Here is a 53,689-nt window from a genome sequence, read left to right on the forward strand (position 1 = left end):
CACGCGCGGCCCCCCCGCCGTCCCCGGCGCGGCGGACCGCACGAAGCGGCACGGCGCCGCCGGCCCGTGCCGCGCGCCCGCGGCGCGGAACGCCACCGTGCCGGCAAACGTCACCATGTCGAGAAACGCGCCGCATTCGCCGATCGGGTCCGAATGCCCCAGCAGCAGCCAACCCGGCGGCGACAGCCGCTCCGCCATCGCCCGCACCAGGTCGAGCGCCCGCGCGGTTTCGAAATACAGCAGCACGTTGCGGCACAGAATCAGGTCGAACGGCCCGCCCGGGCCGCCGCCGGCCGGCAGGTCCATGATGTTGCCATAGGCGAAGCGCACCATGCGGCGATAGACGTCGCGCAGGATCCAGTGCCGTCCGCAGGGGGCGGGTCGAAACCATCGCCGCCGCTCCGACGCGCCGACATCGCGCAGCGACCACGCGCCATATTCCGCGCGCCGGGCGCGCTCCAGCGCCTGCTCGCTGATGTCGGTGCCCAGGATCTCCACATCCCAGTCGGCCTCGCCGCGCGCCCGCAGCATGCGGTGCAGCAGGATGGCCAGCGAATAGGGCTCGGCGCCGTTGGCGCAGCCGACGCTCCAGATCCGGATGGCGCGCCGGGGCCGCAGCCGGGTCAGCAGGTCGGGCAGGATCGTGCGCTCCAGCGCGTGGAACTGCTCGGCATAGCGGAAGAAGAACGTCTCGCCGATGGTCACGGCGGATTCCAGCGCCCGCCACTCGGCCACTCCGGCCGCATCGTCCGACAGCAGCGCCAGATACTCCGTCGGGCCGGCGCAGCCGCGCGCATCCATGCGCCGCCGCAGCACCATCTCCAGCAGGTCCGTCTTGTCGGCGTAGTAATGCAGCCCCGTCCGCGCGACCACCCGCGCCGCCAGCCGCTCGAAGGCGCCCCGGGGGTCAGACATCCGCCCCCTCCCACACGGCGTCGCGCAGGGCGGCATCCCGGGCCAGGGCCTCGATGCGCCGCCGCTCGCGCTCCATCAGCAGCCGGTCCGGGTCCATCAGCAGCGCGGTCATGCCTCCGACCAGTTCGACCTCCCCCGCCAGCCAGTCCCCGGCGGGCCGCGCGTCGTCGGGCAACGCCGTCACGGCCCCGGCCATCGGCCGCACGTCCAGCACGCCGTCGACCATGAAGGCCGTCCTCACGCCCGCGCCCGCGCCGCACAGCAGCAGCGGCCGATACAGCATCGCGGCCGCGTCGGGCGCAAGCCAGTCCCGCAGCCCCAGCAGAACCGCGAGATCGATCGCGGCCACCCGCTCGCCGCCGAGGCGAAAGAACCCCAGGACCGGCGCGGGCGTTCCCGCCGGCCGGACGAGTTCCGGCATCGCCACGCATTCCCGCACCGCGGGCGCGGGCAGGCCATAGCATGTATCCACCAGACGGAAGATGACGACGGCCACTGACACCGGGGCTTTGCTGCCTTCCACCCGCGCCGGTTTGGCGATATCGTCGCGGCGCGATTCCTGCCTGCTTTTCTTCCCGAAGATTGCATTTAATACAAGTGACGGCTACCTCCGGCAGGGATGCGTACCCGGCAGGTCGGGCGCGCCGCACCGCCGCCGGAGATCCGACCGTCATGGACAGTTTCAATTCGGGCCGCGCCGCCGACCGGTTCCTTTCCCCGCGTGAGGGCCAGTCGCGGGGCTTTCCCGTCGCCCGCATCGTCCGCGTGGCGATATGCGCCGTGCTGTATGGTCTGTTCTATTTCGTCCAGCAGGTCACCGAACTGCTGGCGCCTCTGGTGCTGATCCTCGGCGTGGGCTGGAGCGCCCTGCCCCATATCGTCGGCGCCATCGGCGCCAGTGCCGCGTCGGCCGATCCGCAGACGCGCGACATCGTCACCCACGTCGCCGGCACCATCCCGCGCCAGATCGTCATCGGCGCCCATGTCGTGACCGCCGATTCGCTGGTGGCCGACGGGCTGCTGATGATGGCGGCGGCGGCGCTGTGCGCCACGCTGGCCGCCGTCGCGGCGCGCGAAATGTGACGCGGCTGCCGCCCGCCCTCCGGTGATCCGGCTTCGCGACGTCAGTTTTCGCTATGAGACCGCCGGCGCCTCCGGTGCCCAGGCGCCGGTGGCGCTGCGCCAGGTCTCGTTCGCGGTGCCGCAGGGCGGCTTCCGCTGGCTGCTCGGCCCCTCGGGCGCCGGCAAGTCCAGCCTGCTGCGCCTGCTGGCGCTGGGCGCCCGGCCGACGACGGGCACGCTGGAACTCCTGGGCACCAGCATCGCCCCCGCCCGCCGCGCGGCACTGGCCCGGCTGCGGCGGCGCATCGGCGTGGTGCATCAGGATTTCCGCCTGCTGCCCGACCTGCCGGTCTTCGACAACGTCGCCCTGCCCCTGCGCCTGCAACGCCGGCCGGAGGACGAGGTGCGGGACGAAGTCCACGCCATCCTCGACTGGGTCGGGCTGGGCTCCCGCGCCGCCGCCCGGCCGCCGCAGCTTTCGGGCGGCGAGCAGCAGCGCGTGGCCATCGCCCGCGCCGTGATCCACCGCCCGGCGCTGGTGCTGGCCGACGAGCCCACGAACGCGCTGGACGAACACCAGGCCACCCGGCTGATGGACCTGTTCCGCGACCTGTCGGGCCTGGGCACCACGATCGTGGTCGCCACCCACAACGACGCGCTGATCCGCCGCCGGCCGGCCCACGCGCTGGAACTGGCGCACGGCAGGCTGGTGCGCGATGGCTGAGCGCGCCGCGCCGGGCCTCCTCGCCCGCTGGCACCGCGCCCGGCGCGCCGACGGGCTGGCCCTGCGCCGCGCCCTGCCCGACCGGCTGCTGCCGTTGCTGGTCGCGGCCATGGCGGTGCTGGCGGCGCTCGCGCTGGCCGGCGCCACGGGCGCCGCGATCCTCTCCGCGCGCTGGTCGGCCGGCGCCGCGTCGCTGCTGACCATCCAGGTCCCCGACCCCGACGCCCCGGCGGCATCGCCCCCCTCCACGCGCGCCGACGCCGTGCTGGCCGCCCTGGCGGACACGCCCGGCGCCTCGCGCGTGCATCGGCTGGACAAGGCGGAACTGGCCGCCCTGCTGGCCCCCTGGCTGGGCCAGGCCACCGAATTCGCCCTCACCCTGCCCGCGATCATCGAACTGCACATGGCGGCGGAGACCGGCGCGGAGACCGGCGCCGATCCCGATGCGGCGTCCCTGGCCCGCCGGCTCGCCACCGTGGCACCCGGCACGCTGGTCGAGCGCAATGCCGAATGGGGCGCGCGGCTGGGCCGCCTGGCCGACAGCCTGCATGGCTGCGCGCTGCTGGCGGTGGCGATCGTGGCCGGCATCGCGGTGGTGCTGATCGCGGCCACCACCCGGGCCGGGCTGGCGGCCCGCCGCATGCCGATCGAGCTGATCCACGCCATGGGCGCGTCCGACGGCTATATCGCGGGCCGCTTCGCCCGCCGGACCGCCCTGCTGGCCTTTGTCGGCGGCCTGGCCGGCAGCGTGGCGGCGCTGCCGCTCCTGGTGCTGCTGTCGCGCGTCGCCGCCCCCTTCGCGCAGGCGGCGCCATCGCCGGCGCCCGCATCGCCGGCGGACTGGGCCACGCTGCTTGCCCTGCTGCGCGACACGCTGCCCACGCCGCTCATCGTCACCCTGCTGGCCCTGGCTCCGGCGGCCGCGACGATCGGCTGGCTGACCACCCAGGCCACGGTGCGCGCATGGCTGCGCACGCTGCCCTGATGGCGCGGCACGGCGGCGCCGCGCGGCGCTTCCTCCTCGGCACGCTGGCCGGCCTGCTGGGCTGCATGGTCCTGTGGGGCGCGGGCTTCGCCTGGTTCGTCCACGACGCGCTGAAACCACCCGTCCCGCCACCGGTCACCGACGGGATCGTGGCCCTGACGGGCGGACAGGGCCGGGTCGAGGCCTCGCTGCGGCTGCTGGCCGATGGAAGGGCGCGGCAATTGCTGATCTCCGGCGTCGCCCCGCGCGCCACGCCGGCCAGCCTCGCCGCCGCCCTGCCGCCCGACCTGGCCGCCAGCCTGACGGCCGGGGCCTGGCGGCAGGTCACGCTGGGCCGGCGCGCCACCTCGACCATCGGCAACGCGGACGAAACCGCGCAATGGGCCCGCGCGAACCGGCTGCGGTCGCTGATCGTGGTCACCGCCGGCTATCATATCCGCCGCGCGATGATGGAAATCCACCGCACCCTGCCCGACGTCGCGCTCCATCCCTACCCGGTCCGCCCGCCCGCGCTGCGGTCGCCGCTGCGCGCCTCCTCCCTCCGGCTGCTGGCCACGGAATACGACAAATGGCTGATGGCCGGCCTGGACCTGGCCCGCACCATGCCGGCCCGGGCTGGGGACTGATCTTGTCTTCGGACGGTTTTTCTGATGTACGCCGCCACACCGCCGACACGCCCAGTCCGGAATGATGCCGCTCCCATGATTTTCGTCCGCACCTGCCTCTTCAATCTCTATTTCGTGCTGCTGACGCTCGCGATGGGCATCGCGGCGCTGCCCATCCGCCTGTTCGCCCCCCGGCTCGCGCTGCCCTACGCCAAGCTGTGGACCCGGCTGTCGGTGGCGGGCCTCTGCCGGATCTGCGGCATCACGGTCATCGTGACGGGCCGCGAGCACCTGCCGGCGGGGCCATGCCTGCTGGCGTCGCAGCATCAGTCGGCCTTCGACACGCTGGTCTGGATGAACCTGGTCGATCGCCCCGCCTATGTGATGAAGGAGGAACTGACGCGCATCCCCCTGCTCGGCCCGATGCTGCTGCTGGCGGGCATGATCCCCGTCCGCCGCACCGACCGCGCCAAGGCGCTCCGCGCCCTCCTGGTCTCCACCGGGCAAGCCGCCGCCGACGGCCGCCAGATCGTGATCTTCCCCGAGGGCACCCGCACCCGGGCCGGCGAAACCAGTCGGCTGCACCCCGGCATCGTCGCCATGGCCGGCCATACCGGCCTGCCGATCATCCCCGTGGCGACCGATTCCGGCCTGCGCTGGTCGCGCAACGCCTTCGTCAAGCGCCCCGGCCCCATCCATATCGCCATCGGCCCCGCCCTGCCGCCCGACCTGGGCAAGGCGCGCATCCTGGATGGAATCGCCACGCGGTGGCAGGACTTGTCGACCGGCTTCGACAGCAGCCCCGACGCGCGAAACCCTGTGGATAACTCTGTGGGCAGTCGCACTGGTCATGCGACGGGCCTGTGACGGTCCGTTTGTCCACCCCCTGGCCGTCTCCCTCCGCCGCCACGCCCCAAATCACCCGGCGGAGCGGAACAACGCCATAACATATTATTTTTAAATCAGTTTCCGGCATATTTTCCCAGGATATCCGCCCCTGGACCGCCCGAGGCCCCGTTCCAGCCCATCTCCATGCCTCCAGCCACCCGGCATTGTGGATAAATTCACGCCCCGCGCATGCCCTCCGCCGGGGCGCGCTGTGAAAGATTTGTGAATCAATCTGTTCCCGGCCGTACGGGATGTGCCCTATCAAGACCGACATGCCGCCACCCGCCACCCGACCCGCGCGCCGAGTCCGTCCATGGCCACACCGGGCCATGCTGGCCATGCTGGCGCTCGCGCTCCTCGACGGCGCGGCGTGGCAGGCGGCACAGCGGACGCTGGACCAGATGGCCGCCCGATGGAGCGCGCAGTTGCGCCGCGAGGGCTGGACCGTGCGCCCCGGCACGCCCGCGCGCGGCGGGTCGCCCCTCACGGCACGGCTCACCCTGCAAGACCCGCGCCTGGAGGGCCCGGCGGCCGGGCGAACCGTGGCCTGGGGCGCGCGGACGGTCGCCCTGTCCCTGTCCCTCCTGCACCCGCTGACACTCCGGATCGGGCTGGAAGGCCCGCAGGCCGCGCGCCTCGCCGGTCCCGGCCCGCTTCTGGCGCTCCGCGCCCAGGGCGACGGCCTCCGGTTCGGCCTGCCACTCGGCCTGTCGCACGGCCTGTCGCCCGATGCCATGGCCGGCCACGCCACCTGGGCCGCCCGCTCGCTCGCCCTCCAGGTACTGGCGGCGGATGGCCGCACGACCGACCTGAGGCTGCATGACCTCGCGGGCCGCCTGCTCTGGAATGGCCGGGCCGGCCCCGATGCCAGCCGGCTGGCCCTGACCGCCCGCGCCGCGATGCTGGACCTGCCCCCGACCTGGCCGCTGCCCCCCACCCCGGCGGAGGCCCACCGCCTGTCCGATACCGGCCTGACCCTGTCCCTCCCCGGCGGCGGCGGATCGACCCTGCTGGTGCAGGACCTGCACGCGCGCTGGATGCACCTGTCGCTCGCGGTCGCGGGCCGGGCGCGCCTGCCCGCCACCGGCGGCGCGAACGGCACCTTCACCCTGACGGTGGCCGGGATCGGCCGAACCGTCCGCACCCTCGACCAGGCTGGCGCCCTGTCGCCGGACTGGGCCCGGGCCGTCACCGCCATCGACCGGCTGGCCCGGGGCTCTCCGGGCGACGCCGCGCCGGACGCCCCACCCCCGACCGACCGCCGCCTCAGCCTGCCGCTCCGCCTGCAAGGCGGCACCCTGTTCCTCGGCGCGATGGCACTGGGGCACATGGCGGACCTCCTGCCCTGAGCCTCCACCCGGCAGCGCCAGCCCGCAGCACCAGCCCGCAGTGCCGATCCGCAGTGTCAGTCCGCAGCGTCGCGCGAGCCGTCCAGCGCGGCCTGCAAGGCCGCGACCTCGCGGCGCAGACGCCACACTTCCTCTTCCACGCTCCCGGCCGCTTCCACGTTCCCGGGCGCCACGACCCCGCCCGCCGGTCGCCGCCCCTCGGCCGACTGGCGGAGCGAGGCGAACATCGCCATCGCCCGGTCCAGATAGTCCGGCACCAACCCCTGCATGCGGTCGCCATAGAAGCGGATGATCTGCCGCAGGAAGCTGGCGGGCAGCATGGCGCGCCCCCTGGTCTCCTCCTCCATGATGATCTGGATCAGCACGGAGCGGGTGATATCGTCGCCCGTGCGGGCGTCGAACACCACGAAGTCCCGACCGGAACGGACCATGTCGGCCAGCGCATCGAGCGTGACATAGATCGACCGCTCGGTGTCGTAGAGACGTCGGTTGGCGTATTTCTTGATGACGACCGGGGCGCCCGGGCGGCTGGCATCCGGCAATATACCCTCCATCGACGGGCTGGCAGGACGATCGGCCGGGGCATTCCTACCGAATACGCGCGCCGGGGTCCGAAATCCTAGCACGGCCGCGCCGGATGGTCACGACGGCACGGCGGTTCACGCGTGGTTTGCGATATGGAATGTTATCGATTTGCATCTATATCAATTCTCGATAAAATAGTTTCGAATTTACGTATATCAGATTTTATGTTTCGGAATATTTTTTGAAGTAATTGCGTATTTTCATGAAGAAGGCGCAGGGTTGTCCGTTCGCCTTTTGGCGTAAGGGCGACGAGAACCTGGCGTCGATCCTGCGGATCTTCTGCGACTTCCACGTAAGCTTGAGCCAAAAGAGCCTCGACCAGACCAGAAACGGTCGCACGGCTTACTTTGAGCGCCTGGACGATCACGCGATGCGGGATCGGGCCATCCGCGGCCCATAGAACGACAAGGACTTGCCACCGCCCCGGCGTCAGCTCGTCCTTTTCCAACCATCGCGTGAAGACATTATCCAACCCCTGCACGGCAGAACGGAGAGCAAACATAAGCTCGATCGCCGCCATGGCATCGGCGTCGAGGACCGTCGCCATTTTTTGCCGGATTTCAGCCGACGCTATGTCTCTTTCGCCAGGTGTCCGCATTTTGTCCCTTGACTCTGTTAGGTGCCTTACAAATAATCCGTGGGCTCTGTAGACCTAACGGGTAATCCGCCGATGGAAAAGCGTCTTGATGTCTGTCGACCGGTCAAGGGGATAACGGCCTCCCTTGGCAAGCTTGCATCATGAACGCGACGCCCGAGGTCGACAAGGAACCATGGCGCCCCGCAGCCAATCCGTGGCTGATCGCGGTGACCGTCACATTGGCCGCATTCATGGAAATTCTGGACGGCACCATCATCAATGTGGCGCTACCGCACATTTCCGGTGCGCTGGGCAGTTCCTATGACGATGCGACCTGGGCTCTGACTTCCTATCTGGTCGCGAACGGCATTGTACTGACGATTTCAGCATGGTTCGGAAAACTATTTGGCCGAAAACGATACTTCATGATTTGTATCGTCATGTTCACGGTCTGCTCCTTCCTGTGCGGCCTGTCGACCTCACTGCCGATGTTGATCGTCTTCCGCCTGATGCAGGGCTTCTTCGGTGGCGGCCTGCAACCAAACCAGCAATCCATCATTCTCGACACCTTCCCGCCGGACAAGCGTGGTGCCGCCTTCGGGTTGACCGCGATCGCGACGATCATCGGCCCGATCATGGGACCGTTGCTCGGCGGCTATCTCGTCGATAATTTCTCGTGGCGCTGGATTTTCTATGTCAACGTACCCTTCGGTATTCTGGCCACGATCGGCGTCGCGCTGCTGGTGGAAGATCCGCCATGGGAGCGCTCGGCGCGCCAACCCGTCGATATCATCGGGATCGCTCTGATCTCGCTCGGCCTCGGTGGGCTGGAAATCATGTGCGATCGTGGCGAGGATGAAGACTGGTTCGCCTCGCCCTTCGTCACTGCAATGGCCGTCTGCGGGGTTGCCGGGATGATCGGAGCCATCATCTGGCTTCGACGGGCTCGGCATCCGCTGGTCAATCTCGACATCTTCAAGGATCGGAATTTCGCGGCCGGCACGTTCCTCATGGGTATGATGGGTGCCGTTCTCTATGCTTCGGCGGTCATTGTCCCGCAATTCGCGCAACAGGTACTTGGCTATACGGCGACATGGTCGGGTCTTCTCCTGGCGCCCGGCGGCGCCGTCGTGATCCTCATGATCCCGATCATCGGCCGCATGATGGGCGTCGTGCAGGTCCGCACCATCATAGCCGCCGGTTTCTTCATTATGGGAGCGAGCATGTTCATATCAGCGCGCCTGACCCCAAGCATAGATTTTTCGCACCTCGTCCTGTTCCGGATCATCCAGACGGCTTCACTGGGTTTTCTTTTCGTGCCGATCTCGACGGCTGCCTATTCGACCTTGCCGCGCGAATTGAACGCCGATGGATCGGCAATCTTCAGCATGGCCCGCAACTATGTCGGCTCATTGTCCATCTCCCTGGCTACGGCGACGATCATCCAGACGCAGCAACGGCAACAAGCGGCGCTCGTGGGCAGGATGTCTCCCTTCAGGCCGGAATATCAGCACTATTTGGCCATCGCGCAGCAGGTCGCACGCGATGCAGGCATGCCACCCGCGAGAGCAACCCAATATGCCCTCTATCGGCTTTATCGGACATTCATGACCCAGGTATCGATTCTTGCCTATAATGAGGTCTTTATGTTGATCGGGCTCCTCGCCTTTTGCATCGTTCCACTTTGCTTCCTCCTGTCACCAAATCGAGACCGGCCGGATAGTAGCGCTTCGGCCATTCACTAACTCGTCTTATTCGGTGCCCCCCGACGGCTCATAACACCAGTGGAGGGAGGTGGAGGGTTCATGAAGCAGGCCGGTTTGAGCGGGCTTGGTGATCGACTCGAGGCATTGTCCCGGACTGTGGATTTTGAGGTGTTCCATGGTGATCTGGAGCAGGCTCCGGCCTATTCAACTGTCAGTAAAGGCGGTCGTCCACCGACGGCCTACCGCTCAAAAGCCAATGAGGACTTCATGGAAAAGCATGGCTTTGTCACGAAGGTCCACAGGCAAAGGCCGCATCTCAAATCTCCTGCCAGATCCGCTGATCGATCACCGGCTTCCACGGTACCAACACGAATTCCCGCGCGTTCTCGACCAGCGCGTAGGTGCCGCTCGCCAGCCGCGCCTTTTCGCGGAATGTGCCCCCGCATGCCCGAAGACAACGATTCTCTCCAAAACCGACATCGCTCGCTCAAGAGCGCAACACGCCTGACTGTCAGGGCGTATCCGCCTGGCGCGCGGCCATGTAGCGGCCTGGCGAGACACCGAGTGTCTTCCGAAACATCGTTACGAAACTGGGCACGCTTTCGTAGCCAAGACCGCAGGCCACCTGCTGGATCGAAGCACCACCGGCCAGTCGCTCCACCGCGAGCATGATGGCGAACTGCTGGCGCCAGCGGCCGAAGCTCATGCCTGTCTCCTGCCTCGTGAGACGCTCCAGGCTTCGTCCGCTCATTCCTGCCTGCCTCGCCCAGACGTCCAGCGTTCTGCGATCTCCTGGCGACGCCATCATGTGAACGACGATCCGGCGCAGCCGGGAATCTTCAGGCATCGGAAGATGGAGGTCATCGCTTTCCGCCGAGATGAATTCGTCGAGAAGAACCCTCAGCAGGCGCGATTCCACCCCGCCTTCCTCATAGAAGGCCGGGAAGTGGGCCGCGCGAACAAGCAATTCCCGGAGCAGAGGCGTCACCGAAACCGCGCATCCCTGCTCCGGCAGCCGAAGGTCGGCGTCCGGATCGACGAAGGCGCAGTAACCTTCCATGGCGCCCGACGCCTTGATGGCGTGCGGCGTGGCGCCGGGAATCCATACGGCGCTGCGCGGCGGCACGATCCACAAGCCGCCTTCCATCTCGCAACTCAGCGCGCCGCGTTGCACCAGCAGGATCTGCCCCTTGCGATGATGGTGAAGGTCAAGTTCGAAGCGGGTGAGTTCGGTCGACAGGCCGAAGGTCACGACAGGACGATCGATCTCGTCCGGCTCGATCCATTCGTTCTCTTTATGGGGAAAGCTCAGGATCGGCATTGTCAGGATCCGATAATAATCTGTCAGAACGTCGTAATGACGTCAGTTCCTGTCTTCCCTTATCCTTGTTCCATGGCCCCGTCGAGTGCTCGCGCGACCGGCCGGGGGAACGGAAAAGGACGCTCCATGAACACGTTGACAACCAGGTGTGTTGCCCAAACCCTGAATGCGCTGCATGCGGAGGCCGAAATCGCCGACCGCGAGCATATAGCGGGGCGTATCGCGCAGATCGAGACGGCCGGCGAGACCTTCGCGCAGGCGGTTCCGCGCTGGCTCACCGAGGAGCGGGCAGGATATCAGCAGATTTATCGTGGCTATGCGGGCAATTTTCTTGCCGTCTCGCCCGCCTACGGCCGCTTCCTCTACATGATCGCACGGACGTGCTGGGCGAAACGCATTGTAGAGTTTGGCACATCGATGGGGATTTCGACCCTCTATCTCGCGGCGGCGTTGCGCGACAACGGTGGCGGACGGATCATCGGCAGCGAGATTGAGCCGAGCAAGGCAGCCCGGGCACGCGCCAACCTCGAAGAGGCCGGGCTGGCCGATCTGGTGGATATCCGCGAGGGCGATGCGCTCGACACGCTCCGGGCCGTAGGCGGCGAAGTCGATCTGCTGCTGCTCGACGGCGCTTTCTCCCTCTATCTGCCCGTGCTCAGGCAGGTCGAGCCATTCCTGACGCGGGGCGCGGTCATCCTGGGTGAGAACGCCTTCGATCCCACCTATCTCGATTACGTCCGCAATCCGGAAAATGGCTACCTGTCACAGTCTCTCGCCATCGACGACGGGCGTGGGAACGAATTCACCGTCAGGACCGCGTGAGGAGATGTCGATGAATGCGTCCTCTTCTCCAGCCTCGTCGAGGTCAGGGCCGGTCGGTCGAGCCCTGCTGAGACTCCTCATGAAGCGCGCGACCGTCTCGACGAGCGAGGAAGTCGCCGAAAATTTTCGGCTGATCACGCTCGAAGGGCCCGCGCTCAGGGGGGCCGCCTGGACGCCGGGACATAAGATCCAGATCGCGATGGGGTCGGCCTTCGTCGCACGGACCTATACGCCGATCGAATGGGACGCCGCCGGGCGTACCCTCCTGCTGGGGTACTCCCACGGGCAGGGGCCGGGCAGCGCGTGGCTCGGCGGAGCCCGACCCGGCGATAGCTGCGACATATTCGGTCCGCGCCGCTCGCTGGATCTCGGCGCCTTGCCCGGCGCGCTCGCCGTCCTCGGCGACGAAACGTCGATCGGGCTCGCATGCGCCCTTCGGCGCGCGGGCCGCGTGCATCCGAAGGCCTGCCTTTTCGAGTTCGGCAACGTCGAAGCAGGCCGCCGCGTTCTGGCCCGTCTCGGGCTTGACGGAGCCACGCTGTTCGACAGGAGCGACGACGGCGCGCATTGCGCGAGGATGGAAGCAGCCCTTTCCGCGTTTGTCGCCAAGGACTTCACGTTCGTGCTGACCGGAAAGGCTACGACCATCCAACTTCTCAGGCAGAGGCTTCGGTGCTTGGGCGTCCCGCCCATGCGCCTCGCGGCCAAGGCCTATTGGGCGCCGGGCAAAACCGGTTTTGACTGAAGTTTTGACCGAAGTTTTGCTGAACATGTGGCCTGAAAGCGTCTTGTCCGATGGCCCAGGGTCACATGCCGTTCTCAGGCTCACGATCCACCGGCAGCGCATGTCCGCCCGTTCGACCTCGCGCGGCAACGACGCCGCCCGCTGGGTCTCGCGCCGCCCGGACGATGGCATGAGGTATCCGATCTCATCGTCGATCGGCAGCCCGGCACGGCTATAGAAAGGGCCTCAGCGAAACCCGTCCTTTTCCTGCCGCAGCCGCGCGAACGCCGCGACATCGGGCGCGCGCAGGAACGGATTGGTGCGTTTCTCCTCGCCCAGCCGGACCGGCACGGTCGGCGCGCCCTCGGCCCGCAGGCGCTCGATCTCGGCCACACGCTCCCGCAGCGCACCATTCTCGGGGTCGACCGCCAGCGCGAAGCGGGCATTGGACTGGGTATATTCATGCCCGCAGCACACCAGCGTGGCATCCGGCAGGGCGGCGATCCGCCGCAGCGCGTCGAACATCTCCGCCGCCGTGCCCTCGAACAGCCGCCCGCACCCCAGGCTGAACAGCGTGTCGCCGCAGAACAGCGCCGGGGTCAGCGGAAAATAATAGGCGACATGCCCGCGCGTATGCCCCGGCGTCTCCATCACCGTGCCGATGGCCCCGCCCAGCGCCACGCCGTCGCCGTCATCCACCGCCTGGTCCAGCATCGGCAGCCGATAGCTGTCGGCCGCCGCCCCGGTCACAATCGCGCCGAAGCGCTTGCGCAGCGCATCGGTCGCCGCCACATGATCGGCATGATGATGCGTCAGGAAAATCTGGTCCAGCCGCCCCCCGGCCTCTTCCACCGCCGCGACCAGGGGCGCCTCCTCGGCCGGGTCGACCAGCGCGGTGGCGCCGCTTTCCTCGTCGCGCAGCAGCCAGGCGTAATTATCGGCCAGGATCGGGACCGGGCGAATGGCGAGTACCATGATCTGTCTCCGTCTCGTACGCATCGCCGGGTCCGCCCGGCACTCTCCAACAGTTTGTACTGATCGGGCATGATGCAAGACGGTATCTGCACCGCGGCCGCATTCTACGCCAGCCGCGCGGGCGACAACACGACCCGGCTGCTGCGCCAGCGCCTCCATGCCTTCTGGCCCCACACGGGCGGCGACCGGATATTGGGGCTGGGCTACACCCTGCCCTTCCTGCCGCTCTGGGCCCGCGCGGACGGCGCGCCGTGCCTGTCGGCCCGCATCAACACCGCCGTCACCCGCGACGCGCCGGCCCGCATGGCCGAGGGCGTGCGCGACTGCCTGGTGGCCGAGGACCGGCTGCCGTTCCCCGACCTCTCCTTCGACCGGGTGCTGCTGGTCCACGCGCTGGAACTCACCGATCGGCCCGACGCGCTGATCCGCTCGGTGTGGAAGGTCATGAAGGATCACGGCCGCCTGCTGCTGGTGGTGCCCAACCGCACCGGCTGGTGGGCGCATTCCGACGGCACCCCCTTCGGCCAGGGCGCGCCCTTTTCCGCCCGCCAGATCGCGCGGCGCCTGTCGCAGGCCTTCCTGTGCGCCGAACGCCATGACGGCGCGCTGTTCATGCCGCCGCCGGGCGCGGCGCACCGGCGCGCCGCCGCCCTGGCGGAACGGGCCGGCCACATGCTGCTGCCGCAACTGGGCGGCGTGTTCGTCATCGAGGCGGTCAAGGATGTCTGGTCCGGCGTGCCGGTCCTGACGGCGCCCGCCCTGATCCGCGCGCCGCGCCGGATCTACGAACCCGGCTGACCGCCCCCCCCCGATCCATGCCACAGTGCGCCACGCTTGACCCGATCCCCCGTAAACCGCATGAAGCTCGGCCCATGTCCCTGATCCAGTCCATCAAGCTCGTCCTCGCGCGGCCGCATCCCGCCGCCCGCCCCTTCCTCCTGGCATCGGGCGCCACCGCGCTGGCGGCCCGGCTGCTGCCCTGGCGCCCGGCGCGCTGGCTCGGCCGCGCGGCGGGGCTGTTCTTCGGCTTCTGCCTCTATTTCTTCCGCGACCCCCAGCGCGTGCCGCCGGCCGACCCGCACCTGGCGGTCGCCCCGGCCGACGGCCGCGTGGTGTCGGTGGAAAAGATCGCGCCGCCCGCGTCGCTCGACATGGGCGAGGCACCGGTCTGGCGCATCGCCACCTTCCTGTCGGTGCTGGATGTCCACGTCAACCGCATGCCCGCCGCCGGCACCGTCACCCGCGTGGCCTACCATCCCGGCCAGTTCCTCAACGCCAGCCTCGACAAGGCGTCGGAACTGAACGAACGCAACGCCCTGCGCCTGACCCTGGCGGACGGGCGGAACCTCGCGGTGGTGCAGATCGCGGGCCTGATCGCCCGCCGCATCCTGTGCGACGCCGAGGAAGGCATGACCTACGAGGCCGGCGAACGGTTCGGCCTGATCCGCTTCGGCTCGCGCACCGACCTGTACCTGCCGCCGGGCGTGGAACCGCTGGTCACGGCCGGCCAGACCATGATCGGCGGCGAAACGGTCATGGCGCGACTCTGACCCCGATGGCGCCGACCGATCCCCAGCCGGCCACGCCCCGGCGGCGCCGCCGGCTGATCCGCCGGCGGCGGCCGCGCGTCCGCGGCCCGTCCTTCAACCGGCTGATCCCCAACATCATGACGATGCTGGGCCTGTGCGCGGGGCTGACGGGCATGCGCTTCGCGCTCGACGACCGGTTCGGCGACGCGGCGGTGGCCCTGCTGATCGCGGCCTGCATCGACGGGCTGGACGGGCGGATCGCCCGCCTGCTGCGCGGCACCAGCCGCTTCGGCGCGGAATTCGACAGCCTGTCCGATTTCCTGTGTTTCGGCGTGGCGCCGGGCTTCGTGCTGTATCTGTGGGCGCTGCGCGATGCCGGGCGCTACGGCTACCTGCCCTGCATCATGTTCACGGTATGCATGGCGCTGCGCCTGGCCCGCTTCAACGCCAGCCTGGACGATACCGACAAGCCCAAATACGCCAGCAATTTCTTCACCGGCGTCCCCGCCCCCGCCGGGGCGGGGCTGGCGCTGTTCCCGCTGTTCCTGGGGCTGGAGGCCCGCAAGCTGGGCTGGAACCAGGTCTACGACATGACCCGCCTGCCGCTTCTGCCGGCGCTGACGCTCAGCCTCACGGCCTTCCTGCTGGTCTGCACGCTGCCGGTCTGGTCGTTCAAGAATTTCAAGGTGCCGTCGGCTTATGTGCTGCCGCTGATGCTGGGCACCGGCGCCTACGCCGCCGTGCTGGTCGCCGACCCCTGGGGCGCGCTGGCCGCCGCCGGCGTGATCTATGTCGCCCTGCTCCCCCTCAGCCGCCGCAGCTTCCACCGCCTGAAGCAGGAAGCCCTCGCCCTTCAGGCGGAGGAAGACAATCCCGAAGCCACGGCGCCCGAAACCCCGAGCAACCCCGCCAGCCCGGCCACGATGGCCGCCGGCGAGGGCGGGCAGCCGGGAATCGACGCATCCAGCGGCGCCCGGCCCTCCAGCCCGCCCAGAACGGCGTAATTCTCCCCGAACGGGCCGCCATCGATCGCGCAGGCCCCCACGGCCACCAGCGCGCGCGGATCGGGCATGGCATGCCAGGCCGCCTCCAGCACCGGGGCCATGCCGCGGGTCAGCGGCCCGGTCACCAGCAGCACGTCGGCCAGGCGCGGCGTGGTCACGAAGCGCACCCCCGTCGCCGAGAGCGCATAGGCCGCGCCATCCAGCGCCGCGACCTCCATCGCGCACCCCTCGCACCCGCCGGTCTCCACGTGGAACACCCCCATCGGCCCCACCGCCGGCAGGCGGATGGCGGGCCGGAATCCCCGCGCCAGGAACGCACGCAGCAACGCCAAGCCACCCCTCCCTAAAGGTCCGCGCCGGCGGCCGACAGACCGAACGACCGCACGATCATCGCCACATCCTCGTCCCGCGCCCCCGCCAGCACATGCTCCAACGCCGCGGCCTGCGCCAGCGCCGGATCGCAGACATGGGCCGCCGCGATCCGCCCCCCGACCAGACGGACCCAATACCACACCCCGCCGCGCGGCCCCTCCGCGCACCCCACGCCCTCGCCCGACGCCGGCCGAGCCGCCGGCGGCACATCCGGCGGGCCGTCCAGCGCCAGCCGCAGCAGGCGCGCGACGCCGCCCAACTCCGCCAGCCGCACATCGATGCGCGCCGCCACGTCGCCGCCGCGCCGCACGCCGCTCTCCAGCCAGGCGCGGCGATAGCCCGGCACCAGCCGGCGCAGGTCCGCCTCGCGCGCCGACGCCCGCCCGGCCACGCCCCCCACGCCCAGACTCCGCGCCGCCCGCGCGTCCAGCACGCCGACCCCGGCGATCCGCGCCTCCAGCCCCGGCCAGGCCCGGCCGCGCGCCAGCCCGTCCCGCCCCGCCTCCAGCAGATCCGCCACCCGCGCGCCGATGGCCGCCGCCACCTCGTCCCCGCCGCCGACCCACACCCGGTCCATCAGCAGGCGGTGCCCGCCGATCCGTCCGCACTGCTCCAGGATCGCCTCGCGCAGCCGGTCGCACTCCGCCGCCAGCGCCGTCGCCCCGGCAGCCCCCGCGACGCGCGAAAGATCGAGCAGATGGGTCGCCGCCCGCTCGATTTCCGCCAGCAGCACGCGCGACCGCACGGCGGCGGCACCGGCGCCCTGCCCGGTCGCGTCCTCGATCGCCCGGCACAAAGCCGATTGATGGGCGACCGACGCCCCGGCAACGGCACGCCCGGCCAGCCGGACCGCGCCATCGGCATCGAGCCCCGTCAACCGCGCCACCACCCCGCGATGCGCATAGCCCAGTCGCCATTCCGCCTGCCCGACCGCCCCCCCGCCATCCAGCGCCAGACGCAGATGCGCGGGCGCGCGATGCCCGCCATCGGCCGGCCCGATGCCCCAGACGGCATGATCGCGCGGCACCGGCCGGAAATCCGGCGGCTCGGGCGGCCAGGCGACAGGCCCCGGCCGGGCCCCGAGCGGCCAGGTGGCGGTCCACAGCCCCTGGTCCAGCCATGGGCGCGAATCCCGCGCGTCCATTGCCGAAAACCCCCACAAATCCTGCACGCAACGCTCGCACGGCGCAGCCGCCGGGCGCGCCGCCGACAGGCCCAGATAGCGGCCGCCATACGGTTCGACGCTCGCCACCAGCGGGCGCTCCCCGGCATCGAGGAACAGCGCATGCACGTCCCGCCCGTCGGCCCACAGGGTCACGAACGACAGCGGATCCCGCCGCAGCGCCGCGCCCAATGCGTGCCAGTCCTCCTCCTCCAGGCGGAACCGCCATCCCCCGGCCTCGTCCTCCCCCCGCCGGATCAGCGCGGCGGCGGCAGGCGGCGCGGGTTCGGCATTGTCCGTCATCGCCACCCCCGCACCACCAGCACCACCAGGCCAGCCAGCAGCAGGCCGGCCACCCCGCGCCCCAGCCAGCCGGTCCGCGACCCGCCGCCGGCCGGCGGCGGACTGCCGACCACTACCCCGACCGCCACCGGCAGCAACAGCAACGGCGCCGCCCCGCACAGCGCCACCAGCGTCAGCACCAGCCCGCCGAACGGCAGCAGCGGCGAATACAGCAACGGCGCCACCCCGCCAGACCCGAATGGCTCCCCATGCCGCGCCAGCGGCCCCAAAAGCGCGACCGACAGCAGCAGCGCCGCCAGGCCGGCCTGGCCGGCCGCACCGCCCGCTCCGGCCGCCACCGCCGCCAGGCCGACGGCCAGCCCCAGCGACAGGCGCCCGCGCCGCCCCACGGGCGCCACGCGGATGGACAGCGCCATCAGCCACAGCGTCACCACCCCCAGCGCCAGCACATCCGCCCGGTCGACACCCTCCGCCAGATGGCGCAGCACCGGAATCGACGTCATGACCGGCGCCAGGGCCACGGGCGCGACCGCGTCCTCGGCCGCCAGCACCACCGGCGCGGCCGGACCCAGCCCCGCGACGGTCCCCAGCCCGACGGTCAGCAGCACGCCGCCCAGCCCCTCCAGCCGCCCCGCCGCGTCGGACGCCGCCAGCAGGGCGGCACCGGGCACGGCCAGCAGGATCCCGGACAGGCTGAGGCGGAACAGGTCCCACCCCGCGCGCGCGGCCCCTCGCGTCACGGCGGTCGCCAGCGCCACCAGCATCGCCACCCCGCCGACCGCCACCGCGCCCGACAACGGGTCGGCGCAGGCCGTGGCGACCACCGCGCCACCGGCCAGTCCATGCGTCAGCACGCGCGCCCCACGCCGCGCCGGCGCCGCATCGGCCGACAGGCTGGCCACGAACAGCGCCAGCAGGGGCAGGGGCAGCAGAATCCCCAACGGACCGGGCGGTACCGCGAACGGCGTCGCCGGCCACACGCTCCGCGACAGCACGGCCAGCACCGCCAGCCCCAGCCCGATCGCCGACAGCCCGGTCGCCGCCGCCCGCACCGAGGCCGGCGGACACGCCGCCAGCACCCCCATCGACAGGAACGGCCAGCACAGCGCCAGCGGCATCAGCACAGGAATCATGACGGGGACCGGAACGGGCGCCACGCTCACGCCACCTCCCGGCCCCAGGCGATACGGCGCAGGCAGACGAAGGCCACCAGCAGCAATGCCCCCTGCAACGCCACGGCCCCCGCCAGCACCGCATCGCGCCCCGCCAGGCCGGCCAGCAGCAGCAATCCGTTCACCGCCCCCGCCAGCCCGGCGCACTGCCCCACCACCGAGCGGCGGACGGCGGCGGCCAGCACACCGCACAGGATGGCCACCAGCGCCGCGATCAGCTCCGGCCGGCCCACGGCGTCGATCAGCCCGCGCGGCACCGCCAGCACGGCCAGGATCGTCAGCAGCAGCCCGCCCCCCACGCCCGATATCCGCTCGCCCGGCGCGGGCGGCCGGTCCTCCAGCCGCGCCAGCCCCCAGGCCAGCGGCGCGGTCCCCGCCACCACGAACAGCGCCGCCAGGCAGGGGCGCACAGGGGCCGCGCCATCCAGCGCCGCCGCCAGCAGCGCCAGCACCACCAGCCCCCCCTGCCAGGGCAGCCCCCAGCGCAGGCCCGACAGCACGACCGAGGCGGCAATCAGCAGACCGGGCAAGGCCGACGCCATCACGCCACCTCCTGGCCGGTGAACAGCACCACGACCGCCAGCGTCGCGAACAGCAGCGCCAGCACCAGCCGGCCGCGCACCCCGCGCGCCGCGCCCATCACCACCACCCGAGCAGCCACGATCCCGGCGCAGATCGCCACCGTCCGCGCCAGCCACGCCGCAACGGCGCCGGGCAACGATCCGGCCGCCGGCAACAGGTCGCCCGCCCGCGGCACCGCCAGCCCGCCGGGCCACGCCAGGTCCCCCGCCAGGGTGATCCAGGCCAGCAGCGCAAGATCGCGCGCCAGTTCCAGCGCGGCGCGCCCACGTCCGCCCAGATCGACCATCCGGTCCGCCGCGCGCGCCTCGTCTCCCGGCCCGAGATCCGGGCCGGCCAGCAGGATCGCCACGGCCAGCAGCATCGACGACACCCGCCCGCCTCCCGGGTCGGGGTCGCGCAGCCGTGTCAGCAGGGCGTCGATCCCGCCATGCCCGGTCGCCATCACCGCCGCCGCCACCGCCAGCGGAAACACCGCCTGCATCGCCGCCAGCGCCGCCGCGTCGCCCGCCGCCGCCAGCCCCGCCCGCGCCCCGCCCGGCTCCAGCGCCCCCAGCAGCGGCAGCAGCCGCGCCAGCACCAGCAGCCCGGAAACCAGCAGCAGGTCCGCAAGCCCGCTCCCCGGCAGCCCGAGCGCGAGGGACGGCACCAGCGCGCACGCCGCCAGCGCCACCGCCAGCGCCAGCGCGGGCACGATCTCGGCCCCGCCGGCGGCCCGCACCCCGTGCCGCCGCGCGCAGGACAGGATCAGCCGCCAGCGCGCGAGTACCGGCACTCGCCCCGCCCCGCCCAACCGCGCCATGCCGGCCACCAGCAGCCCCCGCGCGACGGGCGCGCAGGCGACCATGAGGGCCATATGCGCCACCGACAGCACGCACCCCACCATCCACGCCGCAATCACGCTCCATGACGGCATCACGACCGGCCCCACATCCGGGCCAGCGCCGCCACGGCCAGCCACAGCAGCACCAGCCCCATGGCGTGGCGCGACACCCCGGCCACCCCGGCCTCCACCAGCCACGCCGCCCGGCGGGCCGCATAGCGGAGCAGACGCACGATCCGCCGCAGGCCGCGCCGCGCGGAATACCCGGCCGGCGCGCCCCATGGCAGCATGCCGGCAAACTGCGCCGGCCCGGCCTGCGCCGTCGGCTCGCCGAACGGCATCCACGGCGGCGAGGGCGGCGCCCCTTCGTTCCACGCCGCCACCGGACGCGACGGCACCGTGCCGGCCAGGCGCGAGAGCGCCCACACCAGCCCCCCCGCCAGCGCCAGCAGGGCGGCGACGCCGAGCGGATACAGCATGCCACTCCCCCCGGGGGCCGCCAGCGCCAGCCAGTCCGGCAGCGCTCCCGACGGGACCGGCCCCGCCAGGCCGGCGGCCTCCCACCCGGCGCGCCGCGTCAGCCACAGCCAGCCCCCGGGCACCAGCACCATCCAGGCACTCCCCGCCAGACAGGCCCCCGGCACGGCCAACCGGCCCGGCGCGGGGTCGCTCGCACCGGCCGCGCGCGGCGTGCGCGGCCGGCCCAGCACCAGACAGGACAACAGCCGCACCGCCGCCAGGATCAGCAACCCGCACGCCAGCCCCACCCCGGCCAGGGTTGCCAGCGGCGGCATCGCCCCCACCAGCCCCTCGGCACGCGGCAGCGCCAGCAGCGACTGCACCAGCAGCCACGCCACGGCGAACCCGCCCGACGGCGGCAGGGCACACAGGCCGGCCAGCGCCAATGCCAGCAGCCCCGACGTCCTCGGCATGAGCACGGCCAGCCCCCCGGCACGCGCCAGATCCAGCGAGCCCGCGGCCTCGGCGATCCGCTCCAGGGTCAGGATCGCCGCCAGAAACGCCATCCCCACCCCGCCCGCCAGCAGCATCAGGGCGCGGAACGCCCCCAGCGCCAGCAACGGCAGGTCATCCGCCCGCCCGGTCATCACCAGCCCGACCAGCAGCAGCCCAAGCCCGCCCCAGCCGGCCAGCATGCCGGCCAGTACCCGTCCCGCGTCGCGCGCGCCCAGGGCCCGGCCGCCCCCCACCAGCGCCAGCGCCAGCCCGGCGACGGCCACTCCGCCCCCCCAGACGGCACCGACCGGCACCACCGGCCACACCACGAGCATCCGCGCGGCCAGACAGAGCCCCACCACCACCCCCGCCAGATGCGCCACGCCGCCCGACCCGCCATGCCGCCCCCCGGCCAGCGGCCGAAGCGACACGCCCATCAGCGCCGCCGCCGCCACCAGCGCGGGAACGGGCAGCACCGCCAGCCGCCCACTCCCCGGGCCGGACAGCAAGGCCGCCGCCACGGCCGCCCCGGCGCTGCCCCAGGCCACCATGCCGCGCGACACCACGCCGCGCGCGTGCAGAAGGGGCAACAGACCCGCCGCACCGATACAGAACAGGACAGGATGATCGACACCGGCCGTCAGCGCCGCGCCGGCCAGCACCGGGCTCCGCTCCCCCGACGCCAGCCCCGCCACCGACAGGATCAACACGAACGGCAGCGAAAGCGCATCGACACGCGGCAGGCCCGCCGGGCCGGAGACGGGCGGCAGGCAGGCCATCGCCACGGCCAGCACAAGGACCAGCCCCCAGCCCGCCCGCGCCACCTGCGGCGTCGCGAACCGGGGCATCAGGCCGTCCAGCAGCAGCACCGACAGCACAAGCATGAGAAATAGCGGCAGGATGGCCTATCCCCGAATCACGGGTCCGATCGAACCGCCATCAAACCATGCCGCTCAGATCATGGCGAGGGGAACCTTGCGGCGCGGCGGCGGGATCGACCGGTCGATCGCCTCCAGATCCTCCGCCGTCAGCACCAGCTCGGCCGCCGCCGCGTTCTCGCGCATGTGCGCCACGCCGCCGGCCTTGGGAATCGCCAGCACGCCGGGCTGCCGCAGCACCCAGGCCAGCGCCACCTGCGCCGGGGTCGCGGGCCCCAGGCTGGTCTCATGCCGCCCCGCGATCCGCTCCAGCACCGGCTGGCGCAGCAGGTCGCCGCCCTGCCCCAGCGGGGAATAGGCCATGGTGACGATGGACCGCCGCCGATCGGCCTCCAGCAGGTCGAATTCCACCCCGCGATAGTCCAGGCTGTAGAGGATCTGGTTGGCCGCGCACGACCCGGCCGCGCCGGCGCGCGCCAGATCGTCCAGGTCCCCGACATCGAAATTCGACACACCCCAGGCGCCGATCAGCCCGTCGCGCCTCAGCCGCTCGAACGCCTCGACCGTCTCCTCCAGCGGCACGCCTCCCCGCCAGTGCAACAGATACAGGTCAACGCGGTCGGTCCCCAGACGCCGCAGCGACGCCCGGCAATGCTCCGCCACCCCGGCGCGGGAAGCGTTGGAAGGCAGGATCTTGGTCACCAGGAACACCTCGTCCCGCCGCCCGGCGATCGCCTCGCCCACCAGCCGCTCCGACCGGCCCGCCCCGTACATCTCGGCGGTGTCGATCACCCGCAACCCCAGATCCAGGCCCAGCCGCAGGCTCGCGATCTCCTGCTCCCGCCGCCCGGCGGCGTCGCCCAGCGCCCAGGTCCCCATGCCCAGCGCCGGCTGACACGCGCCATCGGGAAACGTGACGGAATTGACCATTGCCCAGCGACCTTTCCATGCGGATCCGACGCGCCGGACCGCGATCCGGCGCTAACGCCCTCCCCGGGCCCAGCCCCTGGCCTCCTGCCGCCAGTAGACGAGCGTGTGGCCCGCCTCGCGGGCCCGCGTCCAACGCCCGCGGGCCGCTTCCACGTCCTGCGGATCGCCCCCGTCGAAGAGGTCGAACACCCGTTCGAACGCGGCGGCGTCGGGACAGTTCACCCCATCGACCAGGAACAGGTAGGTCGCCCCGTTCGGCACATCGTCTCCCGCCGTCAGCCAGATCGGCTGCAACGGCCCATGCCCCATCGCCGCGCTGCCATGCGGCAGCCACACCGGATCGGCGGCGCGCCACAGCGCCTCGTCGATCGCCTTGACCCGTTGCGCGTCGCCGCAGCGCAGGACGGCCCGCCGCCCGGATTCCAGCGTCCGTCCCAGCAGGGCCGGCAATGCCTGTTCGACGCTGGTGCGCGTCAGATGATAGAAACCGATCTCCGCCATGGCCGGCCGCGACCCCGCTCAGCCCTCGTGATGGTCGCGCACGAAACGGTCCAGCAGGCGCACGCCGAAGCCCGTGGCCCCCTTGGGCGCGCAGGGCGCGGCCTTCCGGGCCCAGGCGGTGCCGGCGATGTCCAGGTGAGCCCACGGCACCTGGTTGACGAACTGTTCCAGGAACTTGGCCGCCGTGATCGCGCCGCCCGGCCGGCCGCCGACATTCTTGAAATCCGCGATGTCCGAGCGCAGCGCCTCGCGATAGGAATCGGCCAGGGGCATGCGCCACAGCAACTCGCCCGTGTCCTCGCCGGCCGCCGCCAGCCGCCCGGCCAGCGTGTCGTCGTTCGAGAACAGGCCGGCATAGTCATGCCCCAGCCCGACGACGATCGCCCCCGTCAGCGTCGCCAGGTCGACCATCAGGCGCGGCGTGAAGCGCTGCTGCACGTACCACAGCACGTCGGCCAGCACGAGCCGCCCCTCGGCATCGGTATTGATCACCTCGACCGTCTGCCCCGAACAGGTCCGCACCACGTCGCCCGGACGCTGGGCATTGCCGGCCAGCATGTTCTCCACCAGCCCGACCGCCCCCACGACATTGACCCGCGCCCCGCGGCCGGCCAGCGCCGCGACCAGCCCCACCACGGCGGCCGCGCCCGCCATGTCGGTCTTCATCTCCTCCATGCCGCCCGCGGGCTTGATCGAAATGCCGCCGGAATCGAAGGTCACGCCCTTGCCGACGAAGGCCAGCGGCGCCGACTCGTCCCCGGCGCCGTTCCAGCGCATCAGCGCGGTGTATGACGGGGCATCGCTGGCCTGCCCGACGCCCAGCAGCGCGCCGAAGCCCAGTTCGGCCATCGCATCGCGATCCAGGATCTCGACCTCCACCCCCAGCTCGCGCAGCGCCTCGATCCGGGTGACGAATTCCGGCGGCCGCAGGACGTTCGCCGGCTCGCTGACCAGGTCGCGGGCCAGATAGACGCCCCGCGCCACGGCGGACAGGTCCGTCCAGGCGGCCTCGGCCCCGGCGGCATCCGGGGTCAGGATTTCCACCCGCGTCAGGCGCCACCGCGCATCTTCGGGCATGCGGGTATGATAGGTGTCGAAGCGGAACGCCGTCAGCACCGCCCCCTGGGCGACATGCGCCGCCAGCCCGGGCGCGATGCCGTCGGCCGCGATCCGCGCCGCGTCCGCCAGCTTGCCCAGCGCCGCGACGGCGGCGCCGGCCGCGTTCTCGACGACCCGGGCGCCGATCTCGGCGGCCTTGCCCAGACCGACCAGCAGAACACGATCGAACCCGCCCCCCGGCGCCAGCAGCATGCAGGTGCGTCCGGCACCGAACGAGAACGAATCCGCCCCCACCGCGCGCTCCAGCGCGCCGCCGGTCGCCCGGTCGGCCGCGACGTAGGAGGCCGGGCGCGGCCCGTCCTCGGGCACCAGGATGGCCAGGACGCCATCGACGGGAAGGGCGGCGTCGGAAAAAACCGTCTGCAACATGGCGCTGGATACTCCGCAACGATCGGTCGGACAGGGGCCGCAGCATGCCGCATGCGGGCGCATCTGTCCAAGCGGCGCCGGAACCGCAAGAAAGGCGCATGACGCGCGGCCGCGAGTGGGCTAATCCGATGGACCCATGAACCCTTCCTCCCCGCACCATCCCGGCGACGACGCGCTGCTGGACCTGGCGACCAGGCTGGCCGACGAGGCCGCCGAACTGATCCGCGCCATCCGCGCGCGCGGGTTCGAAACCGTGACGAAATCCGACTCGTCCCCGGTGACCGAGGCCGATCACGCGGCCGAGGCCCATATCCTGGCCGGCCTGCGCGCCTTCGCGCCGGACATTCCCGTGATCGCCGAGGAAGAGGCCGCCGCCGGCATCCGCATCGCGGGCGGCCATATTTTCTGGCTGGTCGATCCGCTGGACGGCACGCGCGAATTCGCGGCCGGGCGGGACGATTTCACCGTCAATATCGGCCTGGTCCGCGACGGCCGCGCCGTGCTGGGCGCGGTGGCCCTGCCGGCCTATCACCAGCTTTACGCCGGCCATGTCGGCACCGGCGCGCGCCGCATCGACGCCGATGGCGCACACGCCATTCATGCGCGCGCGGTACCGCCCGAGGGGCTGACGGTGCTGGCCTCGCGCCATTATGCCGACGATCCGCGCCTGTCCGCGTTCCTCGGCGGCCGGCGGATCGCCCATATCGGCAATATCGGCTCCGCCGCCAAATTCATCCGCGTGGCCGAGGGCGCGGCCGACCTGTATCCGCGCCTGGGCACCACGATGGAATGGGATACCGCCGCCCCCCAGGTCATCGTCGAGGCCGCCGGCGGCAGCGTCATGGCGATGGACGGCACACCGCTGCGCTACGGCAAGCCCGACTGGCGCAACCCGCATTTCATCTGCGCCGGAAAGCGGGAGCAATCAGGCGCGTGACGCGTTATGATCGACGACATGATCGGTGACGAACGGGACGGGCAGAGGGGGAGATGACGGAACGTCTGGAGGCAAACGACGCGGGCATCGCGCGCGCGGCCGAGCTGCTGCGGGCGGGCGGGCTTGTGGCATTCGGGACCGAGACCGTCTACGGGCTCGGCGCCGACGCGACCAACGATACGGCCGTGGCCGGGATCTTCGCCGCCAAGGAACGCCCGCGCTTCAATCCGCTGATCAGCCATTTCCCCGATGCCGAATCCGCGTTCGCCCAGGCCCTGCCCGACGATCTCGCCCGCCGGCTGGCCGACCGGTTCTGGCCCGGCCCGCTGACGCTGGTCCTGCCGCGCCAGCCCGGCAGCACGATCTCGGACCTGGCGGCCGCCGGCCTGCCCTCGGTGGCGGTCCGCGTGCCGCGCGGCGCGGTCGCCGCCGCCCTGCTGCGCGCCACGGGGCGCCCGGTCGCGGCCCCGTCGGCCAACCTGTCGGGCAGGGTCAGCCCGTCGGACGCGTTTCATGTCCTGCGCGGCCTGGCCGGCCGCATCGACGCGGTGGTGGATTCCGGGCCGTGCCAGGTCGGGGTCGAAAGCACGGTCCTCGACCTGACGGGCACCGCGCCGATGCTGCTGCGCCCCGGCGGCATCACCATCGAGGCCCTGGCGGAGGTCTGCGGCCCGATCTCGCATCCCGACGACTACGCCGACACGCTGCCCGTCTCGCCGGGGCGGATGGAATCGCACTACGCCCCCGCCCTGCCGGTGCGGCTGGACGCGCACGCGGTCGCCGCCGACGAAGCCCTGCTGGCCTTCGGGCCGGAAGTGCCCGGGGCCGGACTGGTCTGGAATCTCAGCCCCTCCGGCGCGCTGGACGAAGCCGCCGCCCGCCTGTTCGCCGGCCTGCGCTTCCTGGACAGCGAGGGCGCGCGGCGCGGCCTGACGCGCATCGCCGCGATGCCGATCCCGCGCGCGGGCCTGGGCCTCGCCATCCGCGACCGCCTGCGCCGCGCCGCCTCTCCCCGCCCCGCGTGACGCCTCCGCCATGAGCGACAAACTCGACCCCAAGGAACTGAAGATCCTGGCGGATATCCTGGCACTGGTCCTGGAGGACCATCCCGGGCAATCAGCGAACGCGCTCGATGCCATCCGCAACCGCGCCCGCCGCAACGGCACGACCGGCGGGGCGCTGAAAAACCTGTTCACCGCCCTCGCCCCCAATCCGCCACCGCGCCCGCCGCCCCGGCCGCGCGCGTCCCGCGCCGCCTCGTCGGCGGCGGCCGAGGACATGCAGGCGGCCCGGGCGCGGATCCTGCAACTGACCGAAAGCGTCAACCGGCTCGATCTCGACCTGCGCAGCGCCCGGGCCCGCAACGAGGAACTGCGCTCGCAGCTCTATCTGACCCAGCAGGCCCGCGCCGAAACCCAGGCCGCCCTCTCCGTCATGCGGGCCCGTCCCGCGCGGGGCCGCCGCTCGACGGTCGCGCTGGCCCTCGCCGTCGGGGCCCTGGCGGGCGCGATCGGCATGGGCATGGTGCGCGCGATGGATGTGCCCGCCCTCCCGCTCAGGACGACCGCGCTGAACTGACCGCGCCGGCGGAAGATTGCCACGCCCGTCCTTCTGCCCCAAGACAGGCCGCGCCGCGGCCCGCGCCGATCCTCCATCGCCACCGGAAACCCCGCCATGACCGTCACCCCGCCCTCCGCCTCGCCGACCGCCGATCTGCTGGCCCGTCTGGCGCGCCTGCTGGGGCCATCGGGCATCCTGACCGCGGAGCCCGACATCGCGCCGTACTGCACCGACTGGCGCTCGCTGTATCACGGCCGGGCAGCGGCCATCCTGCGCCCGGCCGGCACCGCCGAACTGGCCGAGGCCGTCGCGCTGTGCGCCGGCGCGGGGGTCGCGATGGTCCCGCAGGGCGGCAATACCAGCATGGTCGGCGGGGCCACGCCGGACGATAGCGGGCGGGCCATCGTGGTCTGCCTGTCACGGATGAACCGTGTCCGGCGGATCGACCCGCTGGACCATACGATGGAGGTCGAAGCCGGCGTGACGCTGAAGGCGGCGCAGGACGCCGCGCGCGAAGCCGGCCTGATGCTGCCGCTCTCGATCTCGTCGGAGGGCTCGGCCCAGATCGGCGGCGTGCTGGCCACCAACGCGGGCGGCAACAATACCGTGCGCTACGGCAACGCGCGCGAGCTGGTGCTGGGGCTGGAGGTCGTGCTGCCCGACGGCGGCGTCTTCCACGGCCTGCGCCGCCTGCGCAAGGACAATACGGGCTATGCGCTGCGCCAGCTCTTCGTGGGCTCCGAGGGCACGCTCGGCTTCATCACCTCCGCGATCCTGCAATTGCAGCCCCAGCCGCGCGCCGTCGAGGCCGCGCTGTGCGCGGTGGCCGATGCCGGGGCGGCGCTGGCGCTCTTCGCCGCGTTCCGCGACCACGATCCGGCGCTGATCCAGGCGTTCGAATACATGTCGGGCGCGGGCATGGACCTGGTCACGCGGCTGGTGCCCGGCACCAGCCTGCCGCTGGCCGAGCCCGCCCCGGCCTATGTGCTGGTGGAACTGGCGACCCCGCGCCGCGACGCCGGCCTGCGCGCGGCGCTGGAGGACGTGCTGGCCGGCATGTTCGAGACCGGCACGGTCAGCGACGCCGTGATCGCGGAAAGCGAGGGCCAGCGCCTGGCGCTGTGGAAACTGCGCGAGGAACATGCCGAGGCCCAGCGCCGCGCGGGTGCCAGCGTGAAGAACGACGTGTCGGTCCCCGTCTCGCGCGTGCCTGAGCTGATCGCCCGCGCCACCGCCGCCTGCGCCGCCCTCGTCCCCGGCATCCGGCCCGCGCCGTTCGGCCATATCGGCGACGGCAACATCCATTTCAACCTGGTCCAGCCCGAGGGCATGGACCCGGCCGCGTTCCTGGCGCAGGATCACCGGATCATGGACACGGTTGCCGCCATCGTGCGCGACCTGGACGGCTCGTTCTCGGCCGAGCACGGGGTCGGACGCCTGAAGCCCTACATGATGCCCGACTGGCGCGGCGGGGCCGAACTGGCCACCATGCGCCGGATCAAGGACGCGATCGACCCGCTGGGGCTGATGAATCCCGGCACGCTGTTTCCCTCCGCCGGCTAGCGGGCCGCCGCGCGGGAACTGTCGGGACGGATGGCCGTAACGGTCCCACAACAGCCGGGCGCGGGGGCTTTCACCGCCTTCTCCGGGGAGCTACACAAACCTATGCCGTTCGCCCGATCCGCAATCAGACGTCCGCCAAGGGCGCATCTGCCGATGCTCGACCGCTACGTGCTGCGGCAGCTTCTGACGGCCCTGGCGGCGACCACGGGCGGCCTGGCCGCCCTGATCTGGCTGACCCAGTCGCTGCGCTTCGTCTCGCTGGTGGTCGAACGCGGCCTGTCGCTGCGGGTCTTCATCGAACTGACCAGCCTGCTGGTGCCGTCCTTCGTCGCCATCATCCTGCCGATCACCACCTTCGTGGTGGTGCAGTTCGTCTATCAGCGCCTGGCCGGCGACCGCGAGCTGACGGTCATGCGCGCGGCGGGCCTGTCGCCCTTCCGCGTCGCGCGGCCCGCCCTGATCTGCGCCGCGGCGTCTGTGCTGCTGTGCCTGATGCTGAATCTCTGGATCGTCCCGCAGGCCTTCCACGCGTTCAAGCAATATGAATTCCAGATCCGCAACCGCATCGCCGCCTTCATGTTGCAGGACGGCGTCTTCACCCCGCTGTCGGCTACCATGACGGTCTATGTGCGGTCCCGCGATCCCGACGGCACGCTGCACGGCATCATGGTCGAGGACGGCCGCCAGCCCGACAACCCGTCGACCATCCTGGCCGAGCGCGGCACGATGCTGGTCGTCAACGACCAGCCCCGCGTGGTCCTGTTCGACGGCTCGCGGCAGGAAATCGACCGCCGGACGGGGCGGCTGAACGTGCTGACCTTCGCGCGCAACACCATCGACCTGACCACGCCCCCCGGCGACCAGGTCCGCTACCGCGACTCCAGCGAAATGTCGCTGCACGAGCTGCTGCATCCCGACCCCCGCCTGGTCCCGGCCCGCGATCGCGGCAAGTTCGCGGTCGAGGCCTGGCGGCGCCTGACCTCGCCCTTCACCGCCTTCTCGTTCGCGATGATCGGGCTGGTCAGCGTGCTGCGCGGCAGTTTCTCGCGGCACGGCAACATCCTGCGCCCGTTCACCGCGATCATGAGCGTGGTATGCCTGCTGGCGGCCAGCCTGATGGTGCAGAACCTCGCCGGCCGCAATCCCCGCCTGATGCCCCTGATGTGGATCGAGGCGATCGTGCCGGGCGCCCTGTGCGCGATCGTGCTGTTCCTGCCGGAATGGCGCCAGCGGCAGCAGGCGATGGCCGCGTCGCTTCTGGCCCCCGCCGCGCCGGGCCGGGCCCCCCGGCCATGACCGTCTCGGTCACCCTGTCCTTCTATATCGCGCGGCAGTTCATGCTGGCGGTCATGGCGATGATCCTGTCGCTGACCGGCCTGGTCTCGCTGTTCGATTTCATCGACCTGCTGCGGCGGGTCGCGACGCGCCCCAACGTCCCGACCAGCCTGGTCAGCGAGATCGCGTTCCTGCACATCCCCTATTTCATGATCGAGATCCTGCCCTTCGGCGTGCTGCTGGGCGGCATCGTCTGCTTCTGGCGCCTGACGCGCTCGTCCGAACTGATCGTGGCGCGCGCCGCCGGCATTTCGGCCTGGCAGTTCCTGACCGGCCCGCTGGCCTGCGCGCTGCTGATCGGGGCGCTGGCCACCGGGGGACTGTCGCCGCTGTCCTCGGTCATGTACCGGCGGGCCGAGACGCTGGACCATGTCTATCTGCGCAGCGGCGGCCCGCTGAACCTGGCCGACGGCGCGCTGTGGATCCGCCAGGCCGACAACGGGTTGGTACCCCACGGGGTGGCGATCCTGCACGCGCGCGCGGTGCATCTGCAGGACGGCGTGCTGCGGATCAGCGGCGTCAGCCTCTTCCGGCTCGACGACGCCGACCGCATGATCCTCCGCGCGGAGGCGCCGACCGGCCATCTGGGCAACGGAGAATGGGTGCTCGACGAGACCCGCACCATCCGGCCCGACCGGCTGCCCATCCAGGTGGGGCGGTTCACGCTGCCCACCGAACTGACGCTCTCGCGGGTGCAGGAAAGCTTCGCCTCGCCCGACACCCTGTCGGTCTGGGCGCTGCCGGGCTTCATCTCCCTCCTGGAACGCTCGGGCTTCTCCTCCATCCGGCACCGGCTGCATTTCCAGTCGCTGCTGACGCTGCCCATCCTGGCCGGCACCATGGCCCTGGTCGCGGCGGGGTTCTCGATGCGCCCGACCCGGCGCGGCGGCGTCGCGCGCATGGTCTTCGGCGGGGTGGCGGCGGGCTTCGCGCTGTTCACGGTGTCCAAGGTGGCGGCCCAGTTCGGCGAATCCGGGGCCATGCCGCCGATTCTGGCGGCCTGGGCCCCGACCGGGGCGGGTCTCTGCCTTGCAGTTTCTCTCCTGCTTCATCTAGAAGACGGATGATGCCCATCCTCCCGTCCAGCAGCCTGTTTCGCCCCGTCGCGGGCCGGTCCCCGCAGGCGCGCAGGTCGCTGCTGGCCGCCAGCATGCTCGGCGGCACGCTGGTGGGGGCGGCCATCCAGGTCCATCGCGCCCACGCCCAGGTCCACCCGGTCCATGTCGACGCCGGCACGCCGGTCTCGCAGAAGGACCCGGTGACGTTCCAGGCCGACACGGTCTCCTACGACAATGCGCGAGGGATCGTGACCTGGTCGGGCAATGTCCAGATCTGGCAGAACGACCACGTGCTGCGCGCCGACACCGTCACCTACGACCGCAACACCGGCATCGCCGCCGCGCACGGCCACGTCGCGATCGTCGAGGCCGACGGCACCGTGCTGTTCAGCGACTACGCCGAACTCAGCAACGGCATGCGCGACGGCATCATGACCAGGCTGCACGCGCTGATGGCCGACAATGCCAGGCTCGCCGCCAACGGCATGCGCCGCACCGGCGCGCGTGTCAACGACATGGCGCGCGCCGTCTATACCGCCTGCGAGATCTGCGCCAGGCACCCCGCCCGCCCGCCCTTCTGGCAGTTGCGGGCCTATGACGCGATCGACGATACCGAGCACAGGCGCATCGAATTCCGCGATGCCTATCTCGACCTGTTCGGCATCCCGGTCATGTACCTGCCGGCCTTCTCGATGTCCGACCCGTCGGTCCGGCGGCAGAGCGGCTTCCTGACCCCCGGCATCACGCCGCACGACCGGTATCTGGGGGCCTATCTCACCATCCCCTATTACTGGGTGATCGACGGCCAGTCCGACCTGACGGTCCAGGGGCTGGTCTCCACGCGCACCGGCCCGCAGGTCAGCAGCCAGTATCGCAACGTCTTCAACTGGGGCACGCTCAACATCCTGGCCGGCCTCGCCTACGACACCCATCACGCCGAGCAGTATATCAACACGTTCGGCAACACGAGCGGCTCGGGCAACGAGCACGGGGTGCAGGGCTACATCTTCGCCCAGGGCCAGGCCTCGATCTCGCGCGAATGGCGGACGGGGATGAACATCAACCTCACCACCTCCGCCAACTACATGCGCGACTACCGCGTCACCGGCTACGGCCAGGAAACGCTGACATCGAACATCTTCCTCGAAGGATTCGGCACGGGGTCCTATTCGCGGGTCGACGCGCAGGCCTACCAGGGCCTGAACCAGGGCGTCATCCGCAACAGCGACCTGCCCTGGGTCCTGCCGCGCTACACGTTCAGCTATTTCGGCCAGCCCGACGCGCTGGGCGGGCGGCTGGCGCTGGACACCACCGATTTCTACGTCTACCGCCAGAACGGCGTCTCGGACCAGCGCGGGCAACTCTCCGCGAACTGGGACCGGCCGTTCCATAACCGGCTGGGCCAGCTCTGGATGCTGACCCTTCACCTGGAATCGACCCTCCATCGCGCCACCAGCCTGAACGAACAGCCGCTCTACGCCGCCACGGCGACCCGCCGCGCCGTGGTGACCGGCCAGGTCCTGCCGACCGTGGCGCTGAAGATGAACTGGCCGTTCCTGCGTACCTTCCAGCATGGCGGCGGCACCCAGATCCTCGAACCGATCGCGCAGGTCATCGCGGCGCCCAACAGCGGCAACAGCACCACCCGCAACATGCCCAACGAGGACAGCCTGTCCTACGAGTTCACCGACTCGACCCTGTTCTCGCTCAACCGCTATCCGGGGACCGACCGCCTGGACGGCGGCCTGCGCGGCAATATCGGCGTCCACGGCAACTGGACCTGGAACGGGCATGAAGTCGACACGCTGGTCGGCGAGAGCATCCAGGAGCATATCGACCATAACCGCATCCCCTATTCGGGGCTGAACCACCATCTGTCCGACGTGGTGGCCCGGGCGCGCATCGCCCCCAACCGCTATGTCGACTTCACCGGCCGCACCCGGATCGACCCCTACGCCAGGCGCATCGATTTCGGCGACGCGCTGTTTTCCACCGGAGTCACGCATTTCCACGTCACCGGCGGCTATGTCTACGAGCCGGTAACCCCCTATTATTACTACGCCACCAACCTCCATACCGGCAGCCCGACCTCCGCCTATTACGTCCGCACCAACGAACTGACGCTCGGCGCCTCGACGAACTGGAGCGGCTACTCCCTCTCGGGTTTCGTCCGGCGCAGCCTGTCGCGCAAGCAATTCGTCAGCCTGGGCGGCAACGCGGGGTACCAGAACGACTGCTTTGCCTTCAATATCATGTATATTAAGCAATATACGTCGATCGGCGGCCAACAGCGCAATTCGACCATTATGTTTACCCTGACCTTCAAGACCATCGGGGCCTTTGGTATCCATGGCTGACCCGACGCGCGAGAGACCGAACAGAATGCGACGCCGCCTTTCCCCGACCGGATTCCCCTCACCCCTCCTCGGCCGCCTCGCGGCCGCCGGACTGGTCGCATGGGCCGCCTGCGCGATCGCGCCGGCCCACGCCGCGCGCGTGGCGGCCGCCAAACCGGCCGCCGAGGCGGCGGATGATTCGATCCCCCAGGATTCGATCATTGCCGTCATCAACGGCACGGTGCTGACGCAGCGCGACGTGGACAATCGCGGCCGGCTGTTCGCGATGTCCGCCGGCCTGCAACTGACCGACGACCTGATGAGCCGCCTGCGCCCGCAGATCGTGCGCCAGTTGATCGACGAGCGGCTGCGGCAGCAGGAAATGCTCTCGCGCCACATCAACGTGCCGCCCGAGCAGATCGCCGCGTCGATCGCGGATATCGAGCGGCGCAACAACATGCCGCACAACGCCCTGCGCGACCGCCTGGCGGCCGACGGCATTTCCCTGACCACCATGATCGACCAGATCCGGGTGCAGCTCGGCTGGACCCAGGTCCTGCGCGAGGAATTGGGCTCGCACGGCCGCACCACCGCCGCCGAGATAGCCCAGCGCGAGGAAGCGCTGCGCCACGAGGACGGCAAGCCGCAATATCTGCTGAGCGAAATCTTCATCCCGGTCGATGACGCCCGTCATTCCGAGGACGAGCTTAAATTCACCCAGACGATCATCCAGGAACTGCGCAACGGCGCGCCCTTCCCCGTCGTCGCCGCCCAGTTCTCGCAGAGCCAGACGGCGCTGGAAGGCGGCATGATGGGCTGGGTGCAGGAAGACAGCCTGGATCCCGAAGTGGTCGCCGTCGCGCGCGCCATGCCGGAAGGCGCGATCTCCAACCCCATCCGCGTGGCCGGCGGCTATGTCATCGCCACGCTGAACGGCCGCCGCGTCATCGGGCACCAGATGGGCACGATGCTGACGCTGCGCCAGGCCTTCCTGCCCTTCGCCACGCCGCTCAATCCGCAGGCCCCCTCCGAGCAGCAGCGCGACATGCTGCAACAGGCCCAGCAGCTTGCCGCCACCGTGCATTCCTGCCCCGATCTCGAAGCGGCGAACCACCGCTACGGCGACAAGCGCCCCGCCAACCCCGGCGACCTGCAACTGGAGCGCATCAACCCGCAGATGCAGCAGATCCTGGCCAACCTCCCGCCCAACAAGGCCAGCCGCCCGCTGGTCTCGGGCGACGGCATCGCGGTGCTGATGGTCTGCTCGCGGCAGCAGAAGAATTTCGCCCAGCAGACCCCGAGCGAAATCGCCGACCAGCTGATGAACGAGCGGGTGGAACAGACCTCGCGCCAGTTGAACCGCGACCTGCGCCGCCGCGCCGTCATCGACATCCGGTCGAAGGTGTGACCGGCCCGGCCGTCGCGCCGCCCGGCGAGGAGAAACTGGGCGACGTCATCGCCCGCCACGGGCTGGACGCCCGCAAGGCGCTGGGCCAGCATTTCCTCCTGGACCCGGGCATCACCGCGCGGATCGCCGCCCTGGCCGGCGATCTGACCGGCCGCCACGTGGTCGAGGTCGGCCCCGGCCCCGGCGGCCTGACCCGCTCCCTGCTGGCCACCCCGGCCGCGAGCGTGACGGCGGTGGAAATCGACCGCCGGGCCGTCGCCATCATCGCGGAACTGGTCGCCCGCTTCCCCGACCGGCTGCGGCTGGTGGAAGCCGACGCGACCACGCGCGACCTGGCGGAACTCTGTCCCGCGCCACGCCAGGTCGTCGCCAACCTGCCCTATAATGTCGGCACCCCGCTGCTGGTCGGCTGGCTGCGCCAGGCCGCGTCGTGGGAACGCCTGACCCTGATGTTCCAGATGGAGGTCGGCGAGCGGATCTGCGCCGCCCCCGACACCAGCCATTACGGCCGCCTGGCCGTGCTGGCCCAATGGACCTGCCAGGCAGGCCTGGTCATGCGCATCCCGCCGGGCGCCTTCTCGCCGCCGCCCAAGGTCCATTCCGCCGTGGTCAGCCTGATCCCCCACGCGATCCAGCCCGAACCCGCGCTGTTCCGGGCCATGGAGCAGGTCACGGCGGCGGCCTTCGGCCAGCGGCGCAAGATGCTGCGCGGATCGCTCCGCGCGATCGGCGGCGAAACCCTGCTGGGCGAAGCCGACATCGCCGGCGACCGCCGGGCGGAAACCCTGTCGATCGCCGAATTCGACCGGCTGGCGCGCTGTCACGCCGCAAGGGCGGCCGGCCCGGCCTACCCGGCCCGCTCCGCATCGACCATGTAATCCCGCGTCAGCGGCACCGCGTCGATCGAACGCGTCAGTTGCAACTGGAAGTTCATGTGCCCCTGGACGCGGAACGACAGTTCCGCCCCGGCCAGGTAGAATTCGAACATCCGGCAGAACCGCTCGTCGTACAGCGCCGCGACGCGCGCCCGATTGGCGGCGAAACGCGCGCGCCAATGCGCGATGGTCTTCGCGTAATGCAGGCGCAGCACCTCGCAATCCGTCACCCACAGCCCCGCCTTCTCGATCGCGGCCAGCGTCTCGCTCAGCGCCGGCGAATACCCGCCGGGGAAGATGTAGCGGTCGATCCACGGATTGGTCGAACCCGGCCCGTCGTTCCGGCCGATGGAATGCAGCAGCATCACCCCGTCGGGCGCCAGGATCGCCCGCGCCTTGTCGAAGAACTGCCGATAATGGCCGATCCCGACATGCTCGAACATCCCCACCGACACGATGCGGTCGAAGTGCCGCGTCACGTCCCGGTAATCCACCAGTTCGAAGCGCACCCGCTCCGCCAGCCCCTCTTCCGCCGCGCGGCGGCGCGAAACGGCAAGCTGCTCTTCCGACAGGGTGATGCCGGTCACCCGCGCGCCATGCTCCCGCGCCAGCGTCAGCGCCATGCCGCCCCAGCCGCTGCCGATATCCAGCACCTCCAGGTCCGGGCGGTCCAGGCGCAGCTTGGCGGCGATATGCCGCTTCTTGGCGACCTGCGCCTCCTCCAGCGTCTCGTCCCCGCGCGGAAAATAGGCGCAGGAATATTGCCGGTCGCGATCGAGGAACAGGTCGTACAGCGCACCGTTCAGATCGTAATGATGCGCCACGTTCCGCCGCGACCGCGACGCGGGGTTGAACTGGGTCCAGGTCCGCTTGCCATAGCGGATCACCGCCGCCACGGCCTCGCCGACATGACCCGCCCGCATGCTGTTGGCCATCAGCAGGTCCAGCAATTCGTACAGCGTGCAGCCCACCGGCTCGACCAGCCCGTCCATATAGGCCTCGCCAAAGGCCAGGCCCGGATTGACGATCAGCCGCCGCTCCACCGACGGCGCGAGAATGCGCATCGCCGCGACCCGCCCCGGCCTGCCGACATAGGTACGCCGCGACCCGTCCGAAAAGACGACATCGAGCCGTCCCTCGGTGATGAAGCTGCGAAAGATCCTGTCGATCACCGGCGTCATCATTCAGCTCCCTCTCTCCGCATGGCAGCATGAAGTCTGCGCGGCCATCCGTAAAGAACGCGCGAAGGGGCTTTCGATGGTTTTTCAACGACAAAAGGCCCGGAAGCGCGAACGCTCCCGGGCCTTTCCCAGCTTCGGCGCCGCGGCGCCGCGGCAGTCGGATCAGATCTCGGCCGGAGCCTCTTCCGTTTCCTCGACCAGCGCTTCCTCGACGAAGCCGGCCGGCTCTTCCTCGACGCCGATGGCCTCGCCGCGCGCCTGGCGCTCGGCTTCCTCTTCCGAACGCGCGACATTGACCGTGACCGGAATCGAGACTTCCGGATGCAGGGCGACGCGCACGGTATACAGGCCAAGCTGCTTGATCGGGTGCTCCAGGACGACCTGGGTGCGCGCGATCGTCAGCCCGGCGGCCGTCGTGGCCTCGGCCACGTCACGGGTCGTCACCGACCCATACAGGCTGCCGCTGTCGCCGGCCTGACGGATCAGGACGACCGACAGGCCATGCATGCGCTCGGACAGGCGCTCGGCCTCCTCGCGACGCTTCAGGTTCAGCGCTTCCAGTTGCACGCGCTCGCGCTCGAAGCGCTCGCGGTTCATGCCGTTGGCGCGGATCGCCTTGCCCTGGGGCAGAAGGAAGTTACGGGCATAGCCCGGCTTCACCTTCACGATCTCGCCCATCTGCCCCAGATTCTCGACGCGCTGGAGCAGGATCAGTTCTACTGCGGACATGATCTGCCTCCCTCAACCGACGATATAGGGCAGCAGGGCCAGGAAGCGGGCCCGCTTGATCGCCTGGGCCAGCTCGCGCTGCTTCTTCGCCGAAACGGCGGTGATGCGGCTCGGCACGATCTTGCCGCGCTCGGACAGGAAGCGGCTGAGCAGACGCACGTCCTTGTAGTCGATCTTCGGCGCGTTGGGGCCGGAGAACGGGCAGGATTTGCGACGGCGATAGAAGGGCCGACGCGCCCCAACGGCCGTGCGACGGGCGGCGGGATTGATTTCGGTGGTGTCGGACATGGCTGCTTACTCCGCTTCGCCGTCGGTGTCGCGCGGCTCGTCATTGCGGGCGCGGAATTCCTCGCGGTCGTCATAGCTGCGACGCGGGCCGCCGCGGCCGCTCTCGAACCGGCCGGCCGGCTTCGGGCCACGGAAACCACGCTCGCGCTCGTCGCCCTTGCGGGACAGGATCACGGACGGCGCCTCGTCGATTTCTTCGACGCGCAGGGTCAGGACGCGCATCACGTCCTCGTTCAGGCTCAACTGGCGCTCGATCTCCTTGATCGTCTCCGGCTTCGCATCCAGGCCCAGGAGCATGTAGTGCCCCTTGCGGTTCTTCTTGATGCGATAGGCCAGGCTGCGCAGGCCCCAGTATTCGCGCTTCTTGACGGCACCGCCGTCAGTCTCCAGCAGGGTGGCGATTCCGTCGGCGACGGCTTCGACCTGCTGCTGCGACACATCATTCCGTGCGATGAACACGGTCTCGTATAACGGCATGGGAACTCCCTTCGGATAAGGTCAACCCGGCCGCCTCGGACACGGTCCGCACGGCGCCCCTCCCGGGGGGCATGGGTATAGCCGGGGCGATGCCGCGCACCGGCAGGGAAGGAGGGGTGTGAAGCACAAACCCCTCCCGATCACAAGGAAAAACTATACCAGCAACGCGGCCGGCACCCGCATCCCCAGCCGGTCGGGAATGTCCCAGACCTCCCGCACGGTGCGAACGACGCGGAATCCGGCCTGCCGATAGGTCTCCATCGCCCTGGGATGATCGGCCGAGCAGGTATTCACCCGCACGCTCTGCGGCCGCCAGCCCCAGGCCTCGTCCAGGGCGGCGCGCAGGAAGGCCCGGCCGATCCCATGCCCGATCTGTCCCGGCATCAGGCCGAAATAGGCCAGGTTGACCTCGCCGGGCACCTGCCGGTCCAGTTCGAAGAAGCCACAGGCCTCCTCGCCCCGCCACAGGACATGCAGCTGCACGCGCGGATCGCGCAGCAGCGCGGTCAGTTCGCCCTCGGGCATGACCCGCCGCATCCACCAGCAATAATCCTGCCCCACGCCGTCATAGAGAACCCGGTAGAAGGCGGCATCCGGCGCGGGGTGCCGCGCGATCCGGTACCCCTCCGGCAGCACCGCCGCCGGCCCCGCCGGCGGCGCGTCCATGCACAGGAACGTCACGTCGACCACGATCCGGGTCGTCGGTCCGGACCCGATCATCGCATTCATCGCGCGGGCTCTCTCAATTATCGTCGAGGAACGACCGCAGCTTGCGGCTGCGGCTCGGGTGCTTGAGCTTGCGTAGCGCCTTGGCCTCGATCTGGCGGATACGCTCGCGCGTCACGTTGAACTGCTGCCCGACTTCCTCCAGCGTATGGTCGGTGTTCATGCCGATGCCGAAGCGCATGCGCAGCACGCGCTCCTCGCGCGGCGTCAGCGAGGACAGCACCCGCGTCGTGGCCTCCCGCAGATTGGTCTGGATCGCGGCGTCCAGCGGAATCACCGCCGTCTTGTCCTCGATGAAATCGCCCAGATGGCTGTCTTCCTCGTCGCCGATCGGCGTTTCCAGCGAGATCGGCTCCTTGGCGATCTTCAGGACCTTGCGCACCTTCTCCAGCGGCATGCCCAGCTTCTCGGCCAGTTCCTCGGGCGCCGGCTCGCGCCCGATCTCGTGCAGCATCTGGCGCGAGGTCCGGACCAGCTTGTTGATGGTCTCGATCATGTGGACCGGAATGCGGATGGTCCGCGCCTGGTCGGCGATCGACCGGGTGATCGCCTGCCGGATCCACCACGTCGCATAGGTCGAGAATTTGTAGCCGCGACGATATTCGAACTTATCCACAGCCTTCATCAGGCCGATATTGCCCTCCTGGATCAGGTCCAGGAACTGCAACCCGCGATTGGTGTATTTCTTCGCGATCGAGATCACCAGGCGCAAATTCGCCTCGATCATCTCCTTCTTCGCCCGGGCCGAATCCCGCTCGCCGCGCGACACGGTGGCATAGACGCGGCGGAACTCGCCGACCGGCAGCCCCGTCTCCTGCGACAGGGCGGCCACCTGGCTGCGCAGGTCCAGCGTCGTGGCGGCATGCTTGGCGACGAAATTCTTCCAGCCCTTGCCCGGCAGGGCGGCCACCATGTCCATCCAGCCCGGATCCAGTTCGCTGCCGCGATATTTGATCAGGAAATCCTCGCGCGAGATCTTGGTGCTCTCGGCCAGGCGCAGCATCCGCCCTTCCAGCCCGTTCAGCCGCTGGAAGATCTCCTTCATATGCAGCACCAGATACTCGATCCGACTGTTATGCAGATGCACCTGCTGCACCTTGCCGACCAGTTCCTCGCGCAGCTTCTCGTACGATTTCTCGGACTTGTCCGACATCTCGGCGCCCGAGGTCAGCGTCTCCAGCCGCTTGGACTGCAATTTCTGGAGGCGGGAATAAAGCTCCTCGATCTCCTCGAACTGCGCCAGGATCTCGGGCTTCAGCTTCTCTTCCAGCGCCGACAGCGACAGGCCGGCGCTGTCGCCTTCCTCGCCGTCCTCGCTCTCGGCGGGCGCCTCGAAGGCGCCGTCCTCCTGCGGCGGCTCCGCCCCCTCCTCCTCGGCCCCTCCGGCCTGCATCGCCTCCAGGTCGACGATGTCGCGCAGCAGCATCTCGCCGGCCTTCAGCCGCTCGTGCCACGAGATGATGGCGCTGAAGGTCAGCGGGCTTTCGCACAGCCCGCCGATCATTTCGTCGCGGCCGGCCTCGATCCGCTTGGCGATGGCGATCTCGCCCTCGCGCGACAGCAGTTCGACCGAGCCCATCTCGCGCAGATACATCCGCACCGGGTCGTCGGTCCGGCCCAGGCTCTCGCTGTCGACGTTGCCGCTGGCCGATTCCTCCTCGGCCTCGGCTTCCTCGGCCTTCTCCTCGCGGTTCGCCTCGCTGTCGTCGTTATCCTCGTTCTCGACGACCTGGATGCCCATCTCCGAAAGCACCGCCATCACGTCCTCGATCTGTTCCGAGGACATCTGGTCCTGCGGCAGAACGGCGTTCAGTTCGTCGAAGGTGATATACCCCCGCTCCTTCCCGCGGGCGATCAGCCTTTTGACAGCTCCGGATTGCGTATCCAGCAGAGTGGTGTCGTTATCCTGGTCGCCAGAAGTCGCTTCCGAACCCGCGGCTGTCTTTGTAGCCATCGCCTGCCCTATCCCTAAGCGCTAACCCGCCGCCACGCATTCCCCGCGCCACGGCATCGCCGGCCCTGTCTCCCACCCGGTCCCACCATGACGGGTGGGATACAAACCTCCGGATACGAAACGGCCATTCTATCGCATCTGACAAATTACAAGTGGTGTGCAGGTGGTCGATTCACCGGTCAAAGTCAAGGCCCGGCATGATCCGGACCGTCCCGCGTCACGCCTCGTCGACCGACACTTCCCCCCGCCGCAGGGCTTCCCACGCCAGCAGCCGGGGGCGCAGGCTGGCCCACGCGCGCTCGTCCAGCGTGCCCGCGCACATCCGCTCGGTATCCCCCCGCAGATCCTCGCCGAACTGGCGGACATTCATCAGCGCGTAGAAATGCCACCATTCCTGCGCCACATCGACCGCCATCAGGTCGTCTGCCGCGGTCACCGCCATCGGCAGCGGCCGGGCCGACAGCACGGCGGCACGGTCCTCTCCCAGCCCCGCCTCGTCCAGCCAGGCGGCCAGCGCCCCGGCATCCATCGGCACGCCGTCCGAAGCCGCATCCATCAGCGCCGCGCGGACCCGGCCCAGCGCCGGAGGCAGGTCGAGCCGGCAATAGGCGTCCTCGACCTCGGGCAGCAGGGCCGGATGGCGCAGCAGGATCGCGGTCAGGATCCGCATCCGCTCCTCCGTCGCCGCCAGCGTGCCGAACGGTGCCGCGTCCATCGTGACGACGGAGCGTCGCACCGCCCCGTCTTTGCGCGGACCGCCGCCGGGGCGGCGGCGATAGGTTTCGAAAAACCGGTCCAGCAGGGTCGAGCGGTATTCCGCGGCCAATCCCTTGTCGGCGACCATCGCGGCCGCCTCCGCCAGGCGCCTGCGCAACGCCGCCCGCTGCTCCGGCCCCGGATCACGCACGCCCCGGGTCAGCAGGTCGAACAGCACGGCACTCAACGGGCGCGCGCCCTCCACCAGCGCGGCGATGGCGCCCGCGCCGCGCGCCCGCAGCAGGCTGTCGGGGTCCTCGCCCTCGGGCAGGGTGCAGAACCGGACCGTACGGTCGATCGACAGCAGCGGCAACGCGGTCTCGGCCGCCTTGACCGCCGCCCGCTGCCCGGCGCCATCCCCGTCGAAACACAGGATCGGCGCCGGCGCCAGGCGCCACAGCGCCTCCATCTGCTCCGGCGTCAGGGCGGTGCCCAGCGGCGCGACCGCGCCCGGAAAACCGGCCTGATGCAGGGCGATGACATCCATATAGCCCTCGACGACCAGCAGTTCGACCGGCGGCGCCCCCCGCGGCCGCGCCACGCGCAGCGCGGCGCGGGCACGATCCATGCCGAACAGCACCCGCCGCTTGGAAAACAGCTCGGTCTCCGGCCCGTTGAGATATTTCGGCTGCCCGTCCCCCAGGATCCGCCCGCCGAACGACACCAGCCCGCCCCGCCGGTCGCGGATCGGAAAGGTGACGCGATTGAAGAACAATTCCCCCCTGGGCCGCCCCTCCTCGTCCACCCGCATCAGGCCGGCCCTGGCCAGCAGGTCGGGCGTCACCCCCCGGGGGCGCAGTTCCTCCAGCAGGCCGCCCCGTCCATCGCCCGACCAGCCGAGCCCGAAGCCGGCGATCGTCTCGTCCGACAGGCCCCGCCCCCGCAGATACGCCAGTCCGCCCCGCCCCTCCGGCGCGTGCAGCCGGCGCACCCAGGCGGCCTGGACCAGTTCCAGCACCTCGGCCAGGTCGCGGGCGCGCTGCTCGCTCTCGCGCTGCCGGGGGTCGGCGCGCGGCACCTCCAGCCCCGCCTCCGCCGCCAGTTCGGCGACGACCTCGGGAAAGCCGCGCCCCTCGCTCTGCATCACGAACGTGATCACGTCGCCATGCGCGCCACAGCCGAAACAATGGAAATGATCGTCATAGACGTAGAAGGACGGCGTCTTCTCGCCATGAAAGGGGCAGCAGGCCTTCCAGTTCCGTCCCGAGCGGACAAGCTTCGTCCGCCGCCCGATCACCGCCGCGATCGGCGTGCGGGCGCGAAGCTCTTCCAGAAAAGCAGGGTCGAGCGCCACCGTCTCAGGCGGACAGCAGCGACTTGACCAGGGCGCTGGCCCGGCCGGCATCCAGCGCCGCGCCGAAGCGCGCCTTCAGCGCCGCCATCACGCGGCCCATATCCTTCATCGACCCGGCCCCCAGTTCGGCGATCGCCTCGCGCGCCGCCGCCTCCAGCGCCGCCGCGTCCAGCTCGGCAGGCAGATAGGCGCGGATGGTCGCGATCTCGGCTTCCTCCTTCTCGGCCAGCTCGGGCCGGCCGCCCTGATGGTACAGCGTGGCCGATTCGGTGCGCGACTTGATCATGCCGCGCAGCATCGACACGATCTCGTCCTCCGACATCTCGGCGCCGCGCGCCCGGGCGGCGATGTCGGCATCCTTCAGCTTGGCGTTGACCATGCGCAGGGTCCCGACCCGCGCGCTCTGCCCGGCCTTCATCGCCGCCTTGAGATCTTCCATGAAACGCGCGCGCAGGCTCATGATCCTGTACTCCTGGTTGCGAGGCCCCCGCCATAGAACGGGCGCCTCCGGGTCGACAGCCGGAAGATTTTTCCCACCCGAAAGGAAACGATCCGGGTGGGAATTTTCTTCCCAGCCTCACGAGAGGCTGGTAGGAGATACCCCCGGAAGGAAGAATTCTCCATGCCGTCATCGATCGACCATATCATCGACCGTCTGGGCGGTGCCGACAATGCGGCACGCCTGACCGGCGTCGGGACCGAGGCCATCCGCAAATGGCGCCAGGCCGGCGCGATCCCGCCCAAACACTGGGCGGTGATCCTGCGCCAGACCGGCCTCAGCCTTGCCGACCTACACCCCGACGGACCGGAGACCCCGATGACCGAGCGCCAGGCCCCCGCCCCTCCCTCCGTCACCCCCCCCGCCGGCGCCACCGCCGCGCTGGTGCTGGCCGACGGCACCGTCCTGTGGGGGCGCGGCTTCGGCGCCCACACCCCGGCCTCGGGCGCCGCCATCGGCGAGCTATGCTTCTCCACCGGCCTGACCGGCTATCAGGAAACGCTGACCGACCCGTCCTTCGCCGGGCAGATCATCACCTTCACCTTCCCGCATATCGGCAATGTCGGCACGAACGAAGCCGATGACGAAGCCGCCCGAATCGCCGCGCACGGGCTGGTCGTCAAGCAGGATCTCACCGAACCCGCCAACTGGCGCGCCACCCAGGGCCTGGACGCCTGGCTGACCGCGCGCGGCGTGCCGGGCATCTGCGGCATCGATACCCGCGCCGTCACGCTGCGCGTCCGCGACGGCGGCCCGCAGACGGCCATCCTCTCCTACCCCGCCCGCGGCACGTTCGACATCGCGGCCCTGCGCGCGCAGGCCGCCGCCTGGCCGGGCCTGGAAGGCATGGACCTGGCGCGCGAAGTCACCTGCGCCGAAGCCTACACATGGGCCGAAGGCGTGTGGACCTGGCCCGGCGGCACCCTGCCGCTGCCCCTGAAGCGCCGCCGCGTCGTCGCCGTCGATTACGGCGCCAAGCGCAACATCCTGCGCTGCCTGGCCAATGCCGGCTGCGACGTCACGGTCGTGCCGGCCACCGCCACGGCGGAGGACATCCTGGCCCACGACCCGGCCGGCGTGTTCCTCTCCAACGGCCCGGGCGACCCGGCCGCGACGGCCGAATACGCCGTGCCCGCCATCCAGGGCGTGCTGGCGGCCGGCAAGCCCGTCTTCGGCATCTGCCTGGGCCATCAATTGCTGGCCCGGGCACTGGGCGCGCGCACCTACAAGCTGGCGCGCGGCCATCGCGGCGCCAACCAGCCGGTCAAGGACCTCGGCACCGGCAAGGTCGAGATCACCAGCCAGAATCACGGTTTCGCGGTGGACGAATCCAGCCTGCCCGACGATGTCCGCGTGACGCACAGCAGCCTGTTCGACGGCTCGAACGAAGGCATCGCCTCCACGCGCTACCCGGCCTTCTCGGTCCAGTACCACCCCGAGGCCAGCCCCGGCCCGTCGGACAGCCACTACCTGTTCGACCGCTTCGTCGCCCTGATCGACCGCACCAATCAGCCCGCCTGAAAGTCGCGCCCCATGCCCAAACGGACAGACATACGCTCGATCCTGATCATCGGCGCCGGCCCCATCGTCATCGGCCAGGCCTGCGAGTTCGACTATTCCGGCGCGCAGGCCTGCAAGGCCCTGCGCGACGAAGGCTATCGGGTCATCCTGGTCAACTCCAACCCGGCGACGATCATGACCGATCCCGGCCTGGCGGACGCGACCTATATCGAGCCGATCACCCCCGAATTCGTCGAACGCATCATCCTGCGCGAAAAGCCCGACGCGGTGCTGCCCACCATGGGCGGCCAGACGGCGCTGAACACCGCGATGGCGCTCGACAAGTCGGGCTTCCTGAAGAAGCACGGCGTGGAACTGATCGGCGCGGACGCCGAGGTGATCGACCGCGCCGAGGACCGGCAGAAATTCCGCGAGGCGATGGATGCGATCGGCATCGAAAGCCCCCGCAGCACCATCGCCCACACGCTGGACGAGGCCCGCGCGGCGCTGGAGCAGGTCGGCCTGCCGGCGGTCATCCGCCCCTCGTTCACCATGGGCGGCTCGGGCGGCGGCATCGCCTATAACCGCGAGGAATTCGACCAGATCGTCACCTCGGGCCTCGACGCCTCCCCCACCACCGAAGTCCTGATCGAGGAATCGGTGCTGGGCTGGAAGGAGTTCGAGATGGAGGTGGTCCGCGACCGCGCGGACAATTGCATCATCGTCTGCTCGATCGAGAATATCGACCCGATGGGCGTGCATACGGGCGATTCGATCACCGTCGCCCCCGCCCTGACCCTGACGGACAAAGAGTACCAGCGCATGCGCGACGCATCGCTGGCCTGCCTGCGCGCCATCGGCGTCGAGACCGGCGGTTCCAACGTCCAGTTCGGCATCAACCCGGCCGACGGGCGCATGGTGGTCATCGAGATGAATCCCCGCGTCTCGCGCTCCTCCGCCCTGGCGTCCAAGGCCACCGGCTTCCCGATCGCCAAGATCGCGGCCAAGCTCGCGGTCGGCTACACGCTGGACGAACTGGCCAACGACATCACCGGCTCCACCCCCGCCTCGTTCGAGCCGACGATCGATTACGTCGTGGTCAAGATCCCGCGCTTCACCTTCGAGAAATTCCCCGGCACCCCGGCGCTGCTCTCCACCAGCATGAAGTCGGTGGGCGAGGCCATGGCCATCGGCCGCTCCTTCGCCGAGGCCATACAGAAGGGCCTGCGCTCGATGGAAACGGGTCTCGCCGGGCTGGACCCGGTGGAAGCCCCCGGCGACGGCGGCCCCGACGCCTTCCGCGCCGCCCTGTCGCAACCCCGGCCGGAACGGATCCTGATGGCCGCCCAGGCCCTGCGCGCCGGACTGAGCATCGAGGACATCCACGCCGCCTGCAAGTTCGAGCCCTGGTTCCTGCGCGAACTGGCCCGGATCGTGGCGGCCGAGCACACCGTGATCCGCGACGGCCTGCCGCGCGACGCCCAGGAGATGCGGCGGCTCAAGGCGATGGGCTTCTCCGACGTCCAGCTCGCCCGCCTGTCGGGCACCTCGGCGGCCGACATCGCCACCCTGCGCGCGCGCCTGGCCGTCACGCCGGTCTACAAGCGCATCGACACCTGCGCCGGCGAATTCGCCTCCGACACGCCCTATATGTATTCCACCTACGAAGGCGGCTTCGGCACCCCGGAATGCGAAAGCCGCCCCACCGACCGCCAGAAGGTCGTGATCCTCGGCGGCGGCCCCAACCGTATCGGCCAGGGCATCGAATTCGATTATTGCTGCGTCCACGCCGCCTACGCGCTGCGCGAGGCCGGGTTCGAGACCATCATGGTCAACTGCAACCCCGAGACGGTCTCGACCGATTACGACACCTCGGACCGGCTGTATTTCGAGCCCCTGACCGCCGAGGACGTGATCGCCCTGATCCGGCGCGAGCAGCAGAACGGCACCGTGCTGGGCTGCATCGTGCAGTATGGCGGCCAGACGCCGCTGAAACTGTCCCACGCGCTGGAGGCCGCCGGCATCAGGCTGCTGGGCACCCCGGCGGATGCGATCGACCGCGCCGAGGACCGCGAGCGTTTCCAGACCATGCTGCACCGGCTGGGCCTGCGCCAGCCCGCCAACGGCATCGCCCGCACCCCGGCCGAGGCCGAGGACGTGGCCGAGCGCATCGGCTACCCGGTGGTCATCCGTCCGTCCTACGTGCTGGGCGGCCGGGCGATGGAAATCGTCCATGACCGCGCCAGCCTGCAACGCTACATGCGCGTGGCGCTGCAACTGGCCGGCCAGGACATCGCCTCCGGCCCGGTGCTGATCGACCGCTACCTGAACGACGCGATCGAAGCCGACGTGGACTGCATCTCCGACGGGCAGGAGGTCTATGTCGCGGGCGTGATGGAACATATCGAGGAAGCCGGCATCCATTCCGGCGACAGCGCCTGCTCCCTGCCGCCCTACACGCTCTCGCCGGCCATCGTCACCGAACTGAAGGCGCAGACCGAGGCCATGGCCCGCGAACTGGGCATCGTCGGACTGATGAACGTCCAGTACGCGATCAAGGACCAGGACATCTTCGTCCTGGAGGTCAATCCCCGCGCCTCGCGCACCGTGCCCTTCGTCGCCAAGGCGACCGGCGTGGCGGTGGCCAAGATCGGCGCGCGGGTCATGGCCGGCGCCCGGCTGGCGGAATTCCACCTCGACGATCGCGCGGTGGCCCCGCATGTCGCGGTGAAGGAAGCGGTGTTCCCCTTCAACCGCTTCCCCAACGTGGACACGATCCTGGGCCCCGAGATGCGCTCGACGGGCGAGGTGATGGGCCTGGACGCCTCGTTCGAGCGCGCCTTCGCCAAGTCGCAGCTCGCCGCCGGCGTGCGCCTGCCCCTGTCCGGCGCGGTGTTCCTGTCCGTGCGCGGCGGCGACAAGCCGGCGGTGCCCGCCCTGGCCCGCCGCCTGGTGGACATGGGCTTCACCATCCTCGCCACGCGCGGCACCGCCGAGCGCCTGCGCGAGGCCGGCATCGCCGTCCAGGTGGTCAACAAGGTGCTGGAAGGCCGGCCGAACTGCGTGGATGCCATCCGCTCGGGCGAGGTGCAGATGATCATCAACACCGCCCAGGGCGCGCAGTCGGTCACGGACAGTTTCGACATCCGCCGCTCGGCGCTGATTTCGGGCATTCCGCACTTCACCACGATCGCCGGCGCGCGGGCCGCGACCCACGCGATCGCGGCGATGCGGGAAGGACCGCTTGAAGTCGCGCCGCTTCAATCCTACTTTACTGGATCGTTCTGAGCGTACCCGGCCAACGCCGGGAACGGGGCCGGCCGATCGGGCCCCGTTCCCGGCGCCTTCGGTCTTGTGGAATGCTCTTGTCGCAATCTGTCATGTCGGCCACCTGACCGACCTTCACCCTGGGGACGCGCCTTGCAGAAATTTCCGATGACAGGCAAGGGCCTGCAACGGCTGGAAGATGAACTTCGCAAACTCAAGAGTGAAGAACGCCCCGCCGTGATCCGCGCGATCGCCGAAGCCCGCAGCCACGGCGACCTGTCGGAAAACGCCGAATATCACGCCGCGCGCGATCGCCAATCCTTCATCGAGGGCCGGATCATCGAGCTGGAGGAAATCGTCTCGTCGGCCGAAGTGATCGATCCGTCCACCCTGTCGGGCGACCAGGTGAAATTCGGCGCCCAGGTCAGCCTGGTGGACGAGGAAACGGACAAGGAAGCCACCTACCAGATCGTCGGCGTGCATGAGGCCGACATCAAGCAGGGGCTGCTGTCGATCTCCTCGCCGCTGGCCAAGTCGCTGATCGGCAAGAAAAGCGGCGATTCCGTCTCGGTGCCCGCCCCCGGCGGCGACCGGACCTACGAAATCCTGGCCGTCACCTACGGCTGAGGTCCGGCCGATGATCACGCTCGACGACCTCCGGGCCGCCGCCGCCCGGATCGAGGGGCGCGTCCTGCGCACGCCCACCGTGCCCTCGCACGCCCTGTCGAAGGCGACGGGCGCGGAGATCGTGCTCAAGCTGGACAATCTCCAGGCGGTTGGGTCGTTCAAGGAGCGAGGCGCCGCCAACAAGCTGGCCCTGCTGACGGCGGAGGAACGCGGCCGCGGCGTCATCACCGTCTCGGCCGGCAACCACGCCCAGGGCGTCGCCCGCCACGCCTCGCTGCTGGGCATCGACGCGGTCATCGTCATGCCCCGCTTCACCCCCGCCGCCAAGGTCACGCGCACCGCCGCGTGGGGCGCGCGCGTGGTGCTGGCCGGCGACAATTTCGCCGAGGCCACCGCCCATGCCGACGCCCTGTGCGCGGCGGAAGGCCGCGTCTTCGTCCACCCGTACGACGACCCGGCGGTCATGGCCGGCCAGGGCACCTTCGCGCTGGAACTGCTCGAGGATGCCGGCCCGCTGGACGTCTTCGTCGGTCCGATCGGCGGCGGCGGCCTGCTCTCGGGCTGCGCCGTGGCCGCCACGGCCCTGCGGCCCGGCATGGACATCGTCGGCGTGCAGGTCGAGGCCTATTCCTCGCTCTCCGATTTCCCGGGCGAGGAACAGTCGCCCCCCGGCGGGGCGACGATCGCCGAGGGCATCGCGGTGATGCGGATCGGCCGCCAGCCGCTCTCCGTCATCCGCGAGCATGTCTCACGCGTGCTGGTCGTCCCCGAACGCGCGGTCGAGGACGCGATCACCTTGATGGCCGAGGGCGCCAAGCAGGTCAGCGAGGGCGCGGGCGCCACCGCGCTGGCGGCGGTCCTCACCTACCCGGACCTGTTTCGCGGCAAGCGGGTCGCGCTGCCGGTCACCGGCGGCAATATCGACAGCCGCATCCTGGCCAACACGCTGCTGCGCACGCTGCTGCGCGACGGCCGGCTGCTGTGCCTCAAGATGGACATCCCCGACCGCCCGGGCGTGCTGGCCGACATCTCGCGCACGATCGGCGACGCCGGCGGCAACATCATCGAGGTCTCGCACCAGCGCCTGTTCACCGCCGCCAGCGTCCAGGCGGCGGAACTGGAAGTGATGATCGAGGCCCGCGACCCCGCCCACGCCCAGCAGATCATGGACGAGCTTGCCAGGACCTACATCGTCCGCCGCGTCTGAACGCCCGCCCTACGTCCCGTCGATGGTGAAGCCGACCTTCAGCGTCACCTGGTAATGGCCGACCTGCCCGTTGACGACATGGCCGCGCAGATTCACCATCTCGAACCAGCGGATGGCATGCACGCTGTCGGACGCGCGCGACAGCGCGCTGCCGATCGCGGCCTCGATGGTGTCGGGCGACGACCCCACCAGCTCGACCACCTTGTAGACATGCTCGGACATGATGTTCCTCCCGGCCTGACGGAGGAACAACGATGCCCGCCAGCCGGGGTTCCTATTTGGTCCCGAACAGCCGGTCCCCGGCATCGCCCAGCCCGGGCCGGATATAGCCATGGTCGTCCAGTTCGCGGTCGATCGCGCAGGTGACGATCTTCACGTCCGGATGCGCCGCCGACAGGAACGCCACCCCTTCCGGCGCGGCCAGCAGGCAGACGAAGACCATGTGCCGCACCCCCGCCGCCTTCAGCCGGTCGATGGCGGCCGAGGCGCTGTGGCCGGTGGCCAGCATCGGATCGACGACGATGCAGAAGCGCGCGCCGATATCCTCGGGCAGCTTCATGTAATATTCGACCGGCTCCAACGTCGCCGGATCGCGGAACAGGCCGATATGCCCGACCCGCGCCGCCGGCAGCAGGTCCAGCATGCCGTCCAGGATGCCGTTGCCGGCCCGCAGGATCGACACCAGGCACAGTTTCTTCCCCGACAGCAGGCGCCCTTCCATGGGCTCCAGCGGGGTCTCGATCTGCACCGTCTCCAGCGCCAGGTCCCGCGTCGCCTCATAGGCCATCAACAGGCTGATCTCGCGCGTCAGGCGCCGGAACCCGGCCGTCGACGTACTCGCCTGGCGCAGGCGGGTCAGCTTGTGCTGCACCAGCGGATGATCCAGCACCACCACGGGCGCGGAAGGGGGGGTGATCACATTCTCGCTCATGCAGCCCTTCTACGGCAGATCGTGGCGGAACCGAAAGGGCCGCCGCACCATATCACGGCGTATCGGGCACGAAATCCAGCGCCAGCCCGTTGATGCAGTAGCGCAGGCCGGTCGGCCTCGGCCCATCGGGAAAGACATGCCCCAGATGCCCCTTGCAGGACGCGCAATGGACTTCCGTCCGCACCATGCCATAGCTTGCATCGGTATGGCTTTCCACCGCCCCCGGCAGCACGTCATAGTACGAGGGCCAGCCGCTGCCGCTGTCATATTTGGTCTCGGAGCGGAACAGCGGCGTGCCGCAGGCCGCGCACCGATACAGGCCCGCCCGCTTCTCATGATTCAGGGGGCTCGATCCGGGGCGTTCCGTGCCATGGTCGCGCATTACGCGGATCTGCTCGGGGGTCAGCGGGCCGCAGCCACAGGCCGGGCCATCCACCGTCGCGCCGTCGATCGGGCGCGTTTCGTTCGCTGTCATCACGTTTTCCTCCATCCGGGGCATCGATCCCGTCGCTTTTCTGCCCCGCGCCATTCGCAAGTCCGACAATCGATGCCATCATGGGCGACAAAATAACGGGAGAGAATACCCATGTCCGACCAGACACAGCTTCACCCGCGCCGCCCGGTCATGCTCGTCATCCTCGACGGGTTCGGCTGGCGCGAAGACGTGGCCGACAACGCCGTGCGCGCGGCCGCCACCCCCGCCTTCGACCGATTGTGGCAGGAAGGCCCCCACGCCTTCCTCAAGACATGTGGCGAGGATGTCGGCCTTCCGGAAGGGCAGATGGGCAATTCCGAGGTCGGCCACCTCAATATCGGCGCCGGCCGCGTCGTCATGCAGGAGCTGCCGCGCATCTTCGCCGCCATCCGTGACGGCAGCCTGACCGCCAACCCCGCCCTGGCCAGCCTGATCGCGGCGGTGAAGAAGACCGGCGGCACCTGCCACCTGATGGGCCTGGTCTCGGCCGGCGGCGTGCATTCCCACCAGGACCACGCCGTGGCCCTGGCGAAGATCCTGGCCGACAACGGCGTGCCGGTCGCCTTCCACATCTTCACCGACGGGCGCGACACGCCGCCGCATTCGGGCCGCGACTTCGTCGCCCGCCTGGTCGCCGCCCTCCCGCCCGCGGTCTCCATCGCCACCATCTCGGGCCGCTATTTCGCCATGGACCGCGACCGGCGGTGGGACCGGGTGGAAAAGGCGTACGATGCCGTCGTGGCGGGCCAGGGCCCGCATGGCGACGGCCCGCTGGCGGTGCTGGACGCCGCCTACAAGGCCGGCACCACCGACGAATTCCTGCCGCCGACCGTCCTGGGCGCCTATGCGGGCATGAAGGACGGCGACGCCGTGCTATCCTTCAATTTCCGCGCCGACCGCATCCGCCAGCTCCTGGACGCGATACTGGAGAAGGATTTCCAGGGCTTCGCCCGGTCGCGCGTGGTCCAGGTCTCCGCCGCCGCCGGCATGACCCGCTACAGCGACCGCCTGGCGGCGCTGATGGGCGTGCTGTTCCCGCCGCAATCGCTGGACGACCTGCTGGGCGAGGTGGTCTCGGCCGCCGGCAAGCACCAGCTCCGCATGGCCGAAACCGAGAAATACCCCCACGTCACCTACTTCCTCAACGGCGGCAAGGAAGGCGAGCTGCCGGGCGAAGACCGGATCATGGTCCCCTCGCCCAAGGTCGCGACCTACGACCTCAAGCCGGAGATGTCGGCGCCGGAACTGACCGCGAAGGCCGTCGAGGCCATCAACAGCAACAAGTATGACCTCATCATCCTCAACTACGCCAACCCCGACATGGTGGGGCATACCGGCGTCTTCAGCGCGGCGGTCAAGGCGATCGAGGCGGTGGACCGAGGGCTCAAGCAACTGGTCGAGGCCGTGCATCGCCATCGCGGCGCCATCCTGGTCACCGCCGACCACGGCAATGCGGAAACCATGTTCGACCCGGAAACCGGCGGCCCGCACACCGCCCACACGCTCAACGTGGTGCCCGTCGTCCTGTCGGGCGCGCGGGAGGTGGAACTGCGCGACGGCCGCCTGGCCGACCTCGCCCCCACCCTGCTGGCCCTGATGGGCCTGAAGCAGCCGGCGGCCATGACCGGCCATTCGCTCCTGGTACCGAAGCACGGCTTCTGACATGCCCGCCCGGACCCGCGCGCCGGCGGCGGCCCAGCGCGCGGTTCCGGCGCGCGTTGCCGTCGCCATCGCCGCCGCCCTGGTCGCCGGGCCAGCCGCCGGGGCCGCCAC

The 53,689-nt window shown here is 70.2% G+C and carries 51 protein-coding genes and 2 pseudogenes; 27 read left to right on the top strand and 26 right to left on the bottom strand.

Annotation, left to right across the window (positions count from 1 at the left end):
• Positions 1 to 915 (bottom strand): CheR family methyltransferase (locus HLH48_RS18540; RefSeq protein WP_182998965.1); only part of this gene is annotated, 915 nt, incomplete at its 3' end.
• Positions 908 to 1,417: a chemotaxis protein CheW gene (locus HLH48_RS18545; RefSeq protein ID WP_264813238.1), complete on the bottom strand. Its 510-nt coding sequence runs from the start codon at positions 1,415 to 1,417 to the stop codon at positions 908 to 910. The genes HLH48_RS18540 and HLH48_RS18545, both read right to left, overlap by 8 nt.
• A gap of 170 nt (positions 1,418 to 1,587) precedes the next feature.
• Here HLH48_RS18545 and HLH48_RS18550 point away from each other — a divergent pair, with 170 nt between their 5' ends.
• The 6 genes from HLH48_RS18550 to HLH48_RS18575 all read left to right on the top strand — a co-directional run bounded on the left by HLH48_RS18550 (position 1,588) and on the right by HLH48_RS18575 (position 6,528).
• On the top strand, positions 1,588 to 1,998 hold the full coding sequence (locus HLH48_RS18550) for a hypothetical protein (RefSeq protein WP_182998967.1): 411 nt from the start codon (positions 1,588 to 1,590) through the stop codon (positions 1,996 to 1,998).
• Positions 1,999 to 2,020: 22 nt separating this feature from the next.
• Positions 2,021 to 2,701 carry a cell division ATP-binding protein FtsE gene (locus HLH48_RS18555; RefSeq protein ID WP_182998968.1) on the top strand — a complete coding sequence of 227 codons (681 nt, stop codon included), beginning with the start codon at positions 2,021 to 2,023 and terminating at the stop codon, positions 2,699 to 2,701.
• Positions 2,694 to 3,686 carry a cell division protein FtsX gene (locus HLH48_RS18560; protein WP_182998969.1) on the top strand — a complete coding sequence of 331 codons (993 nt, stop codon included), beginning with the start codon at positions 2,694 to 2,696 and terminating at the stop codon, positions 3,684 to 3,686. Before HLH48_RS18555 ends, HLH48_RS18560 begins: the two co-directional genes overlap by 8 nt.
• Positions 3,665 to 4,312: a YdcF family protein gene (locus HLH48_RS18565; RefSeq protein ID WP_182998970.1), complete on the top strand. Its 648-nt coding sequence runs from the start codon at positions 3,665 to 3,667 to the stop codon at positions 4,310 to 4,312. The genes HLH48_RS18560 and HLH48_RS18565 overlap by 22 nt, the downstream gene beginning before the upstream one ends.
• Before the next feature lie 75 nt (positions 4,313 to 4,387).
• Positions 4,388 to 5,158, top strand: coding sequence for a lysophospholipid acyltransferase family protein (locus HLH48_RS18570; protein ID WP_182998971.1), 771 nt, complete (start codon positions 4,388 to 4,390; stop codon positions 5,156 to 5,158).
• A gap of 350 nt (positions 5,159 to 5,508) precedes the next feature.
• On the top strand, positions 5,509 to 6,528 hold the full coding sequence (locus HLH48_RS18575) for a DUF2125 domain-containing protein (protein WP_182998972.1): 1,020 nt from the start codon (positions 5,509 to 5,511) through the stop codon (positions 6,526 to 6,528).
• Positions 6,529 to 6,584: 56 nt separating this feature from the next.
• On the opposite strand, the gene phaR is transcribed toward HLH48_RS18575, so the two are convergent.
• Both phaR and HLH48_RS18585 read right to left on the bottom strand, forming a co-directional pair.
• A complete protein-coding gene (gene phaR, locus HLH48_RS18580) occupies positions 6,585 to 7,082 on the bottom strand; it encodes a polyhydroxyalkanoate synthesis repressor PhaR (protein WP_182998973.1) in 498 nt (165 codons plus the stop codon).
• A 131-nt stretch (positions 7,083 to 7,213) separates the two neighbouring features.
• The gene (locus HLH48_RS18585; RefSeq protein ID WP_182998974.1) at positions 7,214 to 7,660 is read right to left on the bottom strand and encodes a MarR family winged helix-turn-helix transcriptional regulator; all 447 of its coding nucleotides are present in this window, start codon (positions 7,658 to 7,660) and stop codon (positions 7,214 to 7,216) included.
• 191 nt (positions 7,661 to 7,851) lie between these two features.
• Between HLH48_RS18585 and HLH48_RS18590 the strand changes: the two genes are divergently transcribed.
• Complete coding sequence (locus HLH48_RS18590) at positions 7,852 to 9,435, top strand: DHA2 family efflux MFS transporter permease subunit (protein WP_182998975.1); 1,584 nt, start codon at positions 7,852 to 7,854, stop codon at positions 9,433 to 9,435.
• Positions 9,436 to 9,630: 195 nt separating this feature from the next.
• Positions 9,631 to 9,771 (top strand): annotated as a pseudogene (locus HLH48_RS23825) (IS5/IS1182 family transposase); the annotation flags it as partial.
• A 136-nt stretch (positions 9,772 to 9,907) separates the two neighbouring features.
• Here the strand turns inward: HLH48_RS23825 and HLH48_RS18600 are convergent.
• Positions 9,908 to 10,717 (bottom strand): AraC family transcriptional regulator, encoded by an 810-nt coding sequence (locus HLH48_RS18600; RefSeq protein WP_182998976.1) that lies wholly within the window; start codon positions 10,715 to 10,717, stop codon positions 9,908 to 9,910.
• A 126-nt stretch (positions 10,718 to 10,843) separates the two neighbouring features.
• On the opposite strand from HLH48_RS18600, the gene HLH48_RS18605 reads away from it, so the two are divergent.
• Together HLH48_RS18605 and HLH48_RS18610 are read left to right on the top strand one after the other, a co-directional pair.
• Complete coding sequence (locus HLH48_RS18605; protein WP_182998977.1) at positions 10,844 to 11,539, top strand: O-methyltransferase; 696 nt, start codon at positions 10,844 to 10,846, stop codon at positions 11,537 to 11,539.
• Positions 11,540 to 11,618: 79 nt separating this feature from the next.
• Complete coding sequence (locus HLH48_RS18610; RefSeq protein ID WP_220795198.1) at positions 11,619 to 12,284, top strand: siderophore-interacting protein; 666 nt, start codon at positions 11,619 to 11,621, stop codon at positions 12,282 to 12,284.
• 225 nt (positions 12,285 to 12,509) lie between these two features.
• Here the strand turns inward: HLH48_RS18610 and gloB are convergent, their stop codons facing one another.
• Positions 12,510 to 13,238 carry a hydroxyacylglutathione hydrolase gene (gene gloB / locus HLH48_RS18615; protein WP_182998979.1) on the bottom strand — a complete coding sequence of 243 codons (729 nt, stop codon included), beginning with the start codon at positions 13,236 to 13,238 and terminating at the stop codon, positions 12,510 to 12,512.
• Positions 13,239 to 13,307: 69 nt separating this feature from the next.
• Between gloB and HLH48_RS18620 the strand changes: the two genes are divergently transcribed.
• The 3 genes from HLH48_RS18620 (at position 13,308) to HLH48_RS18630 (ending at position 15,771) form a co-directional block, all read left to right on the top strand.
• Positions 13,308 to 14,036 carry a class I SAM-dependent methyltransferase gene (locus tag HLH48_RS18620; protein WP_246387517.1) on the top strand — a complete coding sequence of 243 codons (729 nt, stop codon included), beginning with the start codon at positions 13,308 to 13,310 and terminating at the stop codon, positions 14,034 to 14,036.
• Between the two features lie 74 nt (positions 14,037 to 14,110).
• Positions 14,111 to 14,788, top strand: a complete 678-nt coding sequence (locus HLH48_RS18625) for a phosphatidylserine decarboxylase (RefSeq protein ID WP_246387519.1) — start codon at positions 14,111 to 14,113, stop codon at positions 14,786 to 14,788.
• Between the two features lie 5 nt (positions 14,789 to 14,793).
• The gene (locus tag HLH48_RS18630) at positions 14,794 to 15,771 is read left to right on the top strand and encodes a CDP-alcohol phosphatidyltransferase family protein (protein WP_246387521.1); all 978 of its coding nucleotides are present in this window, start codon (positions 14,794 to 14,796) and stop codon (positions 15,769 to 15,771) included.
• Here HLH48_RS18630 and HLH48_RS18635 read toward each other — a convergent pair.
• The 9 genes and pseudogenes from HLH48_RS18635 to HLH48_RS18675 form a co-directional block, all read right to left on the bottom strand.
• Positions 15,735 to 16,034: pseudogene (locus HLH48_RS18635) on the bottom strand (NADH-quinone oxidoreductase subunit B family protein); the annotation flags it as partial. The gene HLH48_RS18630 and the pseudogene HLH48_RS18635 sit on opposite strands and share 37 nt — an antisense overlap.
• An 80-nt stretch (positions 16,035 to 16,114) precedes the next feature.
• The gene (locus tag HLH48_RS18640) at positions 16,115 to 17,608 is read right to left on the bottom strand and encodes an NADH-quinone oxidoreductase subunit D-related protein (protein WP_182998981.1); all 1,494 of its coding nucleotides are present in this window, start codon (positions 17,606 to 17,608) and stop codon (positions 16,115 to 16,117) included.
• Positions 17,605 to 18,771 carry a hypothetical protein gene (locus tag HLH48_RS18645; protein WP_343065445.1) on the bottom strand — a complete coding sequence of 389 codons (1,167 nt, stop codon included), beginning with the start codon at positions 18,769 to 18,771 and terminating at the stop codon, positions 17,605 to 17,607. The genes HLH48_RS18640 and HLH48_RS18645 overlap by 4 nt, the downstream gene beginning before the upstream one ends.
• Positions 18,768 to 19,322, bottom strand: a complete 555-nt coding sequence (locus HLH48_RS18650; RefSeq protein ID WP_182998982.1) for a hypothetical protein — start codon at positions 19,320 to 19,322, stop codon at positions 18,768 to 18,770. The genes HLH48_RS18645 and HLH48_RS18650 overlap by 4 nt, the downstream gene beginning before the upstream one ends.
• Positions 19,322 to 20,278: a hypothetical protein gene (locus HLH48_RS18655; protein ID WP_182998983.1), complete on the bottom strand. Its 957-nt coding sequence runs from the start codon at positions 20,276 to 20,278 to the stop codon at positions 19,322 to 19,324. Before HLH48_RS18655 ends, HLH48_RS18650 begins: the two co-directional genes overlap by 1 nt.
• A complete protein-coding gene (locus tag HLH48_RS18660; RefSeq protein WP_182998984.1) occupies positions 20,275 to 22,020 on the bottom strand; it encodes a proton-conducting transporter transmembrane domain-containing protein in 1,746 nt (581 codons plus the stop codon). The genes HLH48_RS18655 and HLH48_RS18660 overlap by 4 nt, the downstream gene beginning before the upstream one ends.
• 69 nt (positions 22,021 to 22,089) lie before the next feature.
• Positions 22,090 to 22,944, bottom strand: a complete 855-nt coding sequence (locus HLH48_RS18665) for an aldo/keto reductase (protein ID WP_182998985.1) — start codon at positions 22,942 to 22,944, stop codon at positions 22,090 to 22,092.
• 51 nt (positions 22,945 to 22,995) lie between these two features.
• Positions 22,996 to 23,445, bottom strand: a complete 450-nt coding sequence (locus HLH48_RS18670; RefSeq protein WP_182998986.1) for a DNA polymerase III subunit chi — start codon at positions 23,443 to 23,445, stop codon at positions 22,996 to 22,998.
• An 18-nt stretch (positions 23,446 to 23,463) separates the two neighbouring features.
• The gene (locus tag HLH48_RS18675) at positions 23,464 to 24,933 is read right to left on the bottom strand and encodes a leucyl aminopeptidase (RefSeq protein WP_182998987.1); all 1,470 of its coding nucleotides are present in this window, start codon (positions 24,931 to 24,933) and stop codon (positions 23,464 to 23,466) included.
• A gap of 136 nt (positions 24,934 to 25,069) precedes the next feature.
• On the opposite strand from HLH48_RS18675, the gene cysQ reads away from it, so the two are divergent.
• The 9 genes from cysQ to rsmA all read left to right on the top strand — a co-directional run bounded on the left by cysQ (position 25,070) and on the right by rsmA (position 36,008).
• On the top strand, positions 25,070 to 25,870 hold the full coding sequence (gene cysQ, locus HLH48_RS18680) for a 3'(2'),5'-bisphosphate nucleotidase CysQ (protein ID WP_182998988.1): 801 nt from the start codon (positions 25,070 to 25,072) through the stop codon (positions 25,868 to 25,870).
• A 53-nt stretch (positions 25,871 to 25,923) separates the two neighbouring features.
• A complete protein-coding gene (locus HLH48_RS18685; RefSeq protein WP_182998989.1) occupies positions 25,924 to 26,895 on the top strand; it encodes an L-threonylcarbamoyladenylate synthase in 972 nt (323 codons plus the stop codon).
• 10 nt (positions 26,896 to 26,905) lie between these two features.
• Positions 26,906 to 27,448 (top strand): hypothetical protein, encoded by a 543-nt coding sequence (locus HLH48_RS18690; RefSeq protein ID WP_182998990.1) that lies wholly within the window; start codon positions 26,906 to 26,908, stop codon positions 27,446 to 27,448.
• A 96-nt stretch (positions 27,449 to 27,544) separates the two neighbouring features.
• A complete protein-coding gene (locus HLH48_RS18695; protein ID WP_182998991.1) occupies positions 27,545 to 28,993 on the top strand; it encodes an FAD-binding oxidoreductase in 1,449 nt (482 codons plus the stop codon).
• A gap of 153 nt (positions 28,994 to 29,146) precedes the next feature.
• Positions 29,147 to 30,289 carry an LPS export ABC transporter permease LptF gene (lptF, locus tag HLH48_RS18700; protein WP_246387523.1) on the top strand — a complete coding sequence of 381 codons (1,143 nt, stop codon included), beginning with the start codon at positions 29,147 to 29,149 and terminating at the stop codon, positions 30,287 to 30,289.
• Entirely contained in the window at positions 30,286 to 31,395 is a 1,110-nt protein-coding gene (gene lptG / locus HLH48_RS18705; RefSeq protein WP_182998993.1) for an LPS export ABC transporter permease LptG, read from the top strand. Before lptF ends, lptG begins: the two co-directional genes overlap by 4 nt.
• Positions 31,392 to 33,743, top strand: a complete 2,352-nt coding sequence (locus tag HLH48_RS18710; RefSeq protein ID WP_182998994.1) for an LPS-assembly protein LptD — start codon at positions 31,392 to 31,394, stop codon at positions 33,741 to 33,743. Before lptG ends, HLH48_RS18710 begins: the two co-directional genes overlap by 4 nt.
• A gap of 25 nt (positions 33,744 to 33,768) precedes the next feature.
• Positions 33,769 to 35,130: a peptidylprolyl isomerase gene (locus tag HLH48_RS18715; RefSeq protein WP_246387525.1), complete on the top strand. Its 1,362-nt coding sequence runs from the start codon at positions 33,769 to 33,771 to the stop codon at positions 35,128 to 35,130.
• Positions 35,127 to 36,008 carry a 16S rRNA (adenine(1518)-N(6)/adenine(1519)-N(6))-dimethyltransferase RsmA gene (gene rsmA / locus HLH48_RS18720; RefSeq protein ID WP_264812244.1) on the top strand — a complete coding sequence of 294 codons (882 nt, stop codon included), beginning with the start codon at positions 35,127 to 35,129 and terminating at the stop codon, positions 36,006 to 36,008. Before HLH48_RS18715 ends, rsmA begins: the two co-directional genes overlap by 4 nt.
• On the opposite strand, the gene HLH48_RS18725 is transcribed toward rsmA, so the two are convergent.
• The 8 genes from HLH48_RS18725 to HLH48_RS18760 form a co-directional block, all read right to left on the bottom strand.
• Complete coding sequence (locus HLH48_RS18725) at positions 35,978 to 37,186, bottom strand: SAM-dependent methyltransferase (protein WP_182999013.1); 1,209 nt, start codon at positions 37,184 to 37,186, stop codon at positions 35,978 to 35,980. The two genes, rsmA and HLH48_RS18725, sit on opposite strands and share 31 nt — an antisense overlap.
• Before the next feature lie 162 nt (positions 37,187 to 37,348).
• Positions 37,349 to 37,915 (bottom strand): 50S ribosomal protein L9, encoded by a 567-nt coding sequence (gene rplI / locus HLH48_RS18730; RefSeq protein ID WP_182998996.1) that lies wholly within the window; start codon positions 37,913 to 37,915, stop codon positions 37,349 to 37,351.
• 12 nt (positions 37,916 to 37,927) lie between these two features.
• A complete protein-coding gene (rpsR, locus tag HLH48_RS18735; protein ID WP_114726487.1) occupies positions 37,928 to 38,203 on the bottom strand; it encodes a 30S ribosomal protein S18 in 276 nt (91 codons plus the stop codon).
• Between the two features lie 6 nt (positions 38,204 to 38,209).
• The gene (gene rpsF, locus HLH48_RS18740) at positions 38,210 to 38,680 is read right to left on the bottom strand and encodes a 30S ribosomal protein S6 (RefSeq protein ID WP_182964373.1); all 471 of its coding nucleotides are present in this window, start codon (positions 38,678 to 38,680) and stop codon (positions 38,210 to 38,212) included.
• A 153-nt stretch (positions 38,681 to 38,833) separates the two neighbouring features.
• Positions 38,834 to 39,409: a GNAT family N-acetyltransferase gene (locus HLH48_RS18745; RefSeq protein ID WP_246387527.1), complete on the bottom strand. Its 576-nt coding sequence runs from the start codon at positions 39,407 to 39,409 to the stop codon at positions 38,834 to 38,836.
• 13 nt (positions 39,410 to 39,422) lie between these two features.
• On the bottom strand, positions 39,423 to 41,360 hold the full coding sequence (gene rpoD, locus HLH48_RS18750; RefSeq protein ID WP_182998997.1) for an RNA polymerase sigma factor RpoD: 1,938 nt from the start codon (positions 41,358 to 41,360) through the stop codon (positions 39,423 to 39,425).
• Positions 41,361 to 41,577: 217 nt separating this feature from the next.
• Complete coding sequence (gene dnaG / locus HLH48_RS18755) at positions 41,578 to 43,410, bottom strand: DNA primase (protein ID WP_182998998.1); 1,833 nt, start codon at positions 43,408 to 43,410, stop codon at positions 41,578 to 41,580.
• 4 nt (positions 43,411 to 43,414) lie between these two features.
• Complete coding sequence (locus tag HLH48_RS18760; RefSeq protein WP_182998999.1) at positions 43,415 to 43,870, bottom strand: GatB/YqeY domain-containing protein; 456 nt, start codon at positions 43,868 to 43,870, stop codon at positions 43,415 to 43,417.
• A 162-nt stretch (positions 43,871 to 44,032) separates the two neighbouring features.
• On the opposite strand from HLH48_RS18760, the gene carA reads away from it, so the two are divergent.
• From carA to HLH48_RS18780, 4 genes are all read left to right on the top strand, one after another.
• On the top strand, positions 44,033 to 45,430 hold the full coding sequence (gene carA / locus HLH48_RS18765; protein ID WP_182999000.1) for a glutamine-hydrolyzing carbamoyl-phosphate synthase small subunit: 1,398 nt from the start codon (positions 44,033 to 44,035) through the stop codon (positions 45,428 to 45,430).
• Between the two features lie 12 nt (positions 45,431 to 45,442).
• On the top strand, positions 45,443 to 48,697 hold the full coding sequence (gene carB / locus HLH48_RS18770) for a carbamoyl-phosphate synthase large subunit (RefSeq protein ID WP_182999001.1): 3,255 nt from the start codon (positions 45,443 to 45,445) through the stop codon (positions 48,695 to 48,697).
• Positions 48,698 to 48,829: 132 nt separating this feature from the next.
• Positions 48,830 to 49,303, top strand: coding sequence for a transcription elongation factor GreA (gene greA, locus HLH48_RS18775; protein WP_182999002.1), 474 nt, complete (start codon positions 48,830 to 48,832; stop codon positions 49,301 to 49,303).
• A gap of 10 nt (positions 49,304 to 49,313) precedes the next feature.
• On the top strand, positions 49,314 to 50,510 hold the full coding sequence (locus tag HLH48_RS18780) for a threonine ammonia-lyase (protein WP_182999003.1): 1,197 nt from the start codon (positions 49,314 to 49,316) through the stop codon (positions 50,508 to 50,510).
• 9 nt (positions 50,511 to 50,519) lie between these two features.
• On the opposite strand, the gene HLH48_RS18785 is transcribed toward HLH48_RS18780, so the two are convergent.
• From HLH48_RS18785 to msrB, 3 genes are read right to left on the bottom strand one after another with little or no spacing between them, the layout of a single operon-like run.
• Positions 50,520 to 50,732: a dodecin gene (locus tag HLH48_RS18785; protein ID WP_182999004.1), complete on the bottom strand. Its 213-nt coding sequence runs from the start codon at positions 50,730 to 50,732 to the stop codon at positions 50,520 to 50,522.
• Positions 50,733 to 50,784: 52 nt separating this feature from the next.
• Positions 50,785 to 51,441 (bottom strand): uracil phosphoribosyltransferase, encoded by a 657-nt coding sequence (gene upp, locus HLH48_RS18790; protein WP_182999005.1) that lies wholly within the window; start codon positions 51,439 to 51,441, stop codon positions 50,785 to 50,787.
• Positions 51,442 to 51,493: 52 nt separating this feature from the next.
• Positions 51,494 to 51,916 carry a peptide-methionine (R)-S-oxide reductase MsrB gene (msrB, locus tag HLH48_RS18795; protein WP_246387529.1) on the bottom strand — a complete coding sequence of 141 codons (423 nt, stop codon included), beginning with the start codon at positions 51,914 to 51,916 and terminating at the stop codon, positions 51,494 to 51,496.
• 111 nt (positions 51,917 to 52,027) lie between these two features.
• Here msrB and gpmI point away from each other — a divergent pair, with 111 nt between their 5' ends.
• Positions 52,028 to 53,578 (top strand): 2,3-bisphosphoglycerate-independent phosphoglycerate mutase, encoded by a 1,551-nt coding sequence (gpmI, locus tag HLH48_RS18800; RefSeq protein ID WP_182999007.1) that lies wholly within the window; start codon positions 52,028 to 52,030, stop codon positions 53,576 to 53,578.
• Positions 53,579 to 53,689: the final 111 nt, after the last annotated feature.

It is taken from the genome of Gluconacetobacter sacchari (assembly GCF_014174255.1).
GTDB classification, from domain to species: domain Bacteria; phylum Pseudomonadota; class Alphaproteobacteria; order Acetobacterales; family Acetobacteraceae; genus Gluconacetobacter; species Gluconacetobacter sacchari.

Bases quoted from the DNA above. Each gene is read 5' to 3' on its own strand.
- HLH48_RS18550 (WP_182998967.1), top strand. From the start codon at position 1,588: ATGGACAGTTTCAATTCGGGCCGCGCCGCCGACCGGTTCCTTTCCCCG.
- HLH48_RS18560 (WP_182998969.1), top strand. From the start codon at position 2,694: ATGGCTGAGCGCGCCGCGCCGGGCCTCCTCGCCCGCTGGCACCGCGCC.
- HLH48_RS18565 (WP_182998970.1), top strand. From the start codon at position 3,665: ATGGCTGCGCACGCTGCCCTGATGGCGCGGCACGGCGGCGCCGCGCGG.
- HLH48_RS18570 (WP_182998971.1), top strand. From the start codon at position 4,388: ATGATTTTCGTCCGCACCTGCCTCTTCAATCTCTATTTCGTGCTGCTG.
- HLH48_RS18575 (WP_182998972.1), top strand. From the start codon at position 5,509: ATGCTGGCCATGCTGGCGCTCGCGCTCCTCGACGGCGCGGCGTGGCAG.
- phaR (WP_182998973.1), bottom strand. From the start codon at position 7,082: ATGGAGGGTATATTGCCGGATGCCAGCCGCCCGGGCGCCCCGGTCGTC.
- HLH48_RS18585 (WP_182998974.1), bottom strand. From the start codon at position 7,660: ATGGCGACGGTCCTCGACGCCGATGCCATGGCGGCGATCGAGCTTATG.
- HLH48_RS18590 (WP_182998975.1), top strand. From the start codon at position 7,852: ATGAACGCGACGCCCGAGGTCGACAAGGAACCATGGCGCCCCGCAGCC.
- HLH48_RS18600 (WP_182998976.1), bottom strand. From the start codon at position 10,717: ATGCCGATCCTGAGCTTTCCCCATAAAGAGAACGAATGGATCGAGCCG.
- HLH48_RS18605 (WP_182998977.1), top strand. From the start codon at position 10,844: ATGAACACGTTGACAACCAGGTGTGTTGCCCAAACCCTGAATGCGCTG.
- HLH48_RS18610 (WP_220795198.1), top strand. From the start codon at position 11,619: ATGAAGCGCGCGACCGTCTCGACGAGCGAGGAAGTCGCCGAAAATTTT.
- gloB (WP_182998979.1), bottom strand. From the start codon at position 13,238: ATGGTACTCGCCATTCGCCCGGTCCCGATCCTGGCCGATAATTACGCC.
- HLH48_RS18620 (WP_246387517.1), top strand. From the start codon at position 13,308: ATGATGCAAGACGGTATCTGCACCGCGGCCGCATTCTACGCCAGCCGC.
- HLH48_RS18625 (WP_246387519.1), top strand. From the start codon at position 14,111: ATGTCCCTGATCCAGTCCATCAAGCTCGTCCTCGCGCGGCCGCATCCC.
- HLH48_RS18630 (WP_246387521.1), top strand. From the start codon at position 14,794: ATGGCGCCGACCGATCCCCAGCCGGCCACGCCCCGGCGGCGCCGCCGG.
- HLH48_RS18640 (WP_182998981.1), bottom strand. From the start codon at position 17,608: ATGACGGACAATGCCGAACCCGCGCCGCCTGCCGCCGCCGCGCTGATC.
- HLH48_RS18650 (WP_182998982.1), bottom strand. From the start codon at position 19,322: ATGGCGTCGGCCTTGCCCGGTCTGCTGATTGCCGCCTCGGTCGTGCTG.
- HLH48_RS18660 (WP_182998984.1), bottom strand. From the start codon at position 22,020: ATGCTTGTGCTGTCGGTGCTGCTGCTGGACGGCCTGATGCCCCGGTTC.
- HLH48_RS18665 (WP_182998985.1), bottom strand. From the start codon at position 22,944: ATGGTCAATTCCGTCACGTTTCCCGATGGCGCGTGTCAGCCGGCGCTG.
- HLH48_RS18670 (WP_182998986.1), bottom strand. From the start codon at position 23,445: ATGGCGGAGATCGGTTTCTATCATCTGACGCGCACCAGCGTCGAACAG.
- HLH48_RS18675 (WP_182998987.1), bottom strand. From the start codon at position 24,933: ATGTTGCAGACGGTTTTTTCCGACGCCGCCCTTCCCGTCGATGGCGTC.
- cysQ (WP_182998988.1), top strand. From the start codon at position 25,070: ATGAACCCTTCCTCCCCGCACCATCCCGGCGACGACGCGCTGCTGGAC.
- HLH48_RS18685 (WP_182998989.1), top strand. From the start codon at position 25,924: ATGACGGAACGTCTGGAGGCAAACGACGCGGGCATCGCGCGCGCGGCC.
- HLH48_RS18690 (WP_182998990.1), top strand. From the start codon at position 26,906: ATGAGCGACAAACTCGACCCCAAGGAACTGAAGATCCTGGCGGATATC.
- HLH48_RS18695 (WP_182998991.1), top strand. From the start codon at position 27,545: ATGACCGTCACCCCGCCCTCCGCCTCGCCGACCGCCGATCTGCTGGCC.
- lptF (WP_246387523.1), top strand. From the start codon at position 29,147: ATGCTCGACCGCTACGTGCTGCGGCAGCTTCTGACGGCCCTGGCGGCG.
- lptG (WP_182998993.1), top strand. From the start codon at position 30,286: ATGACCGTCTCGGTCACCCTGTCCTTCTATATCGCGCGGCAGTTCATG.
- HLH48_RS18710 (WP_182998994.1), top strand. From the start codon at position 31,392: ATGATGCCCATCCTCCCGTCCAGCAGCCTGTTTCGCCCCGTCGCGGGC.
- HLH48_RS18715 (WP_246387525.1), top strand. From the start codon at position 33,769: ATGCGACGCCGCCTTTCCCCGACCGGATTCCCCTCACCCCTCCTCGGC.
- HLH48_RS18725 (WP_182999013.1), bottom strand. From the start codon at position 37,186: ATGACGCCGGTGATCGACAGGATCTTTCGCAGCTTCATCACCGAGGGA.
- rplI (WP_182998996.1), bottom strand. From the start codon at position 37,915: ATGTCCGCAGTAGAACTGATCCTGCTCCAGCGCGTCGAGAATCTGGGG.
- rpsR (WP_114726487.1), bottom strand. From the start codon at position 38,203: ATGTCCGACACCACCGAAATCAATCCCGCCGCCCGTCGCACGGCCGTT.
- rpsF (WP_182964373.1), bottom strand. From the start codon at position 38,680: ATGCCGTTATACGAGACCGTGTTCATCGCACGGAATGATGTGTCGCAG.
- HLH48_RS18745 (WP_246387527.1), bottom strand. From the start codon at position 39,409: ATGAATGCGATGATCGGGTCCGGACCGACGACCCGGATCGTGGTCGAC.
- rpoD (WP_182998997.1), bottom strand. From the start codon at position 41,360: ATGGCTACAAAGACAGCCGCGGGTTCGGAAGCGACTTCTGGCGACCAG.
- HLH48_RS18760 (WP_182998999.1), bottom strand. From the start codon at position 43,870: ATGAGCCTGCGCGCGCGTTTCATGGAAGATCTCAAGGCGGCGATGAAG.
- carA (WP_182999000.1), top strand. From the start codon at position 44,033: ATGCCGTCATCGATCGACCATATCATCGACCGTCTGGGCGGTGCCGAC.
- carB (WP_182999001.1), top strand. From the start codon at position 45,443: ATGCCCAAACGGACAGACATACGCTCGATCCTGATCATCGGCGCCGGC.
- HLH48_RS18780 (WP_182999003.1), top strand. From the start codon at position 49,314: ATGATCACGCTCGACGACCTCCGGGCCGCCGCCGCCCGGATCGAGGGG.
- HLH48_RS18785 (WP_182999004.1), bottom strand. From the start codon at position 50,732: ATGTCCGAGCATGTCTACAAGGTGGTCGAGCTGGTGGGGTCGTCGCCC.
- upp (WP_182999005.1), bottom strand. From the start codon at position 51,441: ATGAGCGAGAATGTGATCACCCCCCCTTCCGCGCCCGTGGTGGTGCTG.
- msrB (WP_246387529.1), bottom strand. From the start codon at position 51,916: ATGACAGCGAACGAAACGCGCCCGATCGACGGCGCGACGGTGGATGGC.
- gpmI (WP_182999007.1), top strand. From the start codon at position 52,028: ATGTCCGACCAGACACAGCTTCACCCGCGCCGCCCGGTCATGCTCGTC.